The organism is Psychrobacter communis (assembly GCF_014836505.1).
In the GTDB taxonomy this organism is placed as follows: domain Bacteria; phylum Pseudomonadota; class Gammaproteobacteria; order Pseudomonadales; family Moraxellaceae; genus Psychrobacter; species Psychrobacter faecalis.
Genome location: NZ_JACSQR010000002.1, coordinates 57,672 through 115,342 on the forward strand (window position 1 = coordinate 57,672; position 57,671 = coordinate 115,342).

45 protein-coding genes and 1 pseudogene (2 of these 46 cut by a window edge) are annotated in these 57,671 nt (G+C 44.0%); 23 read left to right on the plus strand and 23 right to left on the minus strand.

The genetic code is table 11. The features are described from left to right. From H9653_RS01220 to yghU, 3 genes are all read right to left on the minus strand, one after another. Nucleotides 1-989, minus strand: partial view of a DEAD/DEAH box helicase gene (locus H9653_RS01220; RefSeq protein ID WP_191689842.1) — the 5' portion only. Its footprint begins 676 nt before the window's first position; the window shows 989 of its 1,665 coding nt (coding positions 1-989); it begins with the start codon at nucleotides 987-989; its stop codon lies off the left edge, out of view. Between the two features lie 619 nt (nucleotides 990-1,608). Then, nucleotides 1,609-2,685 (minus strand): DUF1176 domain-containing protein, encoded by a 1,077-nt coding sequence (locus H9653_RS01225; protein ID WP_225211548.1) that lies wholly within the window; start codon nucleotides 2,683-2,685, stop codon nucleotides 1,609-1,611. A gap of 447 nt (nucleotides 2,686-3,132) precedes the next feature. Further along, the gene (gene yghU / locus H9653_RS01230; protein WP_191689844.1) at nucleotides 3,133-4,014 is read right to left on the minus strand and encodes a glutathione-dependent disulfide-bond oxidoreductase; all 882 of its coding nucleotides are present in this window, start codon (nucleotides 4,012-4,014) and stop codon (nucleotides 3,133-3,135) included. 332 nt (nucleotides 4,015-4,346) lie between these two features. On the opposite strand from yghU, the gene H9653_RS01235 reads away from it, so the two are divergent. Continuing rightward, on the plus strand, nucleotides 4,347-5,723 hold the full coding sequence (locus H9653_RS01235) for a DHA2 family efflux MFS transporter permease subunit (protein ID WP_191689846.1): 1,377 nt from the start codon (nucleotides 4,347-4,349) through the stop codon (nucleotides 5,721-5,723). Nucleotides 5,724-5,822: 99 nt separating this feature from the next. On the opposite strand, the gene bfr (H9653_RS01240) is transcribed toward H9653_RS01235, so the two are convergent. From bfr (H9653_RS01240) to H9653_RS01250, 3 genes are all read right to left on the minus strand, one after another. Next, nucleotides 5,823-6,305, minus strand: a complete 483-nt coding sequence (gene bfr / locus H9653_RS01240; protein ID WP_102076432.1) for a bacterioferritin — start codon at nucleotides 6,303-6,305, stop codon at nucleotides 5,823-5,825. A 70-nt stretch (nucleotides 6,306-6,375) separates the two neighbouring features. Next, nucleotides 6,376-6,864 (minus strand): bacterioferritin, encoded by a 489-nt coding sequence (gene bfr, locus H9653_RS01245; RefSeq protein WP_068405485.1) that lies wholly within the window; start codon nucleotides 6,862-6,864, stop codon nucleotides 6,376-6,378. 458 nt (nucleotides 6,865-7,322) lie between these two features. Beyond that, entirely contained in the window at nucleotides 7,323-7,514 is a 192-nt protein-coding gene (locus H9653_RS01250; protein ID WP_191689848.1) for a (2Fe-2S)-binding protein, read from the minus strand. 286 nt (nucleotides 7,515-7,800) lie between these two features. On the opposite strand from H9653_RS01250, the gene H9653_RS01255 reads away from it, so the two are divergent. Further along, nucleotides 7,801-8,124 carry an ArsR/SmtB family transcription factor gene (locus H9653_RS01255; protein ID WP_144296175.1) on the plus strand — a complete coding sequence of 108 codons (324 nt, stop codon included), beginning with the start codon at nucleotides 7,801-7,803 and terminating at the stop codon, nucleotides 8,122-8,124. A gap of 138 nt (nucleotides 8,125-8,262) precedes the next feature. On the opposite strand, the gene H9653_RS01260 is transcribed toward H9653_RS01255, so the two are convergent. The 5 genes from H9653_RS01260 to H9653_RS01280 form a co-directional block, all read right to left on the minus strand. Next, nucleotides 8,263-8,985, minus strand: coding sequence for a sulfate/molybdate ABC transporter ATP-binding protein (locus H9653_RS01260; RefSeq protein WP_082894303.1), 723 nt, complete (start codon nucleotides 8,983-8,985; stop codon nucleotides 8,263-8,265). A 73-nt stretch (nucleotides 8,986-9,058) separates the two neighbouring features. Beyond that, nucleotides 9,059-10,027 carry a sulfate ABC transporter permease subunit CysW gene (cysW, locus tag H9653_RS01265; RefSeq protein WP_191689850.1) on the minus strand — a complete coding sequence of 323 codons (969 nt, stop codon included), beginning with the start codon at nucleotides 10,025-10,027 and terminating at the stop codon, nucleotides 9,059-9,061. After that, the gene (cysT, locus tag H9653_RS01270; RefSeq protein WP_068405497.1) at nucleotides 10,027-10,908 is read right to left on the minus strand and encodes a sulfate ABC transporter permease subunit CysT; all 882 of its coding nucleotides are present in this window, start codon (nucleotides 10,906-10,908) and stop codon (nucleotides 10,027-10,029) included. Before cysT ends, cysW begins: the two co-directional genes overlap by 1 nt. Nucleotides 10,909-11,130: 222 nt before the next feature. Beyond that, on the minus strand, nucleotides 11,131-12,231 hold the full coding sequence (locus tag H9653_RS01275) for a sulfate ABC transporter substrate-binding protein (protein WP_191689852.1): 1,101 nt from the start codon (nucleotides 12,229-12,231) through the stop codon (nucleotides 11,131-11,133). A 236-nt stretch (nucleotides 12,232-12,467) separates the two neighbouring features. Further along, nucleotides 12,468-13,643, minus strand: coding sequence for a sulfate ABC transporter substrate-binding protein (locus H9653_RS01280; protein ID WP_082894297.1), 1,176 nt, complete (start codon nucleotides 13,641-13,643; stop codon nucleotides 12,468-12,470). Between the two features lie 383 nt (nucleotides 13,644-14,026). On the opposite strand from H9653_RS01280, the gene H9653_RS01285 reads away from it, so the two are divergent. After that, nucleotides 14,027-14,560 carry a hypothetical protein gene (locus tag H9653_RS01285; protein ID WP_191689854.1) on the plus strand — a complete coding sequence of 178 codons (534 nt, stop codon included), beginning with the start codon at nucleotides 14,027-14,029 and terminating at the stop codon, nucleotides 14,558-14,560. A gap of 95 nt (nucleotides 14,561-14,655) precedes the next feature. Here H9653_RS01285 and sat read toward each other — a convergent pair whose 3' ends face one another. Then, the gene (gene sat / locus H9653_RS01290; RefSeq protein WP_191689856.1) at nucleotides 14,656-15,909 is read right to left on the minus strand and encodes a sulfate adenylyltransferase; all 1,254 of its coding nucleotides are present in this window, start codon (nucleotides 15,907-15,909) and stop codon (nucleotides 14,656-14,658) included. Between the two features lie 267 nt (nucleotides 15,910-16,176). Here sat and H9653_RS01295 point away from each other — a divergent pair, with 267 nt between their 5' ends. From H9653_RS01295 to H9653_RS01305, 3 genes are all read left to right on the plus strand, one after another. Further along, complete coding sequence (locus H9653_RS01295) at nucleotides 16,177-17,862, plus strand: nitrite/sulfite reductase (protein WP_068405368.1); 1,686 nt, start codon at nucleotides 16,177-16,179, stop codon at nucleotides 17,860-17,862. Continuing rightward, nucleotides 17,855-18,451 carry a DUF934 domain-containing protein gene (locus H9653_RS01300; protein ID WP_191689859.1) on the plus strand — a complete coding sequence of 199 codons (597 nt, stop codon included), beginning with the start codon at nucleotides 17,855-17,857 and terminating at the stop codon, nucleotides 18,449-18,451. The genes H9653_RS01295 and H9653_RS01300 overlap by 8 nt, the downstream gene beginning before the upstream one ends. A gap of 67 nt (nucleotides 18,452-18,518) precedes the next feature. Next, nucleotides 18,519-19,157, plus strand: a complete 639-nt coding sequence (locus tag H9653_RS01305; protein ID WP_191689862.1) for a phosphoadenosine phosphosulfate reductase domain-containing protein — start codon at nucleotides 18,519-18,521, stop codon at nucleotides 19,155-19,157. A gap of 94 nt (nucleotides 19,158-19,251) precedes the next feature. On the opposite strand, the gene H9653_RS01310 is transcribed toward H9653_RS01305, so the two are convergent. Continuing rightward, nucleotides 19,252-19,995, minus strand: coding sequence for an SDR family NAD(P)-dependent oxidoreductase (locus H9653_RS01310; RefSeq protein WP_191689864.1), 744 nt, complete (start codon nucleotides 19,993-19,995; stop codon nucleotides 19,252-19,254). A 134-nt stretch (nucleotides 19,996-20,129) separates the two neighbouring features. On the opposite strand from H9653_RS01310, the pseudogene H9653_RS01315 reads away from it, so the two are divergent. The 3 genes and pseudogenes from H9653_RS01315 to cysG all read left to right on the plus strand — a co-directional run bounded on the left by H9653_RS01315 (nucleotide 20,130) and on the right by cysG (nucleotide 23,969). Beyond that, a pseudogene (locus H9653_RS01315) lies at nucleotides 20,130-20,878 on the plus strand (IS5 family transposase). Between the two features lie 271 nt (nucleotides 20,879-21,149). Next, the gene (locus H9653_RS01320) at nucleotides 21,150-22,100 is read left to right on the plus strand and encodes an acyltransferase (RefSeq protein WP_191689866.1); all 951 of its coding nucleotides are present in this window, start codon (nucleotides 21,150-21,152) and stop codon (nucleotides 22,098-22,100) included. Nucleotides 22,101-22,358: 258 nt separating this feature from the next. Then, complete coding sequence (cysG, locus tag H9653_RS01325) at nucleotides 22,359-23,969, plus strand: siroheme synthase CysG (protein ID WP_191689868.1); 1,611 nt, start codon at nucleotides 22,359-22,361, stop codon at nucleotides 23,967-23,969. Between the two features lie 212 nt (nucleotides 23,970-24,181). On the opposite strand, the gene H9653_RS01330 is transcribed toward cysG, so the two are convergent. Beyond that, on the minus strand, nucleotides 24,182-24,547 hold the full coding sequence (locus H9653_RS01330) for a MerR family transcriptional regulator (RefSeq protein WP_191689870.1): 366 nt from the start codon (nucleotides 24,545-24,547) through the stop codon (nucleotides 24,182-24,184). 86 nt (nucleotides 24,548-24,633) lie between these two features. On the opposite strand from H9653_RS01330, the gene H9653_RS01335 reads away from it, so the two are divergent. The 6 genes from H9653_RS01335 to H9653_RS01360 all read left to right on the plus strand — a co-directional run bounded on the left by H9653_RS01335 (nucleotide 24,634) and on the right by H9653_RS01360 (nucleotide 33,563). Then, on the plus strand, nucleotides 24,634-25,512 hold the full coding sequence (locus H9653_RS01335) for an alpha/beta hydrolase family protein (protein WP_191689872.1): 879 nt from the start codon (nucleotides 24,634-24,636) through the stop codon (nucleotides 25,510-25,512). Nucleotides 25,513-25,573: 61 nt separating this feature from the next. After that, nucleotides 25,574-25,882 carry a hypothetical protein gene (locus H9653_RS01340; RefSeq protein WP_225211549.1) on the plus strand — a complete coding sequence of 103 codons (309 nt, stop codon included), beginning with the start codon at nucleotides 25,574-25,576 and terminating at the stop codon, nucleotides 25,880-25,882. A 74-nt stretch (nucleotides 25,883-25,956) separates the two neighbouring features. After that, the gene (locus tag H9653_RS01345; protein ID WP_031944047.1) at nucleotides 25,957-26,481 is read left to right on the plus strand and encodes a PaaI family thioesterase; all 525 of its coding nucleotides are present in this window, start codon (nucleotides 25,957-25,959) and stop codon (nucleotides 26,479-26,481) included. A 379-nt stretch (nucleotides 26,482-26,860) separates the two neighbouring features. Continuing rightward, a complete protein-coding gene (locus H9653_RS01350; RefSeq protein WP_191689874.1) occupies nucleotides 26,861-28,378 on the plus strand; it encodes an exonuclease SbcCD subunit D C-terminal domain-containing protein in 1,518 nt (505 codons plus the stop codon). A gap of 79 nt (nucleotides 28,379-28,457) precedes the next feature. Continuing rightward, nucleotides 28,458-32,465 (plus strand): AAA family ATPase, encoded by a 4,008-nt coding sequence (locus H9653_RS01355; RefSeq protein WP_191689876.1) that lies wholly within the window; start codon nucleotides 28,458-28,460, stop codon nucleotides 32,463-32,465. Nucleotides 32,466-32,495: 30 nt separating this feature from the next. Then, complete coding sequence (locus tag H9653_RS01360) at nucleotides 32,496-33,563, plus strand: WG repeat-containing protein (protein ID WP_191689878.1); 1,068 nt, start codon at nucleotides 32,496-32,498, stop codon at nucleotides 33,561-33,563. A 126-nt stretch (nucleotides 33,564-33,689) separates the two neighbouring features. Here the strand turns inward: H9653_RS01360 and H9653_RS01365 are convergent, their stop codons facing one another. Next, the gene (locus H9653_RS01365) at nucleotides 33,690-38,498 is read right to left on the minus strand and encodes an NAD-glutamate dehydrogenase (protein WP_191689880.1); all 4,809 of its coding nucleotides are present in this window, start codon (nucleotides 38,496-38,498) and stop codon (nucleotides 33,690-33,692) included. 377 nt (nucleotides 38,499-38,875) lie between these two features. Here H9653_RS01365 and purD point away from each other — a divergent pair, with 377 nt between their 5' ends. Next, nucleotides 38,876-40,201, plus strand: a complete 1,326-nt coding sequence (gene purD, locus H9653_RS01370) for a phosphoribosylamine--glycine ligase (protein ID WP_191690039.1) — start codon at nucleotides 38,876-38,878, stop codon at nucleotides 40,199-40,201. 474 nt (nucleotides 40,202-40,675) lie between these two features. Beyond that, on the plus strand, nucleotides 40,676-42,085 hold the full coding sequence (locus H9653_RS01375; RefSeq protein WP_191689882.1) for an ABC1 kinase family protein: 1,410 nt from the start codon (nucleotides 40,676-40,678) through the stop codon (nucleotides 42,083-42,085). 181 nt (nucleotides 42,086-42,266) lie between these two features. On the opposite strand, the gene H9653_RS01380 is transcribed toward H9653_RS01375, so the two are convergent. Then, nucleotides 42,267-42,929 (minus strand): class I SAM-dependent methyltransferase, encoded by a 663-nt coding sequence (locus H9653_RS01380; RefSeq protein WP_191689884.1) that lies wholly within the window; start codon nucleotides 42,927-42,929, stop codon nucleotides 42,267-42,269. Between the two features lie 234 nt (nucleotides 42,930-43,163). Between H9653_RS01380 and H9653_RS01385 the strand changes: the two genes are divergently transcribed. Both H9653_RS01385 and H9653_RS01390 read left to right on the plus strand, forming a co-directional pair. Beyond that, a complete protein-coding gene (locus tag H9653_RS01385) occupies nucleotides 43,164-43,376 on the plus strand; it encodes a DNA gyrase inhibitor YacG (protein WP_068405332.1) in 213 nt (70 codons plus the stop codon). Nucleotides 43,377-43,431: 55 nt separating this feature from the next. After that, complete coding sequence (locus H9653_RS01390; protein WP_191689886.1) at nucleotides 43,432-44,613, plus strand: aspartate aminotransferase family protein; 1,182 nt, start codon at nucleotides 43,432-43,434, stop codon at nucleotides 44,611-44,613. A 116-nt stretch (nucleotides 44,614-44,729) separates the two neighbouring features. On the opposite strand, the gene H9653_RS01395 is transcribed toward H9653_RS01390, so the two are convergent. The 6 genes from H9653_RS01395 to H9653_RS01420 form a co-directional block, all read right to left on the minus strand. After that, a complete protein-coding gene (locus H9653_RS01395) occupies nucleotides 44,730-45,629 on the minus strand; it encodes a LysR family transcriptional regulator (RefSeq protein ID WP_102077069.1) in 900 nt (299 codons plus the stop codon). 252 nt (nucleotides 45,630-45,881) lie between these two features. Then, a complete protein-coding gene (gene dnaX / locus H9653_RS01400) occupies nucleotides 45,882-47,987 on the minus strand; it encodes a DNA polymerase III subunit gamma/tau (RefSeq protein WP_191689888.1) in 2,106 nt (701 codons plus the stop codon). 116 nt (nucleotides 47,988-48,103) lie between these two features. Beyond that, nucleotides 48,104-49,510 (minus strand): hypothetical protein, encoded by a 1,407-nt coding sequence (locus tag H9653_RS01405; RefSeq protein WP_225211550.1) that lies wholly within the window; start codon nucleotides 49,508-49,510, stop codon nucleotides 48,104-48,106. Nucleotides 49,511-49,609: 99 nt separating this feature from the next. Beyond that, nucleotides 49,610-51,148 carry a lysine--tRNA ligase gene (gene lysS, locus H9653_RS01410; protein ID WP_191689890.1) on the minus strand — a complete coding sequence of 513 codons (1,539 nt, stop codon included), beginning with the start codon at nucleotides 51,146-51,148 and terminating at the stop codon, nucleotides 49,610-49,612. A 150-nt stretch (nucleotides 51,149-51,298) separates the two neighbouring features. Further along, nucleotides 51,299-52,390, minus strand: a complete 1,092-nt coding sequence (gene prfA, locus H9653_RS01415; RefSeq protein WP_191689892.1) for a peptide chain release factor 1 — start codon at nucleotides 52,388-52,390, stop codon at nucleotides 51,299-51,301. 241 nt (nucleotides 52,391-52,631) lie between these two features. Then, on the minus strand, nucleotides 52,632-53,777 hold the full coding sequence (locus H9653_RS01420) for a beta-ketoacyl-ACP synthase III (protein WP_191689894.1): 1,146 nt from the start codon (nucleotides 53,775-53,777) through the stop codon (nucleotides 52,632-52,634). Nucleotides 53,778-54,067: 290 nt separating this feature from the next. Here H9653_RS01420 and pnuC point away from each other — a divergent pair, with 290 nt between their 5' ends. The 4 genes from pnuC to H9653_RS01440 all read left to right on the plus strand — a co-directional run bounded on the left by pnuC (nucleotide 54,068) and on the right by H9653_RS01440 (nucleotide 56,894). Continuing rightward, nucleotides 54,068-54,829: a nicotinamide riboside transporter PnuC gene (gene pnuC, locus H9653_RS01425; RefSeq protein WP_144296202.1), complete on the plus strand. Its 762-nt coding sequence runs from the start codon at nucleotides 54,068-54,070 to the stop codon at nucleotides 54,827-54,829. Then, entirely contained in the window at nucleotides 54,780-55,367 is a 588-nt protein-coding gene (locus tag H9653_RS01430; RefSeq protein WP_191689896.1) for an AAA family ATPase, read from the plus strand. Before pnuC ends, H9653_RS01430 begins: the two co-directional genes overlap by 50 nt. Before the next feature lie 110 nt (nucleotides 55,368-55,477). Continuing rightward, complete coding sequence (locus tag H9653_RS01435) at nucleotides 55,478-56,386, plus strand: DMT family transporter (RefSeq protein WP_191689898.1); 909 nt, start codon at nucleotides 55,478-55,480, stop codon at nucleotides 56,384-56,386. A gap of 136 nt (nucleotides 56,387-56,522) precedes the next feature. After that, a complete protein-coding gene (locus H9653_RS01440) occupies nucleotides 56,523-56,894 on the plus strand; it encodes an MliC family protein (protein ID WP_068405303.1) in 372 nt (123 codons plus the stop codon). A gap of 172 nt (nucleotides 56,895-57,066) precedes the next feature. Here H9653_RS01440 and H9653_RS01445 read toward each other — a convergent pair whose 3' ends face one another. After that, a protein-coding gene (locus tag H9653_RS01445; RefSeq protein WP_191689900.1) for a catalase family protein crosses the window boundary here: on the minus strand, nucleotides 57,067-57,671 show its 3' portion. 544 nt of this gene lie beyond the right edge of the window; the window shows 605 of its 1,149 coding nt (coding positions 545-1,149); the start codon falls outside the window, past its right edge — the gene reads right to left on this strand; it ends in the stop codon at nucleotides 57,067-57,069.

Sequence of the window (57,671 nt, forward strand, 5' to 3'; positions counted from 1 at the left end):
AAGTCTTGTACGATACGGTTACGCTTGCTCTGCGGCAAATCGCCATGTAGGAAACTGGCTTTATGACCAGCTTCTTGCAGCTGTTTGGCCAATTTTTCTGTACTACGTTTGGTCGCTGCAAAGATAATGATTTGTTCCATATCTTTGTCACAAACAACTTTATCAAGCAAACGGTTTTTGTGATCAAAATCATCACAGTAGTATACTTTTTCTTCGATATGCGCCGATTCAACTTTGATTGAAACGCGCTCAGGATTTTTGGTGAAGCTCGCCGCAATCTTGCCAACAGGGCCATCCCAAGTCGCTGAACACATAATCGTTTGACGATTATCAGGTGCCGCTTTCAAGATATCGTTGATATCATCAGCAAAACCCATGTCTAGCATACGGTCAGCTTCGTCAAGTACCAACACTTCAAGGTTTGATAAATCAACGCGACCGGCTTTGATATGGTCAAGTAAACGACCAGGCGTCGCAACAATCACTTGAACGCCTTTTCTTAGCGCAGTAATCTGACCGTTGTACGGTGCGCCGCCGACTAATGGCACACAGAACAGACCGCGCATGTCTTTTGAATAGGTACGAACGCTGTCATGTACTTGCTGAGCAAGCTCACGCGTTGGCGTTAAGATAAGGGCTTTGGTTAATTTGTCAAAGCTAGTGGCACGGCTTAAACGGTCAAGTACTGGGATAACAAATGCCGCAGTTTTACCACTACCGGTTTGCGCTGACAATAATAAGTCGCGACCCGCTAGAGCAAAAGGAATGGCTTGTTCTTGAATAGGTGTTGGGTTGGTATAGCCAACGCGGTCAAGCGCGGTCAAAATCGGCTTGGCAATATCAAGGTCGCTAAAAGTGATTTTATTTTCTTCAGCAGCGTCAGTAGTAGCCGCTTGATTATTGGTATCAGCAGTTGCAGTTGTGTTTGGGGTATCAGTGCTGTCGATGATGCCGTTTTCAGCGGCGATAGCAGATAAGATGTCAGTCATAGTAATCCTTGGTAAGTATAAGCTGCTGTAAATTCAGCAAGCTTGATGCATACCACTGATAACCGTTCATCACGACGCATTTATAAAATTATTGTCTCACCTTAAAAAGGCTTAACAATCAAAAGCCAAGCCATAAAGCTTGTCAATATTATAAAGGCGTTCGTGCTGTCTGACGTATTTTGGTGGTAGTGCCGAGTGTCTTATCCTTGTTTGCTAAAAGCGCATTATCAATGCTTTGTCCAAAGCAGATAAAGGCTGGTAACAACCAATCTAACCGATATAGCGGTCAGTAGATAAGATATGAGTCAAAAATAACGGATTTTTCACTATTAATAGAAAAGGTTATTTAAGTACACAAAATCATCGGCAACAATTACTTATGGTCATCCTAGACCCAAAATCGCAGGCGATGTTATCAATCTCATAATTCACGCTAGTCTATGCTAACGTGGCGACGCAGTATAGCACAACATTAGCGCAAACAGTACCTATTTTTCTGTTTATGATAAAAATAGGTCATATCTCAAACAATTTAGGCTTAAAAACCGCTGCGCCAGTCTTTAATACAGCCGCTTGAACGCTTTTATCTTTAATGTAATAATTTCTAACATACGCGCTATTAACGCGACATTTTCACTTCCGTCACATAGGTTGGCAATTGCCAAGCGCCGCCCGCCTCTATCAGCCGGCACATACCTGTGGTGCTTTCATGACTTTTCTCAAACGCTCTGCCTGTCCATACCCATTCACTTTTGGCTAAACAGTCGCCAAGCCCGCGGCCTTTTTGCACCGAGGTTATTTTACCATCGCCATAATCGGTCGCGCTTGTCGTCACCAAGCTCGGCTTATAAGGCTTAGTGTCATTGAATACCCAAACACCCGTACCCGTGTTATAAGCGCCCGTCCAACAATCATGCTGGGCGAGCAGCTGCTTACTGTTTAAACGGCTGACGCGCCACGCTGTCTTATCCGCTAAGTTTGGACATTCAGTGTTGACATCTTTCATAGTGGTTTTCATCATCTCTGCCAACTGCGATGAGCGCATGGCAAATTTTTTCTTACTACTAGAGAGGGCGTTAGGATTAGGAGTGACCAGTCGTAGTGAAGGAGCGGCTTGCGGCGATAAGATGCCACTATTAGATTTACTGGTGTTATTGCTAATAAAAGCGCTTGAGGTCCCTACCCGGCCTTGAGCTTCGTCGGCTTTGAGCATCACTGCACTGGCCCCTTTATCCGATAACTGCCAGCGCGTATTGCGAATCACTAGCTCAATTTTGCTTGATTTGGTCAAGGCATCAAGCAGCGCGCTCACCTGCGCTGAGGTTAGCTCGGCATGACCTGCGGCTACTGAGTAAGGCTTGGTTTCTCCATAATCTCTATCATTAATAAACAGTGAGATACGATGGCGATTACCAAGCTGCATCAGCGCTTTAGCAGAGCTTTCTTTAGCGCCGCCAAGCTTTACTTTGCCATCGACGGTAGCGTTTGCTCCTGCGCGGCGTACCAATAGTAAAGACACAGGTAAATCGCTATTATTCTCCGCTTGGTAACCTGCCAGCCGGCAAGTACGCGTATTGTCGCAAGCGACTTCCCAATCTTGATTACTAAAGCTTACAGGCGTGGCAGCCTGCGTCACTGAACTCAATAAAGCGGCGCTAAGGGCAGCAAATAACGGTAGTATCATTTTTTTTGTCATGAATAAAGGCAACTTTTTTATTTTTATCGAAATGTTTTTTCTATGCGGGTTGTTTTTGCTAGGAGCATTGTCTGTTAGCAGACTACATGCGCGATGGGATTGACGAGTGAATGGTAAAGGTAGAAAAACCATCTCGTTGAATAGAGGTAGTAGTATAGGCTGAGTTTTATTATTCTTCATAGTCATTACTCATTAATAGAAGAAATATCAACACCTGCCCAAGAAGGCGGTGGCTGCTATCTTAACGTACTAATGTTTCTATCTGTTATACTAATGTACCATTATGTAAAGACGAAAGTATAGTCAAAAAGCGATATATCGATAAATATATTTGGAATAACGAATATTAGAAAAGCAAAAGGTTAACAAGCAATGGCTTATTAAGCTTTTTATGAAAACTTATGTTTTGCTACGACTATTTAAATATAAACTGATAAAGTTAAACCTTTAAACAATAGGCTTTAATTCTAACTCTACGGCGCGTTTTACCGCTGGACGGTCGGCGATTTTTTGTGCCCAACGTTTGATGTTTTTGTAATCATCTACTTGTAAAAATTCTGCCGCATCATAAAGCTTGCCAAGCACCAGCTGACCGTACCACGCCCAGATAATCATATCAGCGATATTATAGTCCGCCTCATCATTACCGCACATATACTCGTGGTCTTTGAGGTGCTTATCTAGCACATCAAGCTGGCGTTTGGTCTCCATCGTATAGCGATTGATAGGATACTCTAGCGGTTCGGGCGCATAGGCGTAGAAATGCCCAAAACCGCCACCTAAAAACGGCGCACTACCCATCTGCCACATCAGCCAAGACAGACAATCTGCGCGCGCTTTACCTTGCTGCATTGGGATAAATTTGCCAAACTTTTCCGCTAAATATAATAAAATAGCCCCCGACTCAAAAAGCGCAATAGGCTCGCCAGCATTTTTATCATTTAAAGCATCAGTATAATCAACCAGCGCCGGGATTTTAGAATTGGGGTTGATAGCGACAAACCCTGAGCCAAATTGATCGCCCGCAGAGATATCTATTTTGTAGGCGTCGTACTCAGCGCCTTTAACATTCAGCTCGGCAAGCTCCTCTAACAAGATATTTACCTTGACGCCATTCGGGGTATTTAGTGAATACAGCTGTAAAGGTGCATCGCCGACCGGTAATTTTTGCTCATGGCGCGCGCCAGCTGTTGGGCGATTGATACTGGCGAACTTACCACCATTTTCGCTGTCGTTTTTCCATACTTTAGGCGGCGTATAGGCTTTGGTATGGTTGTTTTGAGTGTCATTATTTTCGTCATTGTTTGATTGATGATTGTCACTACTCATAATAATTCCTATTTTTTTTGTTGTATAAAACAGAGCCAAAGCGAGACTGAGGCGGCAAAAGATTTATATTAGTCTCACGTCGTCCTATATGATAATTCTACTATAGCAAATCTTTAGTTAAAGCCCTGTCTTGTAACCCATTTTTAAAAGTAACGAGCACGAGTATCAAAGCGTTTGAGAACACACTTCTTATGAATGAGCTTACACCGTTACTTTGCTACTCTTTAACTCATAGGCGGTTATTTTTATACTAGCCCAACTTAACAGCTTTTTAGAGATAGGCTTAACAACAGAAGTCAAAAGATGAGGTCAAAAGACATGGTGATGACAATATGGTAACCCTAACCCCAACGCAAGATAAATACCTACCCTATGTCTTGGCGGTGGCGCTATTTATGCAGATTTTAGATGCTACCATCTTAAACACCTCTTTGCCGCAAATGGCGCAAGCCCTTGGCGAGTCACCATTAAAAATGCAGTGGGCGGTTATTAGCTATGCGCTAACCTTGGCGATTTTTATTCCTATAAGCGGCTTTTTGGCTGATAAATATGGCACGCGGCGGGTGTTTTTATATGCTGTAATCATCTTTTGTATCGGCTCACTATTGTGTGCCGCCTCCCCAACGTTGAATTTATTGATTGGTTCGCGCGTCATCCAAGGTATTGGCGGCGCGATGATGACCCCTGTGGCGCGTCTCATATTGGTCAAGTCCTATCCACGTAATAAGCTGTTAACCGTGATGAACTTTGCGGTGATACCCGCGTTAATCGCGCCCCTAGTTGGACCAGTATTGGGCGGTTATATCGTGCAATATACCAGCTGGCATTGGATATTTCTCATCAATATCCCGATGGGTATATTTGGTTTTATCATGGGTAAAAAGCTGGTACCTGCTTTGTTTGAGGACACCAAGCGTTTAGACTGGACGGGTTTTGCTTTATTTGCTGCCGCCGCTTGCGGATTTACTTTGGCGGTCGAGTTTGGCTCACAGACTGGGCGTGGGTTTTACGGTTTGCTACTCGCACTCGGCGCTAGTATCTTGATAGGCGCGTATGTGTGGCATGCCAAACGCCGTGCAGCGCCATTATTTCCACTAAGTTTATTTGATATTCGCACTTTTCGTATCGGTATTACTGGCAACTTATTCACCCGTTTAGGCATCAGCGCCGTGCCTTTTTTATTGCCGCTATTACTACAGGTGGTGTTTGAATACTCACCGTCACAAGCGGGTTGGCTGCTTGCACCTATTGCCGTTGGTGCAATCGGTATCAAGCCTTGGGTCAGTAAAATTATTCAGCGTTTTAGCTACCGCAAGGTGTTGGTGGTCAATACCTTTTTGATAGGCCTGCTTATTATTGTCTTAGCACAGTTTAATGATGCGGCAAATTGGATTTGGTTTATCCCTATTTTGACCGTTATGGGTGCCTGTAACTCCATGCAGTTTAGTGCCATGAATACTATTACTATCGGCGACTTAGAGGGCGCGCAGACCAGTAGCGGTAACAGCTTAATGGCGGTCAATCAGCAATTAGCGATTAGCTTTGGTATCGTCTTTGGGGCGGCGGTCTTGAATCTACTGCGGGAACGCTTCGAGCTTGATACCTTGGTCGCCTTTCAGACCACCTATTGGATACTGGGTATATTAACCATCCTTTCAGGTTTATACTTTTTACGCCTCAAACCTGAAGACGGTCGCGGCTTGTATTAAGTTAAAACATTAAACATAAAAACGCCAGCGTAACCTAAAATTAGTTAATCTAAAACTTATCTTAGGTTACGCTGGCAAGTAACGGCAATTCTTATAACTTTAAGGCGTGTGGTCATCATCCATTTGTGACTGAATATAATTTTCAATGCCAACGTCTTTAATCAAGTCCTCTTGGGTTTCAAGCCAGTCTTGATACTCTTCATTGCCATCTTTTAGGATAACCAATAAATGACGCGAGACATAGTCATGCTTGCTCTCGCACAAGGTAATTGCATCAGTGATGATAGAGAACTTCTGCTTTTCTAAGCGCAAGTTGCAGTCAATCATTTCAGGCACATCTTCTGCGATGAACATTTTGCCGTAATCTTGCAGGTTTGGCAGACCGCCTAACAATAAAATACGCGCAATAAGATCATCCGACCATTTCATCTCTGCAATAGATTGCTTATAGAAATTTTCGTTTAATGCCTCTAAACCCCAATGACGGGCAATACGGGCGTGCAAAAAATACTGATTGATGGCGATTAATGACTGACCGAGCACTTGATTGAGTGCGCGAATAACTTCTTTATCCCCTTTCATGCTGTTCTCCCTGTCCTGCTTATTCATTTATCAATTTAATATTCGTGAAAACTGCTTAATATATAAAACACTAAACAATATCAGGAGACACTTCCGCCATCTGGCTTTGTAAATAATTGGGCAGACCAACCATATCAATCAGGCGCAGCTGCTGCTCTAACCAATGGGCATGATCTTCTTCGGTGTCTTTGAGCTGCTCAACCAACATCTCACGCGTCACATAGTCGTGCTCTGCTTCACAAAGCGCAATACCGTCTTTTAGATGCTGCTGTACTTGATATTCTAAGTCCAGGTCCAATTGCAGCATTTCAGGTACCGTTGCGCCAATATTAATCTCATTGACGCGCATCTTCGGCGTACCGCTTAACATCAAGATACGACGGATAATCGCCTGCGCGTGCTGCGTTTCATCTTGCATCTCATGGTGGATACGGTCGTATAATTTACCGTAATGCCATTCTGCATACATCTCAGAATGAATGAAGTACTGATCACGAGCCGCAAGCTCGCCACCTAATAAAAAATTTAAATAATCAATGACCTTTTGGCTGCCTATCATGACTCATACTCCTATGTTTTTATTTGGCTACTAATACATTCACAACTATAAATATAGTTAAAGTACCATTCGTAAACCAATCAGTAAAGACTAAAACCCATCAAACGTCTTACAAAGTTAGATAGATATAGTAGCATAGGCACGCCGTAGCGCTTGTAACGATATGAACTAAGAATAAGATGCTAATTGAGAATTATAATTAACTCGCTTACACCGATAGCGTTTAGCGAGTAATCTTAATAGGTGATTTATGAAGGCAAACAGAGATAAAGGATAGCCGCACTCGCCTTTTGGGTTACTTATCGTCTTTCATGGTGATGGCTTTTAACCATAAATAACCATAAAAAGATGATTTGAACGCGGATAAAGGCGAATTGGCGGCTAAAACACTACAGATAGAGGGAAAGCAGAAACGGGATTTGAACGGATTGGCAATAGAAGTGGAAACAGGTAAATACTTAAACTGCGTAGGCCAACGCATCAAGCTTGGTATGATGTTCGTCAAGAAAGTCGTTGACCATAGGTTCGCAGCAGCCACAGCACGTCGCTACATCAAGGGTGTCTTTTAACCCCTCTAATGTGTCAATGCCTGAAGCAATGGCAGCTTTGATTTGTTTGTCTTTGACGTCGTTACAGATACATACGTACATGTGCGGCTCCTACTATGAATATCTAGCTAATTATGCTTTATAATAACGATAATTATTACCATTTACAATAGTATTTGGTATATTTATCCGTCATATTAGGTACAGCTAAAAGATATATTACCCTAACTTTATCCATGTAACTGAATACAGTCTTAGGTGTAACCACAAAGTACCAAAGGTAGTAAAATGGCGACGAACTGTAAATCTGCTCATTTTTTAATCGTTTTTACCGTTAACTGCTGTTATATTGACCCCCTATTAACTAAATCTATATTGGAATTGTTCTATGTCTAATAATAATTCTACGATACAGCCGCTTGAGTTATTTAAAGTCTTGTCTGACCCAACGCGCTTAAAAATTTTTCAAATCTTATTTAATAAAGAGTCGCGCTGTGTTGGTGAATTGGTAGAAATACTCGATCAGCCGCAGCCGACCATCTCGCGTCACTTAAATCATTTGAAAAAACTGGGCATTTTAAGCTGTGTTCGTGATGGGACGTGGATGTGGTACGAGGTGTCTGATGATTTGCCAAAATGGTGCCAAGATATTTTAGAAATCACCTATAAGCAAATATCAACTAAAGACATCAATATGCCAAAGCCTGCTTAATGTCAAAAAAAGCAGATTGAGAAAGTCTAATGACAAATAATTGAGCACATAAAAAAGACCTATCATTGATAGGTCTTTTTTGTTTTTAAGCGTTGTTTTAAAATACGCCCTTAATATAAATACGCCTTCAAGCCTAAATTAGACTAGATCTAAAAAATCACTGACAAAGGCGTTTGCTGGCTGGTGAATCAGCTCCTCTGACGTCCCTACCTGCTCGACGCGGCCCTGATTCATCACCACAATCTCATCCGATACCGCCCGCGCCTCTTCTTGGTCGTGGGTTACCATAATGCTCGTAATACCCAGCTCGTGGTGGATATTTTTTAGCCAAGTGCGCAGCTCTTTACGGACTTTGGCATCTAGCGCGCCAAACGGCTCATCGAGTAATAATAGTTTTGGCTTTACTGCCAAGGCTCGTGCCAGCGCGATACGCTGACGCTGACCACCTGATAATTGATGCGGATAAGCATTGGCAACTTGCGGCAACTGTACTAGGTCTAGCAATTCAGCAACGCGCTTATTGATATCCGCTTTACTTGGGCGCTCATTCTTCGGTAGCAAGGTTAAGCCAAAGCCGACATTATCGGCGATGTTTTTGTGGCGAAATAACGCATAGTGCTGAAACATAAAACCAATATGGCGCTTTTGCACTGGTGTATTGGTGACATCGAGCTCATCAAATAATATCTGCCCAGAGTCTGCATACTCAAGACCAGCAATGATACGTAGCAAGGTGGTTTTACCGCAGCCTGAAGGACCAAGCAACGTCGTCAACTTGCCTGTTGGTACAGTAATATTGATATCATCTAAGGCGGTAAAATTACCGAATTTTTTATTAACGTTACGAATCTCGATGCTCATAATGGGTTCTCTTATTATATTTTTGGCTTAACATGGCAAGTGGTTTTACGATGCTTAATGTATAGAATAACGCTTATAGACGACCGCTGCTTTCTGCTAAGGTTGCATCTTTAGCGTCTTTAGCATTTGATGCATTGCTAGCATTGGCACTCACTGGCAATTCAGGCGCACTAACTAAACGCTCAGACTTGGCAAATTTGCGCTCTTGCAGCTTAGTCATCACTTGTTGTATTAGCAGCGTTACCAGTGCCAAGGCAGCAAGTAAGCTCGATAAGGCAAAGGCCGCAGTAAAGTTATAATCGTTATAAGCAATCTCAACCAATAGCGGCATGGTATTGGTTTCACCGCGGATATGACCGGAGACTACGCTGACTGCGCCAAACTCGCCCATTGCCCGTGCATTGGTCAAAATCAAACCATACAGCAGCGCCCATTTGATATTTGGTAGCGTCACATGCCAAAAGGTCTGCCAACCTGTCGCACCTAGCGTCAATGCTGCTTGCTCCTCGCTATCACCTTGCGTCTGCATCAAAGGTATCAGCTCACGGGCGACAAACGGAAAGGTCACAAATAACGTCGCTAAAATAATCCCTGGTACGGCATAAATCACCTGAAAGCCCATGCTTTCAAGCCAGCCACCAATGGTAGAGTTCAGCCCGAACAACAGCACAAACATCAAACCTGCAACCACCGGCGACACCGAAAACGGTAAATCAAGCAATGTCGTCACCAGCTGCTTACCTTTAAATTGATAACGGGTCACGAGCCAAGCAATTGCAATACCCATCACCATATTAATCGGCAATACAATCGCCGCAGTAATCAAGGTTAATTTAATCGCTTGTAAGGCTTCAGGGTCGACCAGTGAGGCAATGTACAACTGCCAACCATTTTTAAAGGCTTCATAAAAGACCGCGAACAGTGGCACGACCAACATGATGACCATAAATAACACCGCGATGGTGATAAAGGTACGGCGTATCCATGGCGTGTCTTTAGTCGCTGGGTTGCTTTGGTAGTCGTAGCTATTAGAAATTTGCATTAGCGGGCTCCTACGCGGCGCGACAGCTTCCACTGTACGATGTTAATGGTCAATAAAATTACAAACGAAATCAGTAGCATAAAAAGTGCGACAGCGGATGCGCCTTGCACATCAAACTGCTCAAGCTTACTAATAATGATTAAAGGTAAAATCTCAGACTGCATCGGAATATTACCAGCAATAAAAATCACCGAGCCATACTCGCCAGTGGCACGGGCAAACATCATACCCGCGCCCATCAGTAAAGCCGGCAATAGCTCTGGCAAAATTACCTTACGAAAGGTCGTTAAACGATTGGCACCCAATACCGCCGCCGCTTCTTCGAATTCAACGGACAATTCTGCAAGCACTGGCTGCACCGCACGGACGATAAACGGAAAGCTGACGACCACTAAAGCGAGCCAAATACCGAGTGGCGTAAAGGCGACTTGGATGTCAAATTTGGCAAACCACTGGCCGATTAAACCATTGGGTGCATAAAGAGTCGCAAGCGAGATACCGGTAACCGCTGTCGGTAGTGCAAATGGCAAATCAACCAAGGCATTAATCAGCGACTTACCCCAAAATTCATAGCGCACCAGCACCCAAGCGACCAGCGTACCAAACACCATGTTGGTTAGCATCGCCAAAAACGACATCCATAAACTGAGTTTGATAGCAGCAGTGACTTGCGGCTGAGTAATGGTTTCCCAAAAACCCGTCCAGCCCATTTGTGTCGTGGTATAGGCCATCATGGCAAACGGTAGCACCACCAGTAACGATAAGCTAAAGACGGTGATGCCCATGCTTAGCCCAAACCCTGGTAGCACATTGCGTTGACGCAAGCGCGTCAGCCACCCTTTCTTGATGGGTTTGCTGGCAGGAGAAGTTGTTGCACTCATAGTGATGTCCTATTGCCTAACTGCTGGCGCTTATTTGCTGCTTGTAAGCACCACGTGCTATCAGATGTATTTAATGTATTTATTATGGGTCTGTGTAAGCGATAAAGGACATAGCGTGGGTAGCCATGTCCTTTAGGTGCTTGGACGTTACGGTAAAACTGACGGTTTAAATGCTATTTAAGAAAATTTCTAAATAGCACAATCAGTCAGCGTACTAGCGGCTTACTTTGGTGCATTAATGGCTAACTGATCGAACACGCCGCCATCGCTAAAGTAAGTGCTCATGATTTCATCCCACGTACCAAAGGCATCGTTTGGACGGAAAGTATCGATAGGTGGCAACTTATCGCTGTTTTTATCAAGCACACTCTTCACGCTTGGGCGAAGATATAAGTTAGCTGCCAATTGCTGTGCAGGCTCGCTCCATAAGTAATCAAGATAGGCTTTTGCCGCATCGGTGGTGCCCTTTTTGTCAGTCACGGTTTTCACAACAGCGACTGGGCTTTCAGACTTGATAGAGTATTTTGGATAAACAATATCGACTTGCCCTGCACCAAAATCTTTGGCAGCCAAGTTGGCTTCGTTTTCAAAGGTGACCAAGACATCACCGATACCGCGCTGAACAAACGTCGTCGTCGCTGCACGTCCGCCATTCTCATAGACTTTGACGTTTTTCAGCATGTCTTTGACGTAGTTTTTGGCCTTAGTTTCATCTTTATTAAAGGCATGCAAACCATAACCATAAGCGCCTAAAAAGGCATAACGACCATTACCCGTGACTTTTGGGTTGGCCATGACAATCTCAACGCCTTCTTTGGTCAAGTCTTGCCAATCATTAATGCCTTTTGGATTGTCTTTACGCACCAAAAATACGATGGTACTGGTGAAAGGTACGGCGTTGTCTGGGAATTTGCTTTCCCAATCAGCCTCAACCAAGCCTTTTTGCTCAAGTAATTCGATATCAGAGCCTTGGTTCATGGTCGCCACATCGGCTTGTAAACCATTAGCCACCGACAGGGCTTGCTTACTTGAGCCGCCGTGCGATTGCTTGATTAAGATATTGCTGTTAGGATTCTCGCTTTTATAGTGCTCAACGAATAATGGGTTGTAGTCTTTATAAAAATCACGTGCCACATCATAAGAGACGTTTAGCAGTTCGATGTTTTGTCCTTCTGCGGCAGCTGGCGTGCCTTCTGCATTAGCAGTCGTTTCTGTCTTTTCGTTATTGCTACAGCCCGCAAGACCCAAGGTCAATGCAACGCCTGCAATGCTCAAGACGTTAAGTGTTTTACTTCTTTGTTGATAGCTTGCTGCGTCTTTCATAAATCCCTCAAAGGTGTCTGATAGATGATATTTATTAAATGATGCAAGTATGCTAACAGCGCCAGCTTATTATGTTTAATGATGAATATGCGTATGTTATTGCCAAAATGGAATAATGAAGTAATGGTGATTAAAATATAGCCTTATCAAACACTTAAACGAGAAATTTCTTAAATTGCCTTTACACTTTTATTATTCGCTAATGAAAATTGCTTATAACTATGTAAAACGCAGCTCTACTTCACTCTCGCCAGCTGATCAAAACGCCCGCCATCGACAAAGAACGTCGCCATGATGCTTTCCCAATCACCAAATACCGCCACAGGCTCAAAGGTTGCAATTTCAGGTAAGGTCTTGCTGTGTGCGGCAAGCACCTTGGTATTACTAGGGCGCATATACATCTGTGCCATCAGCTCTTGTGCGGGCGTCGACCATAGGCCTGTTAAATAGTCATTTGCCGCGGCGGTGGTGCCTTTTTTATCGGTTACGGTTTTCACCACAGCCACAGGGTTGGCAATCACAATCGAGTAACTTGGATACACGATATCGACTTTTCCCTTCGCGAACTGCTTAGCAGCCAGATGCGCTTCATTTTCGGTGGTGATTAAAACATCACCAAGACCGCGCTGGGTAAAGGTCGTGGTGGCAGCGCGCGCGCCATTGTCATAGGTGACGACGTTTGCCAGTAGTTTTTTGATAAAAGTATCGGTTTTGGCGGGGCTTTGCACCTTTTCTTTAAAATGATGTAAGCCGTAGCCATAAGCGCCCAAAAAGGCATAACGCGCCGTGCCACTGGTCTTGGGATTTGGCAATACTACGGCAATATCGTTACGCGCCAAATCTGACCAGTCTTTGATGCCTTTTGGGTTGCCCGCACGAACTAAGAGCACCATGGTACTGGTATAAGGCACGGCATTGTTTGGCAATGCCTGTTGCCAATCGCTAGCAACCAAGCCTTTTTCAACCAGCAAATTCATATCGCTTTCTTGGTTTAAAGTAACGACGTCCGCCTGCAAGCCATTGGCGACCGCCAGCGCTTGTTTGCTCGAGCCGCCATGCGATTGGTTGATATTCACCTTGATACTTGGGTGTTTTTGCTGATAATTTGCATTAAACAACGGGTTGTAGTCTTTATAAAAGTCGCGTGAGACATCATAAGACACATTTAATAAATCAATATTTTTTGCCTCGTTTGCGGCGTCATTTTGGTTGGCTTCGGTAGGGTTGCAGCCTGTGATCAGTACCGCCGCTGCAAGCACACTACCAAGACCAAAACTGCTGGTAAGATTGACGGTAAAACTAAAGCGATTGGTGAGCACTGTGCCGATGCTTTTAGGTTGAATGGCGAAAGAAGCACGCGCATTGATATGCTTGTGAGATGTTTTTTGGCCGCTCTTTTTATTTGGCTGCATATTTGCTCTCGATAGGAACGTTGTTCTCTAATAATAGGGATAAAAACCTTGCATTTCGAAATTTGGTTCTATGGATAATGAGCAATATGCTAACAGCCTGTGAGACAATTGCTTAGTGACAAATACGCTTATCGAGTGATTAACTTGGCATAAGTAATTTTATTAGTTATTCTAAAGTGCTTGTCTTTCCTCGGTATTTTTGTAGTTTTGTGATAAGCAGACACTTTTGAGTAAGTTACGGTATTGCTTAGGCTCTAGACGAGCCTCTATAGAGTCGATATTATCCCTTAGCTTGTTGTATATCAGGCGCTGCACTGATAAAACTTAGCCCATCCGCTTTCACTTATTTCCTGTTTACCAACCCCTTTAATAAAGGTAATGCAATGATCAAGTCTCCACCTCGTCATGCCCGTCAGTCACGCTTTTTTGTAGGTATTTTAACGACCTCTATCGCTTTATTGGCCTTAAGTGGCTGTAATAACGTAACGCCAAGCGTTAATAACCAAACGATTCAGCAACCAAACGCTGCTGTCACACCAGCGGTGCAGACGGTCGTTGGCGATTACGCCTCTGACGGTTATGCCAAGCGTGCCCAAGGCTATGATTGGGTGGGTGTGATGATAAGAGCTGACGGCGCAGACAATGGCGAGCAAATTGATATTAAGGTACGAGCGCGTGGTGATGTGAAAAAACCAACTTGTCACTTCGATGGTAAAGCGACATTAATGGGACAAGACGAGGCGCACGGTGTCATTTTTCAAACTAAGGTCAATGACAGTACGGCGTTCTTTCAATTTAAGGATGACACCTTGTCTATTGATAGCCAAGATAAATACACGCTGAATTATTTTTGTTCGGGTGGTGGCTCAATCGTTGGCGAGTATCAGAAGCTTGAGGGAGATTTAGAGCTGCATTAACCGCTTTAATGGTTGGCTTTAGATAATAAAAAAGGTGTCAGACGTTTAATCTGACACCTTTTTTAATACTTTTATTGATGACGATAAAATATTACTTAAACCGCAGATGCACCGACTAATTTCACCTCAGCACGTTCCTCTTTTGCGATACCCGCATAATAACTGCGCAGAATCTCTAGTACTTCAGGACGGCTAAAGTTCTCTGGCACGTCCTCATCTTCTGATAGTGCTTTACGCAGCTTCGTGCCTGATACTTTGACATGCTCAGATGCTTCATGCGGGCAGGTTTTATCAGAAGCCATGGCATTACAAGCATTACACCAAAACGTCCAGCCAATTTTTAACGGCTGAGTAATCAAATCATCTTTACCGACATATTCAAAGATAGTCTGCGCATCAAAGGCACCATAATAATCACCGACACCGGCATGGTCACGGCCGACAATCAAATGACTACAGCCGTAGTTTTGACGGAATACCGCGTGTAGTAGCGCCTCGCGTGGTCCGGCATAGCGCATATCGAGCGGATAACCGGCTTGAATGACGGTGTCTTGTCTAAAGTAATTATCAATCAAGGTTTTAATCGCTTCTTGGCGTACTTCAGCTGGGATATCGCCCGGTTTGAGTGCCCCGAGCAATGAATGAATCAATACCCCATCGCAAATCTCGATAGCAATCTTGGCTAGATATTCGTGTGAGCGGTGCATCGGATTACGCGTTTGGAAAGCGGCGACCGTTTTCCAGCCTTTAGCATCCAGTATTTCCCGCGTTTCAGCAGGGGTTTTATAAATCTCTGGGTATAAAGTTGGGAACTCGCCTTCGCTTAATACTTCGACACTACCTGCAATGTTTACTTCACCTTGGTTGAGTACTTGTTGTACGCCCGGATGCTCAGAATCTGTGGTGGTAAAGACTTGTTGACACTCATGGGCTTTATCGATGGTATAAGTCTCTTCTACCGTTAAGATGCCCATAATCTCGCCATCTTTCGCAACCAATGCGACTTTATCACCTTGGTTTAGGCTGTCGGCAGTCGCTTTAGGCGCTGATAAGGTGATGGGAATCGGCCAAAACAAGCCAGCATTGTCGCCACTCTGCAGGCGCATATCATCCACGACGCCCTGCCAATCTGCCTGATTCATAAAACCATTTAGCGGCGTAAATCCACCAATACCGAGCATAATCAAATCGCCACGCTCACGAGAGCTTAAGGTAATCGTCGGCAAGCTGCTGGCAATTTTCAATGCTTGGTTGCGGGCATCACCCTTTAATAGTAACGGTTTTAGCTCGCTGCTGCCGTGCGGCGGCACAAGTTTTGATGAGGAGAGATTGGGATTGGTAGATGTCATTTTTAAAACCTTAATAATGAAATTGAGAGATAGTTGGTCAGGAGAATGAGCGCTTAAATTTGATAAACATAGGCTACCTAACTTTGGTTATGAAAATTTATGCTGACTTTGGATATACATATGTCTTAAAGGAATTTATGTTTATAGACGCAAGCTTATATGATGTGACTCTGAATTGTTTACCTTGCGACTGGCAATAAGATCGATTACACACGCAAATCATTTTCGTCGCCGCTTTTATGTTTCAAACAAAATTGAGATTACGTCATGTATCAATATAATTACGCTGACCAAACCTTGGTAGAAGAACGAGTCGCCCAGTTTCGCGACCAAACCGAACGGTTTTTGGCAGGTGAGCTGCCAGAAGAGCAGTTTTTACCGCTGCGTTTACAAAATGGGCTATATATCCAGCGCTATGCACCGATGCTACGTATCGCCGTGCCTTATGGCTTGCTGGCAACCTATCAATTACGCAAATTGGCGGAGATTACCCGTAAATATGACAAAGGCTACGGCCACTTTACCACCCGTACCAATATGCAGCTGAACTGGCCAAAACTTGAAGAAGTGCCAGATATTTTGGCAGAATTGGCATCGGTGCAAATGCACTCGATCCAAACCTCGGGCAACTGTATCCGTAATACCACCACCGACCCTTATGCGGGTATTCATAAAGAAGAGATCGCCGATCCGCGTCCTTATTGCGAGATTATTCGCCAGTGGTCAACCTTTCATCCGGAATTTGCTTTTTTACCGCGTAAATTTAAAATTGCCGTCATCGGTACGGCAAAAGACCGCGCGGCAACGCAGGTGCATGATATCGGACTGCATTTAAAGAAAAATGACGCAGGCGAGCTTGGCTTTGAAGTGATAGTTGGTGGCGGTCTTGGGCGTACGCCCGTGATTGGCAAAACCATTAATACATTTTTACCACGCCAGCATCTGCTCAGCTATTTAGATGCGATTTTGCGTGTCTACAATCTGCATGGTCGCCGCGACAATAAATTCAAAGCGCGTATCAAGATATTGGTCGATAGCATGGGCGGCCCTGCGTTTGCCAAATTGGTCGATGCCGAATGGGAAGCCAATATCAAAGATGGGCCGTTGACCTTGACCGATGCCAACTTTGACAAGGCCAGCAGCTATTTTACTGAGCCTGATTATCTTAGCTTTGATGCGCTACAGGTACAGTCGGACTTGCAGCAGCAACTAGAGGCTGATAAAGACTTTGCCAATTGGTATCAGCAAAATACCGTGGCGCATAAAATCGCAGGCTACCGCGCGGTGGTCATTTCGTTAAAAGCGGGCTTGGTCGACGGACGCTACGTACCGTCAGGTGATATTACTGAGTCGCAAATGGACGCCCTCGCCGACCTCGCTGACGAACATAGCTTTGGCGAGCTGCGCGGCACTTATCAGCAAAACCTGGTCTTTGCCGATGTACAAACCAACCGCTTGTACGAGCTATGGCAGCAGCTGGCGGCGCTACATTTGGCCCGTCCAAATATCAACACCCTAACCGATATGATCGTCTGCCCAGGCTGGGATTTTTGCTCGCTTGCCAATGCCACAACCCACAATATCGCTGAGCAAATCGAAAAACAGTTTAATGATCTCGACTACCTTTATGACTTAGGTGAGATTCGCCTCAATATGTCTGGCTGTATGAATGCCTGCGCCCATCACCATACCGGCGATATCGGTATCCTTGGGGTCGATAAAAAAGGTGAATACTGGTATCAAATCAGCCTTGGCGGTAACTCTAGCAACGACGCCAAACTCGGTAAGATATTGGGCAAGGCTGTACCAACCGATGCCGTAGCAACGACGATACAAAAGATAATCGACGTCTACCTTGAGCAGCGCGTCAGTAATGACAATGATGTCGAAGGCTTTGGTGACTTAGTTGACCGTATTGGTATTGCCCCTTTTAAGGAGAAGGTCTATGGCTAATCATCATGTGTTCAATAGCGATGGCACCGATATCAGTGAGACTGACACTTGGCTTGCGCTTAGCACCAATGAGCTGCCTGATGGTATTACCCTGACCGATATATCACTGCTAGAGCTGCTGCAAAAACAAGAAAAACTCGAAGTCGTTTTACCGCTTGCTGATTTATTAGATGCTAAAGGCAATATTGCAGGCGGACTACTATTACAAGTACGTGAATTGTTAGCCAAGCATATCAGCCGTACCGGTGTCTGGGTGACATCCGATAGCGACACCGAAGTGCTGACGCGTATTCCAGAGTTTTTATTACAGCAAGATTTGATTGTGATTCACGTTCCCGCTTTCACGGACGGACGTGGTTTTAGTTACGCCCAAACCTTACGCCAAATGGGCTATCAAGGCGAGATTCGTATGGCTGGCAAGTTTGGCCGCGATCAAATCGCCTATCTGCTACGCGCAGGCGCCGACAGTTTTGTGATAAGTGCGCATGATTTGCACTCTATTTCTGATATCAGCCAAGCATTTAATGCGCTTGCCAGTAGTTATGACGGTCGTAACGCCGCCGACCTACCGATGTTTGCTGGTGCTTAATATTCATAGTCACCACTCTACTTATTATCAATCATTTATATATTTTTTTACCCTTAAGGAATCCATCATGAGCCAATTACACCCAAATTTAGATATCGATCAAGCCAACCAAGAATTAAAAGGTAAATCACCAGAAGAAATCGTCGCATGGGCGCTTAGCCAAGCTAAAAACCCCATTATCACCACCAATTTCCGCCCATATGAGTCCGCGATTTTGCATTTGGTTGCTAAGCAGCGCCCTGACATCACGGTATTGTGGGTAGATTCAGGTTATAACACCGATGCGACCTATCAATTTGCCAATAAAGTTATCCGTGACTTAAACTTAAACGTTATCACTTATATTCCTAAGCAAACGGCTGCCTATCGTGACGCAACCATGAACGGTATCCCAGGCATTGATAATCCGCAACATGATGAATTCACTGATCAAGTAAAACTTGAGCCATTTCGCCGTGCGTTAGATGAGCTAAAACCTGATGTCTGGTTTAACGCCATTCGCAAAGATCAAACTGAATTCCGCCAAGGTCTTGATGTGCTTAGCTTATCAAAAGATGGCGTGTTAAAAGTTGCACCTTTATTTGAAAAAACAGACGCGGATTTAGACGTGTATCTTGAAGAGCATGATTTGCCTAACGAGTTTGATTACTTTGATCCAACCAAAGTTGAAGAAAGCCGTGAGTGTGGATTGCATACGCAGCTTTAAGCTTTATTCTTAACCTGTGAAATTAAAAAGCCCTCTTATTATTTAAGAGGGCTTTTTACACTTAGATAGCTTAAGATTATAGCTTTTCAGAACGTTATTTACGACCGAGAACCCAACCACCATCCATAAAGACGTTCGAGCCGTGCATATAGTTTGAGTCATCAGACGCCAAAAATACCGCGAGCGCTGCAATCTCTTCGGGCTTGCCAGCACGCTTAGCTGGTATACGATTTAAGCGCTCATCGTCAATACCATCGGTCATAGGCGTTTCGATAAAGCCCGGCGATAGAATATTTACTTTGATCCCTTGACTGCCAAAATCAAATGCCAACTGTTTGGTAAATCCTAACACCGCATGCTTGGAAGTCACATAAGCAGAACCACCGGGGCCTGCCATTTGCGTGGCTTGTGAGCCAACATTGATGATAACTCCACGTCCTTGCTTGATAAAGTGCGGAATCACCGCTTTTGAGGCGAGGTATGGCGCTTTGACATTAATTGCCATCAATTTATCGTATAAGTCTTCTTCTAACTCGACAGCATTATCATAAGCGTCATGGATGCCAGCGCCATTATATAAAATGTCAATTTGACCATAACCTTCTAAGGCTTTATCAACTACCGCTTCAATCTCTGCTTTTTTGGTCACATCGGCATGCACAAAGAGAGCGTCTTGACCTTTATCCGTCATGTCTTTGACAATGCGTTTGCCGTCTTCTTCATCGCGACCCGTGACGACGACCTTTGCCCCTTCATCGGCATACGCTTTTGCAGTCGCTTCGCCTAGTCCTGAGGTACCGCCAAATATAATAGCCACCCTGTCTTGTAATTTCATCATGTTCATCCTTGTTTTTTATATTGTAAATAAAACTTTTTTCTATCTGATCACATCTAGGGCGTGTCATCAATTAGCATAGATATTTCAGAATAAGCTATACTTAGATCGTATTTAGGAATTTGAGCTCAATGACTATGACAAGACGACATGCCCTACGTGATGACCAATGGGAGAGAATTAAAGACATTCTACCTGGTAAACCAAGTGACGTTGGTGTTACTGCAAAGGATAACCGCTTGTTCGTAGAAGCGGTTCTGTACCGTTACAAGACCGGCATACCTTGGCGTGACCTACCTGAACGCTTTGGCGACTTCAGAGTGATTCATACTCGTTTTAGTCGCTGGTCAAAAAAAGGCGTATGGGAGCAGGTTTTTAATCAACTCTCTGAACAATCCGATGACGAATATGCCATGCTAGATGCCACGATTGTTAAAGCCCACCAGCACAGTGCTGGAAAAAAAGGGATCAAGCCATTGGACGCAGCAAAGGTGGACTGACGACTAAAATACATACTCGAACAGATGCATTAGGCAATCCTACTGGCTTTTATCTAACAGGTGGCGCAGCTCATGACCTGTGTGGCTCAGATGAATTGCTCGATGTCAGTATTAGTCAAACGTGGCTTGCCGATAAAGCTTACGATGCTGATGCCCGTGTTATTGAACCGATTAAAGCAGTGCAAGGTAATGCAGTTATACCATCTAAGTGTCATCGGCTGCAGCCAAGAGACTTCGATAAAGAGCTTTATAAAGCACGGCACCTAATAGAGAACTTCTTTGCCAAGATTAAGCAGTATCGTGCGATTGCCACTCGCTATGACAAGTTAGCCTGTCATTTCTTAAGTGCGGTTCATCTAGTTTCTTGTGTCGTTTGGCTTAATTGATGACACGCCCTAGGTTAGACATTTTTAATCAGCCAATAACTGGCACTTATCTAGCCTTTTAGTTGCATAAATAACGTTTTCTTAACGTTTTATTGGCTAACATTAAGGTATTCTATGGCTTCAAAGCTGGCGCAACATCACATTAAACGTTAAGCCAACCTTTTAAAGCTAAACTATGGACGAAGCTGCCCGTCGTTGCGGCTACCTGTGCGCCTTTTTATCATCAAGCTCGATCATGGCTTTGCCACACTCATCAATACGGATATTTGATATGCCTTTAATAAAAAAAATCGATTCATTCTATGAAAAACTGCATGATAAATTGCCAGCTGTCGGCAAGGCCGCTTCTTTTTTGACGGGTACTGGCGTCCTCACTGCCAATAGTGCGTTGGTTGGTCTACCGGTCTGGACTATGGGCGCGGCGAAAGTATTGACTGGGTCAAAACTGACCGATGATGCCTTAATTGCAATTACCAAATATTGGATTAATACTAATAATGCCGTTATCGACCACGCATTACCTCATAAAGACTGGCGCATCAACCTGCCCGATGATCTAAGCGAAGATAAGCAGTATCTCTTGGTCAGTAACCATCAGTCGTGGGTCGATACCAGTATCGTGCAATATATCAGCCAAGACACCCTGCCTCTAACAAGGTTTTTCACCAAGTTTAATTTGATTTATATTCCCGTTATCGGTCAAGCCTTTTATTTCTTAGACTTCCCAATGATGCGCCGCCACTCTAAAGAAGCGATTGCCAAAAATCCTGCCCTCAAAGGTAAGGATATCGAAGAAGCAAAGCGCGCCTGTCGTCAATTAAAAAACAAACCTTTTGCGCTATTAAACTATTTAGAAGGCACGCGCTTTACGAAAGAAAAACATGATAAGCAAGGCTCACCTTATGAGCATTTATTAAAACCACGCGCTGGCGGGTTGTCATTGGCGCTTAATGCGTTAGGCAATGAATTGGATTCGATTTTAGACGTGACTATCGTCTATCCCGACGGTGCGCCTGACTATGATGATTTATGGAAAGGTAATATCCGTCGCTTGGGCGTCGATGTGACGCGCTTAACCATACCGGACGAGTTATTTGCGGCCATTATGGATGGTGGCTATGACCGTGATGAAGCCACTAAAAAAATGATGTTTGATTGGCTCGAGGACATTTGGCAACAAAAAGATGCGCGTATTACTAAGATGCTAAGTGAGTTTGAGTAGACTTTGGCAGTACGTTAAACTCTATCCATGTAAATATAAGATTTAGAATCCACATCAGCCACAAGCTTAAAAGTGAGCTTGTGGTTTTTTTCTGCCACGTTTCTACGTTTTTATTCCCCAGCTATTCCACATCTTAGCAAAAACCATCAGCAACATGACAAAAACGAATATGTTAATGCCAATTCACTGCATGAGACGCAGCGCGTGATACCGCATAATGATGACATATTTTATATTGACTGAATCATTGGTGAAGCTATGAACACCTTTCCGCTATTTTTTAAATTAGAAGACCGCAAAGTACTGATCGTTGGTGGCGGTGATGTCGCGCTACGTAAAGCAGACTTACTCAGGCGCGCTGGTGCTGCGATCACGATTCTTGCACCAACTATCAGTGCTGAAATACAAGCTTTGCTCAGCCATACTAAGGACAAAGCCAAGCACGAACTGATTTATGAAAACTACAATCAAGCTTATATGACTGGCGCACGCGTTATTATCGCCGCTACCGATGATGAAGCGCTCAATCATCAGATTCACGCTGATGCCAGCGAGCTGAATATTCCCGTTAATGTGGTTGATACGCCGCATTTATGCGACTTTATTTTCCCAGCCATCGTTGATCGTAATCCAATTGTGATTGGCATATCATCCAATGGCAAAGCGCCGGTGCTGGCACGTTTACTGCGCGCACGTTTAGAGACGTTAATCCCGCAAGGTTATGGCAAATTGGCCAAGCTGGCTGGTGACTTTCGGGATGAGGTAAAAACCAAAATCCCAACGCTGACAGGACGTCGTCAGTTTTGGGAGCGCGCTTTTGAAGGTGAAGTCAGTCAGCTGATGTTTGCTGGTAATGAAGATGCAGCAGCGGCGCGACTGCAAGCGGATTTAGATAACACTGCATCCGCTATCAATGAAAAAAGTACAGCAGATAATACATCTACAGAATCTCACACCGTAAAAAATCCAATGGGTGAAGTTTATATCGTCGGTGCAGGCCCCGGTGATCCAGAGCTGCTGACCTTTAAAGCGCTGCGCCTCATGCAGCAAGCCGATATCGTCTATTATGATGCGTTAGTATCACCGCAAGTATTGGATTTATGCCGCCGCGATGCTGACAAAGTATTTGTCGGTAAAAAACGTAGCAACCATGCCGTCGCTCAGCTTGGCATCAATGAGCTGCTTGTCAATAGTGCAAAAGAAGGTCGCCGTGTGGTGCGTTTAAAAGGCGGTGATCCCTTTATCTTTGGCCGCGGCGGTGAAGAGATTGAAAGCTTGCGTGCGCATGGCGTCCCTTATCAAGTTGTGCCTGGTATCACTGCTGCTAATGCTGCTGCAAGTTATGCAGGTATTCCACTCACGCACCGTGACCACTCACAATCAGTGCGTTTCGTTACAGGGTTTTTAAAGGCTGGCGCGCCCAATAGCAACTTTAAAAGCTTTTTAAACACTGATGAGACGGTGGTGTTTTATATGGGTCTACACTCGATGCCGCGCTTGACTGAAGGCTTGATTGACGCTGGGCGTAGTAGCGATACCCCAATCGCCATCGTCTCTAATGCCAGTATGCCCAATCAGCAAGTATTAACTGGTACGCTTGCCAATATTGTTGAATTGCAAGAACAAAATCAGCTACCCACGCCTGCTCTGCTGATTATGGGAGATGTGGTTGGACTGCATCATGATCTGGCTTGGTATCATGTAGACAATGAGCAAAACAACGAAAATGCTGCTGATACCGATGACAATTGGTTGCGCGGTGGCAAGACAGCGGCGGCAAAAGCCCCTACTAGCCAGCAAGCACATGCGCTATCAATGGTCGCTAATTTGGCAACCGCTGGTGATGTGGAGCAATTAGTCATTGGCTAAGTGCGATTAAGGTCAAGCGACTATCGAGATTGTAGAGAGCATCAAAAACCTCTATGACGTTGACATAATAATAGTTTGTTAAAGGTATACCTATGAGGAGCCAATCAGGTACTTTCAATGGTTTGGTACCCTAGTGAGGACTTGAAGAGACCATCCCAGATTCTGTGTAACTGACGTTTAGATTAAATACTTACACAAAATTTAGGAAGGTCTCAAAGCGCCAACTTATCCTTATATTCACACATACCTTTTAATGCACTATCGATTAACGTTTTCATCTTAGACAGTTCTGAAATTTTAATTTCTAGCTGTTTGTTTTTTTCTAGAAGCTTTTCACCCATTTGTGATTGCGTCAGGTTGTTTGAATACAATAGCTCTGTTAGCTCTCTAATCTCTTTTAAGGTGAAACCTAACTCCTTCGCCATAATAATCATATTGAGCTGTTCCACAATCCTGTTATCGTAATCTCTATAACCATTAGATTTTCTAGATGGTGACGAAATTAATCCTTCCCTTTCGTAAAAACGGATCGTATCTCTGCTTAGTCCGACTGTTTCAGTTAATTCTTTTATATTCATTATCGAGCACCCTCAATTAACGCTTGACTATGGAGTAATGTCCATAGTTTATAGTAGGCGTTAATTAACAACAAGTAGGTTCTTTTATGGATATAAATATTCTGACGGACGACAACGTCGAGCTGCGTGCAACCCTCTATAAAGCGAATAACCCTAAGGCCGTTGTTCTAATAAATCCAGGAACCGCTACTAAAACTTCTTATTATTTGCCGTTTGCTAAATACTTAAGAGAGCATGGTTTTCATGTCATTCTTTGGAACTATAGAGGGTTTTGCGATTCTAAAATAAGTCATCTAAAGGAGTGTCATTATCAGTATTCTGATATCGGACGGTACGACATTCCAGCTGTTATCGATACAGCCAAGCGCCTGTTCAATGACTTACCCTTGTATTGCGTAGGGCATAGCGCTGGAGGTCAACAAGTTGGCCTTGCTCATAATGCTGATCAATTGGATGCTTTAATCGCAGTGGCTGTCTCAGCAGGATATTTTAGCTATATGCCGATTCGCTATCGCCTTAAAGCCAATTTCTTTTTCCGTTTTTTAGCACCGCTTAGTAATAAAGTCTTTAATTATGTGCCGGCTAAAAGCTTCAAACTCATGGAAGATTTGCCAGCTGGTTTTACAGAGGAATGGGGTGCTTGGTGCCGAGAAAAAGAGCTGTTTTTCTCAGATAAATTCTATGGAAAAACCATTCCCCTTGGTACTTACAAAAATTTTAATGTGCCAACTTTCGTCTTCACTGCCGATGATGATGAAATCTGTACTGAACGCAACCTGCATAATTTTTGGAAAAATGTGACCAGCGATCGACCTATCACTTTTAAACGCTATAGCATTGGCAGGGGCTCAGACCAATCAGTTGGACATTTTGGCTACTTTAGAAGTAAAAACACTCATATTTGGCAAGATATTTTAGAGACGATCAACAAGGTACATCATGATAAACCGTTACAAACACTATAAAACCCTGATTTTCATTGTATTACTTAATGTGTTTTCGAGCATTTTACACTATGTTCATAATGTGATTCATTTCGATCACTATCCTGAGCCTGATTGGTTATCTCCTCAGCTTGTAGATGCCTTCTGGTTCGTCATGACACCAATTGGTATCTATGGCCTGATTGTGGCTGTCAAAAGCCAGATGACCAAAGGACGTTGGTGGCTTTATTTGTACGCCTTAATGGGGTTGTTGTCGTTACTGCACTACAACATAGAGACTGATAATATCATGACTGTTACCATGCACAGTCTTATCTGGTTTCAAGCAATTTGTGCCTTTTGGCTAATCGCCTATGTAACGATGTACTTTAAAAATAAAAGTGGGCATTAAGAGTACTAATTGGTGAAACTTTAGCCTTTATAAAAATAGCCTAACCTCTTATTTATCGTTTTAAGGAATTGAAAATGAATGTCGAAGAAACAATAGCAACATGGGAAGCAGAAGAAGCACGTATTAGAGAAAAGCTAGGTAACGCTGATGTTATTCCATTATCAGACTTAACCACTCGCAGTGGTATGGATATTTTTAATGCTATGTTTGCAGGAGAGCTGCCTCATCCTCCTATTGGTCTAACGCTCGACTACACTCCTATACATATGGAAAAAGGTATTGCCGTTTTTCAAGGGCGTCCAAAGCGTCATCATTACAACCCATTGGGTACAGTCCACGGCGGCTGGTTCTGCACGCTTTTAGATTCCGCTGTTGGCTGCGCTGTCCATACCCTTTTGCCAGCAGGAAAAACCTACACAACTTTAGAGATAAAAGTAAATATGGTGCGAGCTTTGACAGTGGCAACACCTTTAGTACGGGCTGAAGGCAAAGTCATTCATGCTGGTCGGAGAACAGCGACTGCTGAAGGCAAAATTGTAGGGCCTGATGGCAAATTATATGCCCATGCCACCACAACCTGCATCATTCTTGATGTTTAGATAAAATTTTTGATCGTTAATAGCTTTTAAACCAAAGAAAAATGCTAAGAATATAATGGATATTATATGGGTATACCCCAAGGGAACCAGCTATTTCACCCTTCAAACCTATTAACAGACTACTTAAAACAGACTGTTATTATGGAACTACTAATAATAGACCGCTAGACTTTTTTAACTCTTACTCTTATGACATTACCGATACCCATTTCTTGCATTTGATGAGCATTTTACTGACCAAAGTTGAATTTACTCATCAATGCTGAATAAGTCTTTCCGTCTTTTTCACAGTGAATCAACCATAAGGTTATAAGCACAGCAAACCGCAGCAATTCTTGCTAGAATAATCGCAGTCTTCTAACCATTATTAAGTTCACTTATGCCTGCATTTGCTATTAAACCGCTTACTATTCTTCATACCTCCGACTGGCATTTGGGACGCAGACTTTATGGGCGCATGCGTTATGAGGAATTTGAAGCCTTTTTAAGTTGGCTACAAGAGACCATTAGCGCGCAAAAAGTGGACGTACTTATCGTAGCCGGCGATATCTTTGACACCATGACGCCAAGTAACAGAGCCCAAGCGCTGTATTATGAGTTTTTAGGTAAAGTATCAAAATTGTGCTGCGAGCATATCGTCATCGTCGCGGGCAACCACGACTCCCCGACTTTTTTAGATGCTCCAAGTAAAGTCTTAAAGTTTCTAAATGTCCATGTCATCGGTACTGCTTGTGACGATTTAAATGATGAGGTGTTGGTTTTAGACGCGGTTGATGGCACACCGCATTGTATTATCGCCGCTGTGCCCTATCTGCGCGACCGCGATGTGCGTGGTAGCCATGCTGGCGAGTCTATGGATTGCAAAGATGCCAATGTTATCAAGGGTATTCGAGCGCATTATGATGAAGTGGCTAGCATTGCCAAAGCAAGACAGGAGCATTTAAGCAACGCCCATCAGCGCCATATTCCTATTATCGCGACGGGGCATTTATTCGCCGCAGGTAGTAAGACTACAGAAGATGATGGCGTGCGCGATCTCTACGTCGGCTCGCTCGGTCAAATCTCCGCTGACATGTTTGATGATGGCTTTGATTATGTGGCACTGGGGCATTTACACGTGCCGCAGCGCGTCGGCGGCTGTGAGCATATCCGCTATTCAGGCTCGCCTATCGCCATGGGTTTTGGCGAAGCAAAGCAGCAAAAACAAGTGTTGTTGGTAGAGTTTGGCGAAGTAGAAAAATCTTTGTCTGATGAGAGTACTATTCTTCAGCCTGCCAATACCACAAGTAAGGTTGAAAAAGTCGCGAAAAAAGCAGTCATTCAAACGCCTGAATTTATGGATGATTTATTTGGCTTTGTTGAGCAAGAAGAAAGCGCCGCAATTAACGTCAATGAAGAACCCTTTACTCAGTCAAAGGCGATGCAGCTTGATTCCACTTTTACAACGTCTGATTTAACTTCCCAACGACTGCATCATGATGAGTTACGGCAAATGCAGGTAATCTCGCTGCCGATTCCTTGTTTTCAAAAATTGGCGCAGATAACGGGTGATTTGACGACCATCGCTGCTACGATAAAATCATTAAAGTCCTCAGAGTCTATTTGGCTAGAAGTGATTTATGACGGTTATGAAATCGTCAATGAGCTGCGTGAAGAAGTGAATGCCATGATTGAGGGTTTAACTTGCGAAGTGTTAAAAATCAAAAATACGCGCACCTACAATAAAGTCCTCAATCAGCAGCAATCTTCTGTAACCTTACAAGATTTAAATGAGCTTGATGTGTTTAATAAATGCTTAGAAATCAATGGCATTGCCGATACCCAAAAAGCCTCATTACGCAGCGCCTATCAGCAGATACTCCATAATATCTACCATGATGACGCTCAAGCTGAATAAATGAGCGCTGAGCGCGGCATCAAAACATAAGTTCCAAAGCCCAATCACAACCATCCATTCAAACGACAAAGACCGACACATGCGCCTAATCGAACTGCGACTCAAAAACTTAAACTCTTTAAAGGGCGAATGGCATATCGATTTCGCTGATTCCGCGTTTATCAATGAAGGCATATTTGCTATTACTGGACAGACCGGCGCTGGCAAGACCACGATTTTGGATGCGATTTGTCTGGCGCTATATGGTGAGACGCCGCGAATTAATAACATCAGTAAAAGTAGCAACGAGGTCATGACGCGGCAAACGGCAGAGTGTTTCGCGGAAGTGGTCATTGATTTAAATGGCACGCAATATCGCTGCCGCTGGGGACAGCGCCGCGCTTATGGCAAGGCGGATGGTAACTTGCAAGATGCTACCCATGAGATTGCTTTGGTAACGCCTAAAACTAACCATCAAAATAATGCCGATAACAAAGATGACAAGCTTAAAGGCGATGAAATACTAGAAAGCAAACTCTCACGCACCAAAGAAAAAATCGTTGAGCTGACACGAATGGATTTTCAGCAGTTCACGCGTTCAATCTTACTGGCGCAAGGGAGTTTTTCCGCGTTTTTAAAGGCTAAGGCCGATGAGCGCGCCGATATCTTAGAAAAAATCACGGGTACAGATATCTACGCGACGATATCGACCCATGTCTTTGAAAAAAAACGCGCGGAAGAAGAAATTTTAAATAAACTACAGTTTGGCTTAGATGGTTTAACTTTGTTAGACGCCGATGAAGAAGCGCTGATTAACGAAAAATTAACCTCGCATCAAACCGCGCAAATCAAGCAGCAACAACAGTATCAACGTCTGCAAGTGCAAGTCAACTGGCTCGATACGGTGGCAGAATTAGAAAAAAACGTCGATAATCATCAAAACGAGGTTACGGTTGCCAAGCAAGCGCAGGCAGATTTCGCTCCTAATGCTAAGCGTCTTAACGCCGCCAATAAAGCCTTGGAGATTGACAGCCAATACAGCCAACTTGCCCATAATCGTAATGACGTTAAACGCTTGCAAAATGATCAGCAGGCACTAAACCATCAGTTGCCGCAGCAACAAGAGCGCCTTGCGCACGCGGTGAATACGCTAAAAGCAGCTGACGCTCATACGCAGAGCGCCTATAACGAGCTGCAAATCACGTTACCAAAAATTGCTCACGCTCGTAAGCTCGATGGCGCAATCGCCCAGCAAATGCAGGCGTTAGACGATCAGCAGCAAAGAAAACAACGCCTAGCGACCAATACGCAAGGCTTACGCCAAGAGATAGAAAATCATACCGTCCAATTCAATCAGGACAAAGCCCAGCTAGCAACGATAGAAAAATACTTGATTGACGCCGCCGCTTTGCACGATATAGATACCGATGCGGCAAATTTTGATAGTCATGGCAGCCGCTTAAAAGCGCTGCTGCAAGATAATGCCGCTTTGGCAAACGAAAAAATTGCTCATCATCAGCAATCAATCCAATATCAAACCAATCTTGATCAATGTCAGCAGCAGCAAGATGCGACCAACGCTTTGATTGCCAAAGCGCGTGAAGCGCTAGCCACTTTGCAAAAACAGCAGGCAGCATTAACCCAAACGCAGTCATTGGCTGCTATACGTGATGAGCAAGAGCAGATTGAGCACACGCACAGCCAGATAGAGCAAGTGAGCTCTAAGGCACAGCAAATTGAAGCGCTTGCTAGCCAAATCAATAAGATAAACACTGCCCTGCCGACCATTAATGATACCTTGACCAAACTGGCGGCGAGCATTACTGACAACGAAGCGCTTATGGCAGACGCCAAAGACCGACGTCAAGATAAGCAAAAGCTGCTCGATTCATGGCAACAGGTTGCCAGTTTAGAGCGTTATATTACCCAACTAAAAGAGGGCGATCCTTGCCCGCTTTGCGGTGCGCGCGAGCATCCCTACGGCGCGCATCATCCTGTATTGAACAAAGAGCCGGCCGAAGTGACTCAAATGCAGCAGCAAATAAGCGAGCTGGATACGACGATCAATGCGCTAGAACAAACCCTATCCAAGCAGCGTATCGAATATGCCACCACACAAAATCAGATTAAGCAGTTGCACGAGCAAAAAACCCCACTCTATGAGCAGATCAAAAAACTGGGCGCGGACAGCAATGACTTAATACAGCCGCTTTTGGCTAAGACCTATTCTAACGCTGTGACCGCAAGCATGACTCAGCTTGGCCAAATTGGCATAGATATGGATTTGTTGACTAAGCGAGCTGATGATTCGACCGATTCCGCCCTGATAAAAGAGCGCTTAATAAAAGATGGTTTGTTATTGCTAGAGACGATTAAAGACCAACTTAGCGAGCGCAAGCAGTCTTTAAAAGACACGCTTACACAACATGAAGCACTAAGCGATGAGCTTGCTAAAACGAATAAAACCATTGAGACGTTTGAAAAGCAGCAGTATCAGCTTGCCACTGATATTCATGAGATTAAGAGCAATAGTCAAATAATCACGCTGGCTTTGGATGCTATCGAGAAAAAAATCTCGACGAATTTTGCCGAATTAACACAGCTTAAAGACGCTATATTGGCGATATTAAATAAATATCTTGCGGGCAAGTATGAGCTAGATGCTGTTACCAAACCTGCTGCTTTACAGCCGCTGCTAGCGAGTATTGACCAGCAAGTTATGCTAAATAAAGCTGACTATGAGGTTCACCTTGATACGCTGCGTCAGCAGCGTAGTAGCTTAGTGCAACTAAAGCAGCAGTTTACTGCTTATAAAAATGCCCAACAAAACCTAATCACTGCGCTTAGCAGCATTACCGTGCAAATCGAAACCAATCAAGCCCAGTTGGATAAACAAAAGGTTGAGCTTGATGATTTGCTGCAAGCAATTATTGCGAAAACCGAGACACTGGCACAATTAACCACTGAGCGGCGTGATATTTTTGCAGACAATATTTTTGCAGATAACGTGCCGAACATTGGTGTTGATAATAGCAACATGAATATCAATCCTGATGCAGAAGAAGCAAGGTTACGCACTGTCCTTGAACAGGCGCATAGCGAACAAGCAGTAGCGCAGCGGCAGTTAGATAGTGCTGAGCTCACTCTCAAACAATTACAACGACAGCAGCAGTTGCTTGCCGAGCAATTAACGACCGCTAGCACTGCTCTGACGACGCAAGAAGATATTTTTAAAACCGCGCTCGCCAGCTCTGACTTTAGCGATGAAGCAGAATTCATGCGCGCGCGCCTGCCAGCTGCCGAGCGTCATCACTTAACCGAGCAGCAGCAGCAAATCAACGATACGCTCAAGCAAGCGCAATCCCTATTGACTCAAACCTTGCAAGCACTGGCGGAGAAAAAAGCCAACCCTTTAACCACTGAAGATAGAGAGTCGCTGGCTGAGCAGCAGCAATTGGCACAAAATGAATTGCAGCGCTTGATTGAAGCAATCGGCGCCATGAGCCAACAGCTCAAAGACAATGAAGAGAAAAAAGGCAACCAGCAGGCTCAGCGCCAAGCCATTGCTCATCAAAAAGACACCTTGCAAGTCTGGCGACAGCTCAATGAACTGATAGGCTCAAGCAGTGGCAAAAAGTATCGTACCTTTGCCCAAGGTCTGACCTTTGATATCATGGTGACCCATGCCAATGCCCAGCTGCATAAAATGAGCGATCGCTATTTGCTGGCGCGTGACGACAATAGTCCGCTCGAGCTCAATGTCATTGACAACTATCAAGGTGGCGAGAGACGCAGCACTAAAAATCTCTCTGGCGGTGAAGGCTTTATTATCAGCCTAGCATTAGCGCTCGGACTGTCGCAGATGGCCAGTCATAATATTCGCGTCGATTCGTTATTTTTGGACGAAGGCTTTGGCACCCTTGATGAGGAATCACTGGATATCGCCCTCGATACCTTGACCAGCTTACAGCAAGAAGGCAAATTGATTGGCGTCATCTCGCACGTGCAGGCGCTAAAAGAGCGTATTTTGACCCAAATTCAAGTCACTAAGCTCTCAGGTGGCTTTAGTAAAATCACTGGACAAGGCTGTTATCATATTGCCAGTTAATGGCTAAAGTAATTTTAAGGTGGCACATTTATGCATACTCTATTTAAAATTATTTATATTAATGCGCGTTTGCTTGTTGCTTTTATATTTACTATTACTGCTTCTACTTTAAGTTTGACGACTGCGCAGGCGACGATTAATTGCGCCGGAACTCTACCCAGTAGCTACTTTGAGCGTATTGAAAATAATACGCCGTTTGCTGGCAAGTTGATCGAACAAGCTGACGGGTCGCAGCAGCTGCAAGACCCAAGTGGTCAGATCGTCATGGATAATCTGTCCGATGCTTATATCGTAATGGACAGCTATGTGCTTGCTAAGCAGGATGGTAAATACGGCGTTATCAATGCTGCTGGCAAGATCATTGTCCCTTTTGACTATGACGCTATTCAAACCGAGCCGGATATCGCAACCAGCTTTATTGTCAGCGTCAAACCATCAGATGCGACAACCAGACAAGGTATTATTAATCGTCATGGCGACTGGATTTTTCCACTCACCGCGGCGCGTATCGAGCATGCGCACTACGATTCTGATCATGACCAAGATTATTTTAAAATGACTAGTGATCAAGGGCGTACAGGACTGCTTGATGATAAAGGCTACTGGGCAATCGTGCCAAAGTATGAGGCGATTCATCCGTTAAATGCTTGTACAGGTCAGCTTTTATATTTACAAGTAAGCTTAAACGACGAGACCGCGCTCATTGACCAAAACAATGACGTTATTATTCCTTTTGCCGCCCATCAACATATCGAAGCGTTTAATACTTCTGCTAAGCCGCCGCTATTTTTGCGTAGTACGTTAATCGATGGTAGCACCGCTACAGGCATGAGCGAAGATATCCAAGACGAGATTGTTAGCGCGCAGATTATCGATGCTAATGGTAAGTTAATCCTTGCATCAGACGCCCCCATCAGAAAGCTGCTATACCATCAGCTTTATACTTATAGGCAAGCGGGCAAGTTTGGCATTATAAATAATAAAGGCAGTGTAATACTAAAACCACAATTTGCTAGTTATCGTGACGATGGTGAGAAAGTGTGGGTTGAAAAAGATGGCAAAATGCGCCGTTTAAATACCTTTATAACCTTAAATTAGCCTTTTTAGTTTTATTTTTATTATCGAAAAACAAAAAATCACCGTTAACTCATAACGGTGATTTTATTCTATAAACATATAATCTGGATTTTCTGTAATTTGCTATCCGGCTTATTTTTTAGCTTATTACTTACTTACCAGCCCACTCAGCTCACTCATCAATACCGATAACGTTGATAAACTCATATCATTTTCATCATTGCTATCAATTTTTTGCATCTCAGCGGTGATGGAATCAAGCTGACTTTCATGACGCGATTTCCAGTCATTAAAGGCTTGTTTGGCATCAGGCTGCTTTAATAAAGTATCCATCAGCATACGCAGACTGCGCGAAACTTCGTTGACAAGGGCGTGACGCGCACGGCGATCCCAGTGGTCTTGCTGCGGTAAGGTGGCGATATTATCCATCATCCAATCTAGCTGTAAAACGTGATAGGCCTCAAAGTATAAAGTGGCAATCTCATCGACTGGGCGTTCATACTGCTCAGCCAGTAGCGCCGCATCTAGGGCATCGACATGGTACGGCAACATCGCGAACATCGCCGCATCATCCACAGACAGCTCGTTTTCCATTAAGCTTGTGATGTCTTCTTGCAAGTACTCTGAGAATTGCTGCTCGATAAAACCGCCTGCTTTGGTCAATTTCTCCACACTGTCTTCAAAGCGCTCGATCATATCGGCAACTTGCAAGTCCGGCCCAAAGGCATTGATAAACCACACTACGCCATTTTCAAGCGCATCACGCAAACGCAGCTCAAGCTCGAGTAGCAAGGTCGCATCGACTTGGTTGTCTAGTGACTCAAGTTTTTCCCAAGCTTTTGATACATGGAAGACATCACGAGCAATCGCATAGCCGCGCGCAATCGTAGCAAGCGTTTGCCCCGTTTCCTCAAATAAACGGAATAAGGCTTCGATACCCAAACGGTTGACGATGCTATTGGTCAAATAAGTACTGATGATTTCACGGTGCAGGCGATGTTCTTTCATCTCATCAAAGAAGTTTGCTGCCAGCTCATCAGGGAAGTATTGGCGCAGCTCATTAACGAAATACGGCGCATCAGGCAAATCTGACGCCAACAAATTATCGTACACCCACATTTTGCCGTAAGCCATCACAACTGCCAGCTCTGGATTGGTGAGACCTGTGCCCGCTTTTTGACGCTTGGCAATCTCTTCATCCGATGGCAGATATTCAATGGCGCGATCAAGACGTCCTTCGCTTTCTAACATTTGAATAAAGCGTTGATGGTCACTTAAATTTGCTGCCGCGCGTAATTGGCTAAGCTCAAGCGCCTGTGGTTGTAGATAATTTTGGCGCAGTACCAATTCAGCGACCGTATCGGTCATAGACTCTAACAGCTCATTACGCTGCTTGAGCGTCATATCGCCTTGCTCGACCACTTTACCCAGTAAAATCTTAATATTAACTTCATGATCCGAGCAGTTGACGCCGCCTGAGTTGTCAATGGCATCAGTATAAATGCGCCCGCCCGTTTGTGCGTATTCGATACGCCCTTGCTGGGTAAAGCCTAAGTTACCACCTTCGCCAACGACCGCCGCCCGCAGCTCACCACCGTTGACGCGCACGGCATCATTGGCGCGGTCACCAACATCGGCATGACTTTCATTGGCGCTTTTCACGTAAGTTCCGATACCGCCATTCCAAATCAAATCAACTGGCGATTTTAGCAGCGCGCTGATTAACTCGTTGGGTGCAAGGCTATCTTCACTGATATCAAATAATGCTTTCATCTCAGGACTGATGGCAATGGTTTTATCTTGACGTGAGAACACGCCGCCACCTTGGCTAATGAGCGATTTTTCATAGTCGTCCCACGTTGAGCGCGGCAGATTAAATAGACGCTCACGCTCGACATAAGACGCGGCGGTATCTGGGTTTGGATCGATAAAGATATGCAAATGGTTAAAGGCTGCGACCAACTTAGTATGTGTGGATCTGAGCATGCCGTTACCAAAAACGTCGCCGCTCATATCACCGATACCAACAACGGTAAAGTCATCACGGTTTTGGATATCCATACCACGCATACGGAAGTGGCGCTTGACCGACTCCCAACCACCGCGTGCGGTGATACCCATGGCTTTATGGTCATAGCCAACCGAGCCACCTGAGGCAAAGGCATCGTCAAGCCAGAAGTTATACTCGCTTGATAAGGCATTGGCAATATCTGAGAAAGTAGCGGTACCTTTATCGGCGGCAACCACTAAATACGGGTCGTCCTCATCATGACGTACGGTGTTGGCTGGCGGGACAATTTTGCCATCGACAATATTGTCGGTCACATCAAGCATACCGCGCAGGAACGCTTGATAACAGGCGATGCCCTCTGCTTGGAAAGCTTCACGGCCATCAGCCATGGTTTTGGTCTTGACGATAAAACCGCCTTTGGAGCCAACCGGGACAATGACCGCGTTTTTGACCATTTGCGCTTTGACTAGACCAAGTACTTCGGTACGGAAATCTTCCATACGGTCCGACCAGCGCAGCCCGCCGCGAGCGACTTTACCGCCGCGTAAATGCACCGCTTCAACGCGCGGTGAATAAACAAATATCTCAAACATAGGCTTAGGTTTGGGTAAGTTTGGAATATCTGCCGCCAAAAACTTAAACGATAAACGGTCTTTACGTTGACCATCTGCTTCTCTTTGATAGAAGTTGGTACGCACCATGGCATTAATCAAATCTAAATACCAACGCAGGATACGATCTTCATCTAAACTACTGACACCAGCCAAGGCGCTGTTGATTTGCTCTCGAGTTTGACTGGTTTTGCTGGCGCGCTCCTCTTCACTGTATTTAGGATTCATGCGCGCATCGAATAGCTCGCTTAAGGCAATGCTAATGGCACTATTTTTTACCACGGTTTGCTGAATATAAGCACTAGAGAACGGTGCTTTTGCTTGCATCATATAACGTGATAAGGCACGCAGTACCACCACATCATACGTGTCGAGTTTGGTGGTTAATACCAGCTCATTAAAGGAATCACTCTCAACGCGCCCTGCCCATATTTGCTTAAGGCTGTCTTCAAACTGCACGCGTACCACTTGCATATCGATGGTGTCAACATGTTCCAATACCAGCTCATACTCTTGCATCCAAATCGGCTGCTCTGGTAAATAGAACTCATAGGTTTGGGCAGAAATGACCGATACGCCAAAGTTTTCTAGTACCGGCAAGACTTTTGAGAGAATCACAGGGTTTTGGCGACCATATAGTTTTAGGTGCAGCTGATTGCTGGCGCCGCCCGTTGACTTATATAAATGCCAAATCATTGGCTGCTCGTCATTTAAACTCGCCAGACGTTTGGTATCTTCGACCGCCGTCCGCGCATCAAAGCGTTCTTGATAGGCTGCTGGAATATAGCTTAAGAAGCGGCGCATTAAGGCATTTGCTTGCTGCTCGCCGACATTATCGAGCAGCATTTTTTGATAATTATCGCGCCATGATTGCATGAGAGCCGACAGCTTATCTTGTAGCGCCGCCGTATCCACGTCATTCACTTGACCGGGTATCGTACGCACATGGACGTGGACGCGGGCGTGTTCTGATTCGTTAAATTCCGTGGTAAAGCCAGATGACGTACCGCCGTAAGCGTCTTTTAAGACGTTTTGTACTTTAATACGCAGCTCGGTATTGAATTTATCGCGTGGAATATAGACCAAACAGGACACAAAGCGCTGATAATGATCGACTCGGCTAAATAAGCGCAAGCTTTTTTTATCTTGCAATTGGCTAATACCAGAGACGATAGGATACAACTCTTCAACGCTGGCTTGAAACAAATCATCCCGTGGCAGAGAGTTAATCACATGCATCATTTTATGATACGCATGACCATCACGCGGTAATTCTGCCATCGCCATAATTTTATTGGCTTTTTCACGTAACAATGGAATCTGTTGTACGCTTAGCTGATAGGCTTGCGTGGTAAAGAGACCGATAAAGCGATATTCGCCAACCAGCTTGCCATGGTCATCAAACTTATGAATGCCTAAAAAGTCCATGTATACCGGACGATGAACGGGTGACACACGGCTTGATTTAGACAACATCAATACACGTGGCTCGGTTAATAATTTTTTTAGATTATGAGGCAACTCATCAAAACTCTTTGAGAGCGTATCCTCACTTCCGCCGCGCAACAGACCAAGCCCACTATTACCAATGGCAAATAAGTCTAAATTGTCATCATTTTCTAAGCGGTACTCGCGATAGCCTAAAAAGATAAAATGCTCGTCTAATACCCAATCCAAAAACGCTTGAATTTCTTGCGGCGAATAATACACTTCGGGTAGATTTTGACCAGCCAGCTCCGCTTTTATATCGGTCAGCTTGCCGCGTATCTGTTGCCAATCATCAACAACGATATCAAGGGTATCGATTTTTGCCAGCAGCATCTGCTTTAGAGCTGCCAACTCATCATTGTTTTGATAAGCGATTTCGCAATGAATCAAAGACATTTTTGACGTGTCACTTTCATGGGCGCTTTCGACATGAGTGATATCGCCGCTTTCATCGCGCTCAACCCCGATAATGATATTATAGGTACGATGGACATCGATACCTTCTGCTTCCAAGCTCATTAAAATGGTATCGACCAAAAATGGTCTATCGTAAGCGACTATTTGGATAACCGTATGCGAGCTATGAAAATGCTGCTCTTCGGCGATGGGGTTTAAAATAGCAAGCTGCGGCTGACTGCCGTCATAGGCTTTAAGCAAAGTAAAATGATGCAGCGCCATACCAGCCAAATCCATATTACTGATATCTTTCGCTACTTCTTGATGCAGCGTCTGATAATAGCTATGAATAAAATGGTCAAATAGCGATTTGTCTTTTTGTACATAGCTGGTGGCAATATCGCTTATCTGGCTGATCCGCTCTTTTGCGATATTTAAGTTGTGAGGCATATCCATTGTCCTTTGTTATAGGTTTGTCGTTCTCGTTTTTGCAATAACCAATCATTGGTATCTACTAGTGCCAACCTATCAAAGTGTAACGCACTGCGGCGTCTAGCAAAAGCGTACAACATCATTTCATGAATCACTAAAATGTCGATAACCTTTGATAATGAGACAGTTAAAGATAGAGTATTTAGTAATTAAGACAATAACACCCTAACCTCATCTAAAACTTTCTGGCAGGTGGATACTCATGACAACCATGGCGTTTTTTTGTTAGAATACCGCAGTATATTGCAGCAGATTTTGCTGGCTCGCTATTAACTCCTAAAAAACTAACTCACAAACAACTTACAATGAATTTTGATGCTAAGGGCAGACGTATGATGAATATTTTGGTGATTGGCTCAGGTGGTCGCGAACACGCACTCGCATGGCAGTGTGCAAAAGACGATAACGTACAAAACATCTATGTTGCGCCCGGTAATGCTGGCACTGCCCTTGAGCCCAAATGCCAAAACGTCACCTTAGAAGATATAGCCGATGCTGACGAACACAGTGCTGTCATCGAATTTTGCCAAAATAATGCCATTGATATGGTGATTGTCGGTCCAGAAGCGCCGCTGGTAACCGGTATCGTTGATGCTTGCCGCGCAGCCGGTATTAAAGCATGGGGGCCAACCGCTTATTGTGCGCAGCTCGAAGGCTCAAAAACCTTTGCAAAAGAATTTATGGCACAAAACAAAATACCAACCGCAGCTTATCAAGGGTTTACGGACGCTACTGCTGCCAAAGCCTATATCGATGAGCAAGGCGCACCGATTGTGATCAAAGCCGACGGTTTGGCTGCTGGCAAAGGCGTTATCGTCGCCGAAACCATCGAGCAGGCGCACGAAGCAATTGATGATATGCTTGCGGACAATAAATTTGGCGATGCTGGTAGCCGTGTGGTTATCGAGCAATTCTTGCAAGGGGAAGAAGCCAGCTTTATTTGCATGGTAGATGGTAACAACATCTTGCCGATGGCAACCAGCCAAGATCATAAGCGTGCGTTTGAAGGCGACACTGGACCAAACACCGGTGGCATGGGTGCTTACTCTCCAGCGCCAGTCGTCACTCAAGACGTTCATAACAAGGTGATGGCACAAGTCATCCAGCCTGTTGTTGATGCGATGAAAGCTGCCGGTCATCCTTATACTGGATTTTTATACGCTGGGCTGATGATTGATGATGCGGGCGACCCGTATGTGATTGAGTTTAACTGCCGTTTTGGCGACCCAGAAACACAGCCTATTTTAATGCGCTTGCAATCATCGATGGTTGATTTGGTCGCACAAGGGTTAGAGGGTAAATTACCAACCGAAGCCAATTGGGATGAGCGCCCTGCTCTAGGTATTGTCGTTGCATCAAAAGGCTATCCTGAAACCTCATCAAAAGGTGATGTGATTACAGGCTTACCAGAATTAGATAGTGATAATAAAAAATCGGTAAAAGTTTTCCATGCTGGCACGGCTTTCTCTAATCAAGATGCGCTTAGCAATGAGAAAGAAGTCGTGACCAACGGCGGGCGTGTATTGTGCGTGACGGCATTGGCTGACACTATCTCTGATGCACAGCAAGCAGCATTGACAGTGACGGGCGCGATTAGTTTTGATGGTGCGCATTATCGCCGTGATATTGGTCACCATGCGATTGCTCGCGAAAACGTTTAATACAGCTGAGCTGATTTAAACGTTAGATTTTAAAGCTCTGCTTTAAAAGATGCGTTTTAAAACCTACAGAGTTTTTATAATGATTCGACCTAGTGTAGCGCTAGGTCGTATTTTTTTAACCGCACTTTCACTTAACTTTTTTAATCTAGTTTTTAATGACCATTTTTCAATAGGTTGTTTTTGAAGCATTTGCTTTTAAAAATCTATCTTTGACCGCTTAGTGTTAGAATAGAGGTCATCAGAGTAAAGCGCCGCCAGATTTTTAGTGACTTAACCTATCAGTAGGATGAGCCGCTAATCGCTGTACCCATTAAAAGTCATGTTTTAGCTTACAAAGTAAGTGACAGCCTAATCTCACGCGCCTCAAACTACCTCCCGTTATATGATACAATTTTGTACCAGTACGTCGCATCTCCCTTGTATTGTCGGTTTTGAACCCGCAAATCAATAGCAACCAGATGAATGATTATATTTATGGCAAATGATACTTCTAGACCTTCTAATAACAAGCAGTCTAATAACAGACAATCCATCGACAGCCTAAAAACGTCAGGGTTTGAGCGTCGGATGTCTATTGCTAAAACCTCCTTAAATATAGGTCGTCGTTGGGCTGGTAATAGTGTGTCTGGTATGTTTTTGAACAAAGAAGCCCGTACGGCACGTAATCAAATTTTTATGGAAGAACAGGCCAATTATCTGGCAGAAGAGCTGGGTAAATTAAAAGGGTCGGTAGTAAAAATTGGTCAAATGCTGGCGATTTATGGCGAGCATATATTACCGCCCGAAATCACGCGCGCCTTGCAAACGCTCAATGACGATACCGCCACCTTAGCGTGGCCAAAAATCGAGCAGACATTACGGCAGTTATTGGGCGCAAAATTAAATGAGCTTGACGTCGACCCTATTCCTATCGGTACCGCTTCCCTCGCCCAAGTTCATCGCGCAACCGTATTGGCGACGGGCGAACAAGTGGTATTAAAAATCCAATACCCTGGTGTGGCGGATGCCATCAATTCTGACTTGGCTTTATTTAAGCGTTTATTAAAAGTCAGTAATATCGTGCCGCAGACACGTGCACTCGATGCATGGTTTGAAGAGATACGTGACCTCCTCCATCATGAAGTTGACTACGAAGCGGAAGCAGCGACAACGGAGCGTTTTTATGAGCGCTTACTAGGCGACCCGCGTTATATCGTACCCAAAATCAATCGTACTTACTCAACCAAACGCTTGTTATGCATGTCTTATGAGCCAGGCATTACGGTGGTCTCGGAAGCGCTACAGTTATTGTCACATGAGCGCCGCAACGCTATCGGTCAAGCCGCTATCGAAATCATGATGCAAGAGATTTTTGTATGGGGCGAGATGCAAACGGATCCGAATTTTGGTAATTACCTCGTTCGTGTCGCTGCTGATGAAAACGAAATCGATAAGCTGGTCTTGCTAGATTTTGGTGCCATTCGCCAATTCGATGATAACTTACTAACCATTGCGCACGGGCTATTGCGAGCTGGGTATCGTCATGACCATCACGCAATGAAACGCGCTATGACCGGTTATGATTTCTTTGATAGCATGAGTGATAAAGTACGTTCAGATATCGCTTCATTGTTTTTATTAGCGACAGAACCCTTTAGCGACCCTACTTTAAACCCTGATATTCCCAAAAATTGCTTAGATGAACAGCAGCGTTATATCTGGGCCAATAGTAAATTACATACTCGCCTCTCAAATAACGCTACGCGAGCAATACAGTCTTTCGAGTTCAATCTGCCACCTAAAGAATTTATGTTTATCAGTAGAAAATTTATCGGTGCTTATACCTTTTTGACAGTGCTAGATGCGCATACGGATTCTAATAAACTGGTAAAGCCTTTTTTATAAGATGAGAAAGTGATATTTTTTGGACCGCCCTTTTGTGGCGGTCTTTTTTATGTTTTTTTATTTACTTAGGCTATTTTATATAATTATCTTCTTGATAATACATTTTTGTTTCATGCTCTTTGTCCTTAATTTTTTATTCAGTAATTTTAAGTATAATTCATTATTTTACTTAGGCTATTTCTTATGCTTTATTACTTGCCCGCCAATTGTCGAATCGGGTTTGATAACCGTCAGGCTTACGCATGTTTAACTGCCAACAAGTTTCACCGCGCGCTAGATACTTGACTTCAAAGTGTGTACGCTGACTATCGCTAGCGACTTTATGACGCGTATTCGGTAAGCACCAGACCTCATTGGCTTGCTGCTCTGCATTATCCATATATGCCTCTATATTAGTCGCCAGCACTACTTCTCCGCCTACTTGCAAACGAGAAAGCAAAAACTCAAAAAAAGGCATGTTTAACCACTGTTGGTTGGGGTTATGTTGCTCAGGATTGGGATATAAGATAAAAATACGCTCGATACTGTTTGGCGCGACAGCATGAACGATCCAAGCGATGGCATCCGCATGAATCGCGCTGAGATTGCTTGATTTCTGCTGCCCGACCAATTTAGCAAAAGCATCGAACTTATTACGTGTACGCTCGATGGCTATCAAGTGCTTATCAGGATGTTGCAGTGCGAAGCTAAGCGCATGCTTGCCCTTCCCTGCGCCAATCTCCAATACCAAAGGCAGCTCGGCGTCAACCAATATATCCGGCATTATAAAATCGCGTGGAGCTGAGAGTTTTTGTGGTTGAAAGGCGCGCTGCTGCTGATGCGAAAGCTCAAAATTGTCAGTCATCTACTATCCTTAAGGGATTTGTCATTTGTCATTATCCGGTCGCATGCTATTATATAGTCAATCCAGCCCAATAGTAATACAACCTCCACGCTTATCGAATGACAATTATTAATGCCGCAGGGCGATTGCTTATAAAGCTGGAAAACTCACATTATTCATACTCGCTATTGATTAGAAGCGCTGTCTTAAATGACAGCATTTATTGATAGCCCATAGGATATACCTACTTTTATTATGACTGAATCTACTTCTAGCAACAGCGACCACAATACCAACCCCTTACCCAAAACCTATCCTTGTCCAGAATGCGGCAACCAAACTGCGTGGCAAGACAATAAATATAAGCCGTTTTGCAGTCATCACTGCAAGCTTATTGACTTAGGCGCATGGGCAAGTGAAGAATATACCTTACCTGCCGAATCGACGCCGTTTTCTGATGAACTCTAATTAATCCCAATCTCTTTAGCCCTCTAACCTTTATATAATTCCAAGGATGTTTTACATGTCTGCTACTTACCTGATGCCCACTTACAATCGTCAACCAATCAGCTTCACCCGCGGTTCAGGCAGTTGGCTTTATACCAAAGATGAGACGCCCTACTTAGATGCCTTGACGGGTATCGCAGTATGCGGCTTGGGGCATTGTCATCCAAAAGTAACTGAGGCTATTCAGCAGCAAGCAGCAACCTTAGTGCATACCAGTAATTTATTTGGCATTGATTGGCAAGAGCGAGCTGGCGAAGCTCTATGTAATGCCGCGCAAATGGACAGCGTATTTTTTGCTAATAGTGGTGCTGAAGCCAATGAAGCGGCATTAAAACTGGCACGACTCTATGCGCATCAGCAAGGTTTTAAACGCCCAAAAGTTATCGTTATGGAACAGTCTTTTCATGGTCGTACCTTGCTATCGTTATCAGCAACTGCCAACCCTAAAGCCCGTGAAGGTTTTTATACCTTGGATAAAGACTTTATTCGTGTGCCCTTTGGTGATATCGCCGCGATTGAACAAGCCGCTCATGACCATGATGATATCTGTGCGGTATTTGTCGAGCCTATACAAGGCGAAGGTGGTTTAAATACCGCAGCCAATGGTTTTACGTATCTTGAGCAACTACAAGCTATATGCGATAGTCATGATTGGTTATTTATGCTCGATGAAGTACAAACCGGTAACGGTCGTACGGGCAAGTACTTTGCGTATCAGCATAGCAATGCACGCCCTGATGTCTTAACCACGGCCAAAGGCTTAGGTAATGGCTTTCCAGTAGGCGCTTGCATGGTACGCGGGCGTGCCAATGGCTTGTTTGGCGCCGGTAGTCACGGCTCAACCTATGGTGGCACGCCGCTAGCCAGTCGCGTAGTACATAGCGTTTATGAAGTGCTTGCTGATGACAGTATCATGGACAATGCCGTCACCGAAGGACAGTTCATCCGTGAAGACGTGGTTAATGCGCTTGGACGATATGGCGTTAGCACTCGCGGCGCAGGGATGATGATTGGTATCGCGCTGCCAGAAGAGATGGATTGTAGCAAATTGGTTGACCGTGCCCGTGATGAGCAAAAATTAATCATTAATGTCACAGGCGGGCATGTGATTCGTCTATTGCCGCCGCTTAATATGAGCCGTGATGAAAGCTCACAAGTGGTTGAGCGTTTGGTTAATTTATTGAAGCCCTCATTTTAAACGTCTGGATTAACCAAAATTTAAAACTAGAAAAAGCCTATAGATACATTATCTATAGGCTTTTTGCCTTTTAACATTTTAAAAGCATTTTAATCAGATATTACTAAATACTTAACTTAATTGGCGTGAAAGTACTTTTTTAATACTTCTAAGCAACGGGTGATTTTTGCTGGTTGCTGATCACGGTTTAAGGTGACGGCATATAGCACGAAACTTGGCAGCTGATAACCAGTCAACACTTCGACCAAATTGCCATTTTCAAGCTCTCTTTTGACGTCCATCTCCATGATACGAATTATACCATGACCTTCCTTTGCTAAAGTCATCGCCATAAAGACGTTGTTGGTGTGAATACGCGAATTCATTTTGATGCGTGTTTTCTTGCCTGTTTCGGTCTGAGTAAGCTCGACATGACTTGCATCCTTCATGATATCGATACAAATCAGCTGATGGTCTGCTAAGTCTTTTGGCGTTTCAATCTTTTTATGCTGACGTAAATACTGCGGCGAGGCGACCAACAGTTGACGCACATCAGATAACGGATGATTGCTCAAGGTTGAGTCGTTGATATTAGGGCTCATACGTACCGCAATATCGATACGCTCATCAATCATATCGATATAATGATTGTCAGCAAAATAAGTAATGCTAAGGTCATCGTGCGCCGACATCCAAGTCGATAGAGCGGGCAAAATATGGTGAACGCCAAGCTCAGGCGTCGTTGCAATACGCAAACTACCAGCAAGCTCATCACGTAATTGATTGACTTTAATACGCCCTTGTTCAGCGGCACTGACCACATCTTTTGCCGCTTCATAAAAGCTGGCGCCCGCTTCTGTTAAGCTAAGCTTACGAGTTGAGCGATGTAGGAGTACTACGCCAAGCTCGTTTTCTAAAGCGCGTATCTGTTGGCTGACCGCACTGGTCGTAATACCCAATTCGCGAGCTGAACCACTAAAAGAGCCGTGTCCGACCACACTGGCAAACACAGCCATACCACGTAAATTATCTAACATATTTCCACCTAAGCTGCTTTTTAGTTTTTAATATAACTTAACCATTATAGCGGATTATAATAAATCTTACAGTTTTTTACTATAACTCTGTTAGTCATCCAAAGCTATTTAGTCATTAATAAAACGAAAAATATCAAGGCGATAAATTGATATCGCCTTGATATTTGGAGAATTATAATAAAATATATAAAGGTTTACTGATTAAAGATTGCCAATCATAAAATTGAACATTGTTTAATATAACTGAACGCTTTAATATAACTGAACCTTACCCATTTTTCCTTCACCGCGCTCCGTCAAATACTGCATAACGGGCGTATTAAGCAATCTAGACTCTGCCACTGTACGCGCTTCAATAAGGCGTTTTTGTTGACGGCGCTCAGGGGTTTTATCTTCGGCTTGCATAATATTACTATCTATGTGCAAGCTAATGTCTGCTTGCGTAAACTGTTCTTGCAGTTTCGCTGCCAACTGCTGAAAAGTAGCTTGCAGATGCTTACTATCTACCGCCGTGACAAAGACCGCTTTAGCGTTACAGTGCCCGGTCATCATTCCTTGACGTGCCAGTGCCAATTCATCGGGTGCCAAACTACCAGCTTCGCGGGCGCATTGTAGCCAGTAGTCCCATTTTTCTGGCGTCCACTCGCCCGTTAATTCTTGCGGCGCACAGCGTAATAAAGTACGCGGATCATCCACTTGCGCAGTTAATTGAGAATCATTTGCGCTAGGCTCAACAACAGGCTCAGGCTCAACAACAGGCTCAGGCTCAACAACAGGCTCAGGCTCAACAACAGGCTCAGGCTCAATAACAGGCTCAGAGATAACATTGCTGCTTAATAAATCCAATCCTTCATCATTACCGTAGCTATTATATTGGTCAAATTCAGCATCATCATAACTTGTATTGTATGGCTCGACCTCATTTTGACTTGAGGTCTGATAATCAGCATCATAGCCTGGTAGGGGCAGTATTGAGTCCGCTGCTGGCTCTAAGTGTGGTTCTGGCTGCGATTCTGATAGCGCTTCTACTACTGCTAAGGTTTGCTCTAATGAAGGCGCTATATTTTCAGCTGTATTTAAAAGCGCAGTGGTGTTTGCTGCATCAGCAGTACTGGCACTTATTGATACTGTATTGAGTTCAGCCTTAGCATTATCGACCGTATTATTTTCTATCGAGCCTCTAGAAACAGTTGATACAGAGCTAGATGCTCTAGGGACAGAAGATATAGTAGTATCCGGCGCGTTTACTAAAATCTCATCGGCGGGTAAAGGTCGAAATGCCAATAGACGTAAAATACACATCTCAAGTGCCTGCATCGGTGTGCTAGCCAGCTTTACGCCTTCACGCGCTTGGACGACGATTTCGTAATATAGCTGTAAAACGTCAGGACTCATGTGCTGCGCAAGCTGATTAATCTGCTGCGCTTGTGCTTCGTTTACGTTAAGCGCAACCTCAGGCAGCAGTTGCGTCAATGCCAATTGATGTAACAGCTCAGCCAAGCCGTCAAACATGCTAGTGGCATCGACCATTTGCGCCCGCATTTGCTCGATATGTGTGGCGACTGCTGATTTATCATGATTATAAATATCTGTAATTAAACGCACCAAGTCAGCGGCATCAATTAAGCCAAGCATGGCATTAACTGTTACATCATCGAGCGCGCCTTGTCCAAATGCAATCGCTTGATCGGTCAGCGATAACGCATCACGCACCGAGCCTTTAGCAGCACTGGCCAATTGCCAAAGCGCAGGCTGAGTATAATCCACCTGCTCTTGATTTAAGATATTGGCTAGATGCTCACTAAGCAGGCTTTGCGATAAAGGACGCAACACAAACTGCAAACAGCGCGAGATAATCGTGATGGGCAGCTTTTGTGGGTCGGTGGTGGCTAGTAAGAATTTTACATGCTCAGGTGGCTCTTCCAAGGTTTTGAGCAGCGCATTAAAGCTGTGTGTCGACAGCATATGCACCTCATCAATCAGGTACACCTTGTAGCGACCTTGGCTTGGCGCATACGGCACATTATCAAGGAGCTCGCGGGTGTCTTCAACTTTGGTACGCGAGGCCGCATCAATCTCGATTAAATCAATAAACCGTCCTTGATCAATCGCCACGCAGTTATCACAGACACCACATGGCGTGCTAGTGATACCCGTCTCACAGTTTAAACATTTAGACAAAATACGCGCAATAGTGGTCTTACCGACACCGCGCGTACCCGTAAATAAGTAAGCATGGTGCAGACGATTATAATCAATCGCATTAATCAGTGCTTGTGAGACGTGCGATTGCCCAATCAACTCGTGAAAGTTTTTTGGACGATATTTGCGCGCTAAAACTTGATATTGCTGCGTCATAATAAATGCCAATGTGAGTAATGATATAAATAAAGCTTCAAATCAGCGATTTAGCTTAAAACTAACTATCAAAGTAGGTATTGAAACCAAACGTCGAAACTGGGTTCTAGCACAAGTTAGGATTGCGCCCGTAACTCAGCCAATTGCTCATACAAACGCTGGGTATTGGCATCGATAAGCGAGCCTTGCTGATGAAAGGCGTCAAGATGCACCTCGGTATTTACGCTGTCGTCACAGGGTTTGACATCGACACCGATTAAAAACAGATCTTGCATGACTGGCTGCTGCATTTGCGCGTTGAGCTCAAATAATAAGTCTTGATGACCGGCACGCACTTTGTCCGCACTTAACGAGCTGTTGTCATCTTGCGCATAAAAAATCAGCAGATAATGACGGCCAAAGATATTATAAGAGTGCTCATGGCGCACGTAGCCATTCCAGCGTGAATCTTGGTCAATCGTTCTATGCGCCAAGATTTTCTCTACCAAACAAGCATAGGTGTACATGGACTCATCGACCAAAATATCAACCTGCTCTTTTGGCAATGGCGTACCCACGTCATAACACGCTCTGACCAAGCTATTAAACAGCTTGTACCACATGCGCGTGTTCTTTTGAATCTCTGCCATCAACGCTTGAGCAAACTCTGCCTTCTCAGGCTCTGCCGCTTTTAGCAATCGTGGTTCAATCTCTGCTATCAAATTATGGCTGACCAGTTGTTTTTGAACCTCAATCGCTCTTTGGTGAAAATCTGGCGACTGTAAAAACTGAGCAAGTAAGGTTGATTCGTCTTGAAAGGCTTCAAATCCGGCAAGCTTACGGCGATGAAAGTCTAGAAATGCCGTCAAATCACTGGGCGTTACCAATTGCTTGAGTATCTCAGTGAAATTCTGATAGCTAAAGACTTGCAAGACGCTTTCTTCATCATCCAAATCTAACACACAGTCTTCTGCAAAAAACTGACTACCATATTCATAGCCAACCGCATATGAAGCGGTTTCTACAGGTTTACTCTGTTGGCTATTACGATAACTATTCTGATAGCGGTTTTGATAAAGGTTTTGAGCATTATTCTTTTCAGCATTTATCTCAGCAATCTCTTGATGCTGAACCGAAAGTGCGGTCAAACCAATAAAATAAATCGCCTTGTCTACTGTTTGCCTTTGGCCAGATGCCAACTTATTTTTAGACTGGTTTTTAGAATCATTTTGATAGGCAAGCGCCTGATCATTCTTAAGATACAACTGAGCGTGTTGCTTAATCAGCTGATTGACAACGTCTTTTCTCCACGTACGCACCTGAGTGCTATCGATATCCTGTCTATCAGCCTGTATCGTCACATCATTGACGATAAGGTAGAGCACAGCATTAGAAAACTCAAAGACAAAATCATACCCCTGAAGATATTCAGGGTCAGTGATTTTGTCTGGAGTTAAATCGTACAAAGATAAAAAGTTTTGCTGAATCATCTGCTGCCAAATCGACGCTGGTACTTGCTGAGTGTCCATAACATCCCTATCCATAAGGTCTCATAAAACACTTGAGACCATTCCGTTAAAAGTACAAAAAGCCTTCTTATGTTCAGTTTAGTCCCAGCGTCGATTTATGGCAAGTAAAGCAGTCTAGCTTTCGAACTTGCGGCGCATATGTGGGAATAAAATTACATCGCGAATACTGGCCGAGTCAGTAAATAGCATCACTAAACGATCGATACCGATACCCTCACCTGCAGTCGGCGGTAAACCATAAGACAAGGCTTCGATATATTCTTCATCAAAATGCATCGCTTCATCATCGCCAGCGTCTTTTTCAGCGACTTGGCCATGGAAACGCTCAGCTTGATCGGCAGGGTCATTGAGCTCACTAAAGCCATTTGCCAGTTCACGACCACCGATAAATAGCTCAAAGCGATCGGTAATGTCAGGATTGTCATCGCTACGGCGTGCCAGCGGTGAAGTTTCAGCTGGGTATTCGGTGATAAAAGTCGGCTGACGTAACTGATGCTCAGCGGTTTCTTCAAAGATAATGGTCTGCAATTTACCCACGCCAAAGACATCTTTGACTTGTTGTTTAAGCGTCGTTGAAGCATATTCTGCAAGATACTCACGGTCGTTGATACGCGATATATCGAAGTTTTCGGCATATTTAGCGATGGCATCAGACATCGACAAGCGGATAAATGGGGCTTTTAAGCTAATCGCCTCGCCTTGATAAGTCAGCTCCGTGGTGCCCAAAATATCCATCGCCAACTCATTGAACAATCGCTCGGTCAAATCCATCAAGTCATGATAATCGGCATATGCCTGATAAAACTCAATCATGGTAAATTCAGGATTATGACGGGTAGATACGCCTTCATTACGAAAACTGCGGTTAATCTCAAATACCTTTTCAAAGCCACCAACCACTAGGCGTTTTAGATACAGCTCAGGGGCGATACGCAAGTATAGCGGCATGTCTAAAGCATTATGATGGGTCACAAACGGACGCGCGACCGCGCCGCCTGGAATAGGATGCATCATCGGCGTTTCAACTTCCATAAAACGCTCGTTTAGCATAAATTTGCGAATACCGCTGATAACCTGACTGCGAATCACAAAAGTATCGCGCGTGGTCTCATTGGTCATCAAATCAAGGTGACGATTGCGATAGCGTGCTTCGACATCGGCCAAGCCATGGAACTTATTTGGCATCGGACGTAGGGCTTTGGTCAATAAGCTCAACGCTTCGATATGGACATATAAGTCGCCTTTGCCAGAACGACCGATATAACCAGATACCCCAACGATATCGCCCAAATCTAGCGATTTAATCGTCGCTAGCGTCTCTGGGTCTAGCTGTTTGCGTGCCACATATAACTGAATACGACCAGTCATATCTTGAATCACAATAAACGCGCCGCGATTGAGCATCACGCGACCAGCAACATTTACTTGAGTTTTTTCACCATTGGCAATTTTATCTTCGATTTCTTGCTTTGAGACACCATCAAAAGCCGTTTGTAAATCCTGAGCATAGTCCGTGCGCTTAAAGGTATTCGGATAAGGCTGCTTACCTGACGCCTTGATGTCATCAAGCTTAGTTTGCAGTTGAGCAATCAGCTCGTTCGCGTCTTCTGGGGCTTGCTCTTGATTCGGATTTTGATTGTTGTGCTTTGACATAATACTCTCAAAATTATTAGATAATTAAAGGAATAAACGAAGTAAAATTAAAATAAAACGTTCAAATAAAGCTTATTTTTAATATGGAAAAATAGCAAAATCTTTCTGGGTTTAGGCTTATATCTGAGTGAACTTAGCCAGTTTGTGCTTTTAATCACCGCCGCCGATACTGGCCATCAAGTCTGCTTGGTGTTCACGCAGCAGCGCATCAAGGATTTCATCCAAGTCACCTTCCATAATTGAATCAAGTTTGTATAACGTCAAATTGATTCGATGGTCAGTCATGCGGCCTTGCGGGAAATTATAGGTACGGATACGCTCTGAGCGATCGCCACTACCAACCAAGTCGCGACGTATTGAGTCCGCCACATCGACTTGTGCTTGTACTTTTGCTTGTTGGATTTTGGACACCAGCATTTTCATCGCATGCGCCCGGTTTTTATGCTGACTGCGTTCTTGTTGACACTCTACCACGGTACCCGTTGGAATGTGGGTCAAACGTACCGCCGAGTCGGTGGTGTTAACGTGCTGACCACCGGCGCCGCTTGAGCGAAAGGTATCCATTTTAATATCGGCAGGATTGATATCGACGCTATCATCAATCTCAACCTCTGGCATAACGGCAACCGTACACGCTGAGGTATGGACACGACCTTGGCTCTCGGTTTCAGGTACACGCTGGACGCGGTGTGCGCCCGACTCAAACTTTAAACGACCATACACGCTATTGCCCGACACACGAGTAATGATTTCTTTATAACCACCATGCTCCCCCTCATTGGCTGATAAAATCTCTACCGTCCAGCCTTGGTTTTGGGCATATTTTTGATACATACGGAACAAATCACCTGAGAAAATCGCTGCTTCATCACCGCCTGTCCCAGCTCGAATTTCCAAAAACGCTGGCACTTTATCATTGGGGTCTTTTGGCAACATCATGACGTTAAGCGCTTCTTCCATCTCAGCAATGGTCTTACTCGCACTGTCAATCTCGTCCTGCATCATCTCTTTCATTTCAGGGTCTGATGATTCCGCTAGCATCGTCTCTGCATCCGCTTGATCCGTCTCTGCCCGCACATAGTTCTGCCATAACGTCGTGATCTCCATCAAGTCGCTATGCTCAACCGACAATTCACGGAATTTATTATTATCGCTGATGACACCTGGGTCGGATAATAAAGCGGTGACCTCTTCATAACGGTCTACCATCTGGTCTAAACGCAGGCGTAAGGATTCTTTCATAAAAGGACTTTTTTAAAATGAGTAAAATAAGAGAGTGATTATAGCAAATTTTTGCGCTTAATTTAAAACCTCTCAGCAATCTTGCCATTATATTCACAATCTGTCCGATTTATGCCTAATTACACTCAAATCTGAGCTGACTTTTTCTCTTATTCTATAGTTAAAGCAAAATACGGCACAAAAAAATAGCTAAGAATACTCTTAGCTATTTTTATGGTTAAAACAGAGCTTCTATTAACTATTAAACCTTACGAACCAGTACCGAGCCAATCGAGTAACCGGCGCCAAATGAGCAAATCACACCCAAATCACCAGATTGTAGCGCGTCTTTATAACGATGGAACACAATCATAGGACTTGCGGAGCTGGTATTGGCAAACTCATCAATGACACTTGGTACAATCGCTTTATCCGCTTCTTTACCGATAACGGTACGCAAGATTAAATCCAGCATATTGGCATTAGCTTGATGTAGCCACATCATTTTAACATCGCTGGCTTGCAGATTGTTTTCATGCAAATGCTCAGTAATAATCTCAGAAACCTTTGGACAGACTTCACGGAATACTTTACGACCGTTTTGTAAAAACAGTTTGTCAGTGACCGGCTCTTTGATATCGGGGTACATCTCAGTCTGCGCTGCTAAGAACTCAGAGCGATCCATAAAGCCGTATTCGTTTTTGATATTGGTCGAAAACTGAGTGAATAACTTGGCGTTTAGAATCTCGTAGCCTTTTGGCGTATCAAGCTCTTCTACGATACAAGCTGTTGCAACGTCACCAAAAATAAAGTGGCTGTCACGGTTGCGCCAGTTTAGATGCGCTGAGGTAATCTCAACGTTCACAACCGCAACGCGTTTGGCAAGACCCGAAACGATAGAACCATGTGCTTGCGATAGACCAAAAGTCGCGGCACTACAAGCAACGTTCATATCATAAGCAAAGCCACCAATCATACCAATCTCATTTTGAATCTCGATAGAGACCGCAGGATAAGTACGCTGGAAGTTTGAGCACGCAAGAATAATACCGTCTAAATCATTGGCCTCAAGACCTGCATCAGCGAGCGCATCTTTTAGTGCAGCAGCGCCCATTTCTGCCATGATAGACAGCTCTTCGCCCAAATTACGATAGGCAATGACAGGTGCCATAATTTCAGGGTCTAAGATACCGTCCTTTTCCATCACATAACGTGATTTGATGCCCGATACTTTTTCAATAAAGGCCGCTGATGAGTGCTCTAGCGCCGTAACTGTACCAGCTTCAATCGCGTCAGCATGTTTGGCATTGTAATTATCAACATACTGGTTAAATGACTCTACTAACTCTTCATTACTAATGCTATAAGGGGGGATATATAGGCCAGTGCCCGTGATACAAGTCGTCATGATACGCTTCCTTGTCTACTACGATGGTGCTTGCAATAAGCATAAAAGTGGAGAAAAACAACAGTCGTCTAATTTTTGGTGAATAACTGTAAACTTAAAATAAGTGCCTTTATTATGCCTGAATAATATAATTTTTCTAATACTTTGTTACAAATAATCCATTTCTTAATGAGAATAAGTAAAGATTGGCTTCATTTGTCGACAGCTGCGCTATAATTGCTGTGAATTATCATCATTTGGTTGCAACTTGTTTGTTAACTCTCGCTTTACTTTTTACTTTTGGAATAGCAATGGCGGAACTCTTAAACTGGTTATTTGGGCAGTATGCTGACTACTCGACCCTATTTATTGCCTTAGAATTGATTGCGGTCATATTTGGGGTCAGTAGCGTCTTACTTGCCAGCAAAACCAATATTTTGGTTTTTCCTATTGGATTGGTCAGCACCGCTATTTTTGTCTATCTACTTTGGAAATGGCAACTGTTCGGCGATATGTTTATCAACGCCTACTACAGTATCATGAGTATTTATGGATGGATAAATTGGACGCAAAATAAGCACAATACAGACATCAAAAAGCATCATGACCATATAAATCCAACCAGACAGCAGCAAGATGCACACACCTATAATGCGGACGCTCACTCTGCCATTGACGTTGAGCATTTAAACAAAAAAGATCTCCCTATACTCACTGTACTGGCGGCAGCGACCGTCGCCTTTGTCGCTTTGATTTATTATTTTAGACCTGTTATCAATAATAACTTTAGCTTCGATGGCGCGGTATTGGGCTTGCACTTATTTACCTGGGTCGATTACACCGACATGCTGACCACCGCGTTGTTTTTAATGGCAATGTGGCTGATGGCGCGGCGTAAAATCGAACACTGGCTACTTTGGATTATTGCTGATGCGATTTCCGTGCCGCTGTATTTTTATAAAGGTCTAACTTTTACCGCGCTACAATATGTAGTGTTCACTCTTATTGCAATCTGGGCATACTATGAATGGCAACGACGCTACCGCGTACAATCTCACGCAGCATACGCCTAAATCGGTCTTTAATGTCGCGATATTAGGGGCGGAAAGCACTGGAAAAACCACATTATGCCGCGATTTGGCTGCGCATTTTGGCAGTCCGTGGGTACCAGAATATATGCGCACTTACCTGCAAGTAAAATGGGATAACGAGCAGCTGACTTGCACGTGGGATGATTTACTACCTATCGCGCAAGGTCAAATTGACTTAGAAAATAAACTTGCTAAACAAGCCGCGCAATTGCCTGATAATAACCGTTATTTATTCTGTGATACCAGTTTATTTGAGCTGATGGTGTATGCCAACTGGTATTACGGCGACTGTCCTAAAGCGCTTACTCAAGCGGCATTAACGCACCATTACGATTTGATACTCTTGACCGAAGTGGATATCCCGTGGGTCGCCGATGATTTGCGTGATAGCCCGCATCAGCGTGAAGATATCAGTGCTTACTTTGCCAGTCAGTTAACTTTGCATAATAAAGATTTTCAACGCATCGGTGGCGATAGAGTGCAACGGGTGCAACAAGTGGCTAAATGGCTAAATGGCTAAATGGCTAAATGGCTAAATGGCTAAATGGCTAAATGGCTAAATGGCTAAAAAGAATAGAAAAATAACCCCAAATCTTAGGCAAAAACCTATCGTGCCTGTAGGAATTATTTTTGAAAGCTGCCCTATTTACGATGATCGCTTTAATAGCCTTTGCCGCCAATTCTTTGCTTTGTAGAATGGCATTGGCAGACGGCGCAATTGATGCCTGGAATTTTACCGTTATCCGCTTGCTTAGCGCTGCCGCGTGCCTTGGTCTTATCATGCTGCTGCAAGCGTATTTTTTAAGAAGAAACCGTTTAAGAAGAAATACTTCAAAACAGACTGGCAATACTGATAAGACCGTTTTACAAGACACAGGCGATTGGTTTAGTAGTCTTTGCTTAGTCATATATGCGCTATGTTTTTCAGTGGCTTATCAGGCGCTTGATACAGGGACGGGGGCACTTATTTTATTTGCTGCCGTGCAGCTTACGATGATTGGTTGGGGCATCTATCATAAAGAACCATTAACTCGCCTACAGTGGACAGCACTTTTGATCGCATTGATAGGTTTTGTATACTTGATGCTGCCATCAGCTAGCACGCCTTCCTTGTCGGCGGCGCTTATAATGGCAATAAGCGGTAGCGCTTGGGGTATCTATAGCATACGTGGTAAAAGCTGCGTTTCGCCGCTCAGAACGACGGGCTTTAATTTTATACGAAGTTTAATTGCAGTGCCGATATTGGCATTAATCGGCATGGGTTATTTAAATGATATCAGCATGACAGGTGTCATATTGTCAGTCGCATCGGGTGCTATCGCTTCTGGTATCGGTTACAGTATCTGGTATATGGCGATGCCACTCTTAAAAACGACCCAATCAGCGGTGGTGCAACTTTGCGTACCAGTACTTGCTGCTCTACTCGGTATGATATTTTTGTCAGAGAAATTGACCTTAGATTTTATTATCGCAAGCGTAGTGATATTAGGCGCAGTGTTGGTCTTCATTTTAAACAAAGGACAAGCAAGACCTTACTGACTAGACCGTGCAGTGATAAAGCCGCCAGCTGATGTTACTCGCCAAAATACGAACCACAACACGAAATTACATTTTTTATTGTATGATACGCCCTTAACGTAACAAATAAAATTCACATTAATTTTTGAGGACTATTATGAAAAAATTATTCGCTGTTGCCCCTTTTGCCGTACTACTCGCTGCTTGTGCGACCAGCGCGCCGACCACCACAACGCCACCAGCCAATACTCAACCAGTAACTCAATCATTTACTTGTGAAGACGACGGTCAAATCACTGCTGCGTATACTGCAAACGGTGAAGCTGCCAACCTAAACGTTACTTTACCAAAAGTTGGCTTAGACAACGCTAAAGTTAGCATGAAACAAGCCGTTTCAGGTTCTGGCGCTCGCTATGTCAACGATGTGAACCCACAGACCACTTACGATTGGCACACTAAAGCAGATTACGGCATCATGACCATCAAAACAGACAAAGGTCAAGAATACCAAGTTAATTGCCAACTATAATAATCATAAATAATGACTGGTACTTAATAAACAGTGACTTAAGTAACATCTGTATTTTTACTTAAACCTATTTAAAGAAAAGAGCCAGCAGTCAAACTACTGGCTCTTTTTTGTGCCTTATTTTTTTATTTAAACTTATCTTTAATAAACCAATTTAGGCATTTATAAGCAATTAAAAGAATGACTTATCAAAAGTTTCTTTTAAGCTTTTAGGTTCGCGCCGTTTGACATTGTTTAGCTTATGACGAGTTTCTGAAGCTATTTGATAGGCTTTTAGTCGCGACTGCTGCAAATTGCCAATCGGACGGTTTTCCTCTAGGCAGCGAAACGGTGTAAAGGATAAGTTTTCCATAATCTCAAAATGACCGTCATCCGGCACATCTTGACAAGGAATTGTCAGTCTCGCTACCGTCACAAATGGCGCGTCCTTCTCTTTCCATTCGGTGGTGATCTCTTCAATCGGCTGCTTTTTAAGGTTGCGGCACAGCTGAATCTGGACGTCAAACTGATAATCATGCTCGCGCATTTCATCGATAATCAGCGGGCGAATTGCTTCCTCGCGTGCATTTACATCAAGCTCACGACGGGTGATTTTTTTAGCCGCGGCTTTGGTTGGCGTGACTCTTATCTTTGCCATATAGTCACCATGACGCACTACGCCTTGCGAATGAAAATCATAAAGCAAGGTGTTTTTTGGCTCAATGGTTATAAATCCGCCCAGTGCTTTAAAGGTTTTAAAAGACTCTTTGGTCGGTAATCTTGAGCCGTAATTGGTCA

Excerpts from the sequence above, each read along its gene's own strand:
- H9653_RS01260 (WP_082894303.1), bottom strand. The coding sequence starts at position 8,985 with ATGAGCATCGAGATTCGTAACGTTAATAAAAAATTCGGTAATTTTACC.
- dnaX (WP_191689888.1), bottom strand. The coding sequence starts at position 47,987 with ATGACGCAGCAATATCAAGTTTTAGCGCGCAAATATCGTCCAAAAAAC.
- H9653_RS01275 (WP_191689852.1), bottom strand. The coding sequence starts at position 12,231 with ATGAAAGACGCAGCAAGCTATCAACAAAGAAGTAAAACACTTAACGTC.
- H9653_RS01430 (WP_191689896.1), top strand. The coding sequence starts at position 54,780 with ATGAATGGCAACGACGCTACCGCGTACAATCTCACGCAGCATACGCCT.
- H9653_RS01305 (WP_191689862.1), top strand. The coding sequence starts at position 18,519 with ATGAGCCAATTACACCCAAATTTAGATATCGATCAAGCCAACCAAGAA.
- H9653_RS01255 (WP_144296175.1), top strand. The coding sequence starts at position 7,801 with ATGTCTAATAATAATTCTACGATACAGCCGCTTGAGTTATTTAAAGTC.
- pnuC (WP_144296202.1), top strand. The coding sequence starts at position 54,068 with ATGGCGGAACTCTTAAACTGGTTATTTGGGCAGTATGCTGACTACTCG.
- H9653_RS01420 (WP_191689894.1), bottom strand. The coding sequence starts at position 53,777 with ATGACGACTTGTATCACGGGCACTGGCCTATATATCCCCCCTTATAGC.
- H9653_RS01350 (WP_191689874.1), top strand. The coding sequence starts at position 26,861 with ATGCCTGCATTTGCTATTAAACCGCTTACTATTCTTCATACCTCCGAC.
- yghU (WP_191689844.1), bottom strand. The coding sequence starts at position 4,014 with ATGAGTAGTGACAATCATCAATCAAACAATGACGAAAATAATGACACT.
- H9653_RS01365 (WP_191689880.1), bottom strand. The coding sequence starts at position 38,498 with ATGCCTCACAACTTAAATATCGCAAAAGAGCGGATCAGCCAGATAAGC.
- H9653_RS01440 (WP_068405303.1), top strand. The coding sequence starts at position 56,523 with ATGAAAAAATTATTCGCTGTTGCCCCTTTTGCCGTACTACTCGCTGCT.
- sat (WP_191689856.1), bottom strand. The coding sequence starts at position 15,909 with ATGACATCTACCAATCCCAATCTCTCCTCATCAAAACTTGTGCCGCCG.
- H9653_RS01320 (WP_191689866.1), top strand. The coding sequence starts at position 21,150 with ATGCCTTTAATAAAAAAAATCGATTCATTCTATGAAAAACTGCATGAT.
- H9653_RS01225 (WP_225211548.1), bottom strand. The coding sequence starts at position 2,685 with ATGACAAAAAAAATGATACTACCGTTATTTGCTGCCCTTAGCGCCGCT.
- H9653_RS01345 (WP_031944047.1), top strand. The coding sequence starts at position 25,957 with ATGAATGTCGAAGAAACAATAGCAACATGGGAAGCAGAAGAAGCACGT.
- H9653_RS01295 (WP_068405368.1), top strand. The coding sequence starts at position 16,177 with ATGTATCAATATAATTACGCTGACCAAACCTTGGTAGAAGAACGAGTC.
- H9653_RS01235 (WP_191689846.1), top strand. The coding sequence starts at position 4,347 with ATGGTAACCCTAACCCCAACGCAAGATAAATACCTACCCTATGTCTTG.
- H9653_RS01375 (WP_191689882.1), top strand. The coding sequence starts at position 40,676 with ATGGCAAATGATACTTCTAGACCTTCTAATAACAAGCAGTCTAATAAC.
- bfr (WP_068405485.1), bottom strand. The coding sequence starts at position 6,864 with ATGATAGGCAGCCAAAAGGTCATTGATTATTTAAATTTTTTATTAGGT.
- H9653_RS01360 (WP_191689878.1), top strand. The coding sequence starts at position 32,496 with ATGCATACTCTATTTAAAATTATTTATATTAATGCGCGTTTGCTTGTT.
- bfr (WP_102076432.1), bottom strand. The coding sequence starts at position 6,305 with ATGAAAGGGGATAAAGAAGTTATTCGCGCACTCAATCAAGTGCTCGGT.
- cysG (WP_191689868.1), top strand. The coding sequence starts at position 22,359 with ATGAACACCTTTCCGCTATTTTTTAAATTAGAAGACCGCAAAGTACTG.
- lysS (WP_191689890.1), bottom strand. The coding sequence starts at position 51,148 with ATGTCAAAGCACAACAATCAAAATCCGAATCAAGAGCAAGCCCCAGAA.
- H9653_RS01250 (WP_191689848.1), bottom strand. The coding sequence starts at position 7,514 with ATGTACGTATGTATCTGTAACGACGTCAAAGACAAACAAATCAAAGCT.
- H9653_RS01395 (WP_102077069.1), bottom strand. The coding sequence starts at position 45,629 with ATGTTAGATAATTTACGTGGTATGGCTGTGTTTGCCAGTGTGGTCGGA.
- H9653_RS01330 (WP_191689870.1), bottom strand. The coding sequence starts at position 24,547 with ATGAATATAAAAGAATTAACTGAAACAGTCGGACTAAGCAGAGATACG.
- H9653_RS01285 (WP_191689854.1), top strand. The coding sequence starts at position 14,027 with ATGATCAAGTCTCCACCTCGTCATGCCCGTCAGTCACGCTTTTTTGTA.
- H9653_RS01335 (WP_191689872.1), top strand. The coding sequence starts at position 24,634 with ATGGATATAAATATTCTGACGGACGACAACGTCGAGCTGCGTGCAACC.
- H9653_RS01300 (WP_191689859.1), top strand. The coding sequence starts at position 17,855 with ATGGCTAATCATCATGTGTTCAATAGCGATGGCACCGATATCAGTGAG.
- prfA (WP_191689892.1), bottom strand. The coding sequence starts at position 52,390 with ATGAAAGAATCCTTACGCCTGCGTTTAGACCAGATGGTAGACCGTTAT.
- H9653_RS01385 (WP_068405332.1), top strand. The coding sequence starts at position 43,164 with ATGACTGAATCTACTTCTAGCAACAGCGACCACAATACCAACCCCTTA.
- cysW (WP_191689850.1), bottom strand. The coding sequence starts at position 10,027 with ATGCAAATTTCTAATAGCTACGACTACCAAAGCAACCCAGCGACTAAA.
- H9653_RS01280 (WP_082894297.1), bottom strand. The coding sequence starts at position 13,643 with ATGCAGCCAAATAAAAAGAGCGGCCAAAAAACATCTCACAAGCATATC.
- purD (WP_191690039.1), top strand. The coding sequence starts at position 38,876 with ATGAATATTTTGGTGATTGGCTCAGGTGGTCGCGAACACGCACTCGCA.
- cysT (WP_068405497.1), bottom strand. The coding sequence starts at position 10,908 with ATGAGTGCAACAACTTCTCCTGCCAGCAAACCCATCAAGAAAGGGTGG.
- H9653_RS01390 (WP_191689886.1), top strand. The coding sequence starts at position 43,432 with ATGTCTGCTACTTACCTGATGCCCACTTACAATCGTCAACCAATCAGC.
- H9653_RS01355 (WP_191689876.1), top strand. The coding sequence starts at position 28,458 with ATGCGCCTAATCGAACTGCGACTCAAAAACTTAAACTCTTTAAAGGGC.
- H9653_RS01310 (WP_191689864.1), bottom strand. The coding sequence starts at position 19,995 with ATGATGAAATTACAAGACAGGGTGGCTATTATATTTGGCGGTACCTCA.
- H9653_RS01380 (WP_191689884.1), bottom strand. The coding sequence starts at position 42,929 with ATGACTGACAATTTTGAGCTTTCGCATCAGCAGCAGCGCGCCTTTCAA.
- H9653_RS01405 (WP_225211550.1), bottom strand. The coding sequence starts at position 49,510 with ATGGATAGGGATGTTATGGACACTCAGCAAGTACCAGCGTCGATTTGG.